Below are 57671 nucleotides of genomic sequence, written 5' to 3'. Positions count from 1 at the left end.
TGTCCGGCTTAACTACCGCATCTCCCGACTGGATGGTGCCTTGGCCGGCGAGCCGTTCAAGCGCAATGAAGTGGCCTATGTGAGCCTGGAGCAGCAGGGCAAATACCACGTGGCCACCGGTATTTACCGGGAGCCGCCCGGTGGCACCTTTATCCGTGGAAGAATCTCTCCATTTGGTGCCGATTACCGATTCCAGTACGGGATCGAGGCCTATTTTATGCCGCGCGAAAAGGCGCTGCAGGCGCAGAGTGCCGTGCGCCAGAAAGAGGCCTGGGCCGAGGTGTATCTGCTCGATAACGGACGCGCCGCCATCAACCGGTTGATATGCGAAGGGGGATGCGAGCCGTAGCCTCCGCAGAAGCCGGAGGCGTATGCTGGGGTGGTTATCCCTGACTGGCGATCTCCACCAGATTATCCAGCGCCTTGGGCGCAAACTGTCGCTTGGCCATGATGGCGTAGAAATTCTCGGTTACCGTGGGTAGTGAACGGTAATTGCGCAGTACGCCCTGTTGCAGCTCATCCTGTACCACCACCTCCGGCACCACGGCGATACCGCCTGAGTCTCGGGCGAGCAGACGCAGCATCGCCATATCCTCCACCTCGGCGTGGTAGCTGATATTTAACCCTTCCTGCTCGCACAGAAGGTCGAACTGACTTCTAAGGTCACTGCCCGGGCCCGGCACCAGCAACAGCACTTTCTCCAGATCCTGTGGATAGCGGAATCCGTCGGCACCCTCCGGCGGGCCCACCAGGCAGGCACTCTGCTGGGCGATCCGGCGGCAGCGCCAGGGAGTGCCGGCGTCGGTGGCCACCGCTTTATTGGAGAGGATCAGGTCGAGCTTATGCACCCGCAGCCGCTCCAGCAGCTCATCCAGGGTGGCGGACTCCACCACCAGCTGCACATCCGGTGAGCCCAGCACCGGCCTTAAGAAGTTGTCCTGAAAGTTTCGCGATAGAGTGGTGACCGCACCAATGCGCAGACGTTGAACCCGTTGGTGCTCGCCGCTCTCCAGCATCGCCAGCAGCTCGCTGCCCAGCCCGAATATGTTCTCCGCATACTCCAGCACCCGCTGACCGACGGTGGTCAGCTCAAGCCGCCGTCCCTCCCGGTCGAACAGGCGATGCCCCAGTTGATCTTCCAACTGACGTATCTGAGACGACAATGCCGACTGGGAAACATGCAGTTGCTGCGCAGCCCGGGTCAGATGACCCTCCTTGGCCACGGTCCAGAAATAATAGAGATGGTGAAAGTTCAGGTTGCGCATGGGATTGTTTTATCGTTCTTTAAAAGTGAACAATTTATTCGAATCAATCTATTTTACAAAAATAGCAGACGAGCACACCATTGCCAGCATCGAAGTTCGCTCCCACAACTTGGAGGTGTTCCCTTGCTTGCAGCTCTGGTCTGGCTTTTTCCCGCCCTGATGGCTATCGCCTTTCTGCTTTCGCTCAAGGCTAGTGACCCCTGGCAACCGGCCCGCTGGGCGGCGGCCGTTGGTCTGCCTCTGGTACTGGTGGTCACGATTGCCGGTTCAATGGCCCATCTGCGCGGCCTGCACGAGGCTGATGCCCTGGGTCTGACCCTCACCCTGCTGGTTGCTCTGTTGTCTTGGGTTGTCATCCGCTTTTCCGCCCGTTATCTCAGCGGTGAACCTGAACAGCGCCGCTTTGTCAGCGCCATGCTGTTTACCCTGGCGTCGGTGGTTGTGCTGGTTACCAGCCGTCACTTGGGCGTGATCGTACTGGCCTGGGGCGCCACCAGCGTGGGCCTCCACTTTCTGCTGACCTTTTACCGCGAACGCAAGACCGCCCAAATTGTGGCGCACAAGAAATTCCTCGTCAGCCGTATGGCCGATGCCTGTCTGCTGGTCGCGCTTGGTTTGATCTACAGCGTCACCGGGAGCCTGTCGCTGGATCAAATCAACGCTCAGCTGGCCGGTGCTGCGGCACTGCCTTTCTCACTGCACCTGGCAGTGGTGCTGTTTGCGCTGGCAGCGATTCTCAAGTCCGCCCAACTGCCGTTGCATGGCTGGCTGATCCAGGTAATGGAAGCGCCCACCCCGGTCTCCGCGCTGCTGCACGCCGGTGTGGTCAACATGGGTGGCTTTGTCATGATCCGCCTGGCGGAGATGCTGAGCCTCGCGCCGGTGGCCCAGTGGCTTCTGGTGATTGTGGGTAGTACTACTGCGGTCCTGGCCGGTCTGGTGATGATGACCCGGATCAGCATCAAGGTGCGCCTGGCCTGGTCCACCTGCAGCCAGATGGGCTTTATGCTGATGGAAGTGGGGCTGGGCCTGTACGAGCTGGCGCTTCTGCACCTGGTCGCGCACTCGCTTTACAAGGCTTACGCCTTCCTGAGCAGTGGCGATACGCTGGCGCAGGTTCGCATGCAGTCTCTGTCTGCTCCCTATGCCTCCAAAACCGGTATTACCGCCACACTTTGGGCGCTGGTTCTGAGTGCTGCGCTGGTGCTCAGCTCCGTCAGTGTCTGGCAGTGGGCTCTTGGGCTTGCGCTGCCGCCGGTGGTCAGCCTGATTCTGGTGCTGGGTTTTGCTTCGCTACTCTGGCAGGCGGTGCTTCAGTCTGTTCCCGCACTGGTGCGTGGTCTTGTTCAGGTCACACTTTTGACTCAGCTTTATCTGACCTGGCACCTGGTGTTTGCGGCGATTCTGCCTGCACAGCCCACCACGTCCATCGTACTGATGGCCTGGGTCGGGTTCTGTTTCGCCATGCTCTACCTGCTGCAGGCGATCCTGAGCGCGCGGCCGGACGGTGTTCTGTCCAGGCGGCTCTACCCCTGGGTCTATAACGGATTCTATCTGGATGAGACCTTCACTCGACTGACCTTCCGGTTCTGGCCTGCTCGCCTGAGTGCGCTGCAGGCCCGTACCCTGGTGAACCGGAATCCGTCCCCAACCGGAGAGATGGTGTAATGACTTCCCTGGCTGCACAAACGCAACTGAGTGAGCAATACGCCCGACTGAGCGATGCGGTGGAATCCGCCTGCGCGGCGATTGCGCCGAACTGGCCGCTGGACAGGATGATTGCGGTTAACCCTTACTGGGGCATGGTGGATAAGCCGTTCGAAACCGTGAACCGTGAATTGGGCGCGCTGGGTGGCTCCAGTCTCTTCATGCCACTGGATTACTACCGTCAGCAGTGGGAACAGGGCGAGATCACCGAGGCGGATCTGCAAGCCGCACTCGACCTGCAAGGTTCGTCGCTAACGGTCTCGTCGCTGGTAACCTCATTGGAGCGCCGCTTCCCGGCACCGACCCCGGCGCCGTTGCTGAGTGATGTGCTTGATGCGGGACGCGACCTGCATCATGAACCGGCCTGGTGCGACACCATCACCCATCAGGTCTCCCAGTTCTGCGGCGCCTGGTTCGATGAACATCAGGCGGACTGGCGCCCGGATAAAGCGGGGGGCCTTTATGCCAACTGGCATGCGGGCATGCAGTTTGGCCACAGTGTCGAGCTGCTGATGCAGGCGCCCTGGATCGGGAACCGGGTCGAAGCGCTGCCGCAGGAACCCTGGGCGCTGATTCAGAACGCACTGGACCAGCTGGGTCTGCCGGAGAGTGAGTGGCAATCCTTCCTGCACACGGTACTCCTGCGCATCAGCGGTTGGGCGTCCTGGTGTGCCTACCGTCGCTGGCAGGCAAGACTGGCCGGTGAGGAGGATCAGACCCTGATCGAACTGCTGGCGATCCGCCTGGCCTGGGAGTGCCTGCTGGATGATGGCGGCCGCGACCAACTGTCACTGTTGTGGCGCTGGCATGGTCAGTGGGATAAGCACCTTCAGAATCAGGATGACAACGCGACTGAGGTTTTCAGCCTGTGGCAGCGGGCCATGGAACATGCTTACCAGCGTGATATGGCATCACGGCTGACCCGCGCGGACTCCGCGCCAGTCACAGGGGCTGATGTGCAGGCGGTTTTCTGTATCGATGTGCGCTCCGAAGTGTTTCGCCGCCACCTGGAAACCACCGGTAATATCGAAACCCTGGGGTTTGCCGGTTTCTTCGGTTTGCCGATCAGTTACACCCCGCTGGGTACCCAAACCGCACGGCCTCAGCTGCCGGGTCTGCTGGCGCCTGCCATGAACGTCAGTGAGTCCAGTGGCGATGCGGCGGTGGATGAACAAGCGGCTCGGGCCCGTCAGAAGCGTCTGAACGCCCGGAACGCGGGCAAGCCCTTTAACACCCTGCCGGGCTCCGCCTTCAGTCTGGTGGAGACGCTGGGCCTGGGATACCTGGGCAAGCTGATTCGTCGCAGCCAGCCCCGCACTCAAAGCGCGCTGTCCGAGCAGAGCTTGCTGGATGGCAAAACCCATGCAGCTCTGCGCCCCCAGTTGATAGGTGTAACGCTGGATGAGCGGGCTGAACTGGCTGCTCGGGTACTGCGCGGAATGAATCTGACCGGTCGGCTGGCGCGCTGGGTGCTGTTGATCGGCCACGGCAGCCAGACCGACAACAACCCGCACAAGGCGGGGCTGGACTGCGGCGCTTGCTGCGGCCAGAGCGGCGAGGTCAATGCCCGGGCATTGGCGGTATTGCTGAACGACCGGGATGTGCGGATTAAATTGAACGACCTGGGTGTGTCGATTCCTGAACAGACCCGGTTTGTTGCCGGCTTTCATAACACCACCACCGAAGAGGTCAGCCTGTTTACCGAGGATCTGCCGGAGCCGGTGGGGGCTGAGCTTGAAAATGTACAACAGCAGCTGACTGGAGCGGGGCAGGGGGCACGGCGTGAACGGGCGCAGGCACTGGGGCTTGAGAAACACGCCGACCAGCCGGAGACGCTGCTGAAAAAGGTGCGTCAGCGTGCCAATGACTGGGCGCAAACCCGCCCGGAGTGGGGCCTGGGTAACAACGCGGCCTTTATCATCGCGCCGCGCTCACGCAGCCGCAGCGTGGATCTGAACGGGCGTAGCTTCCTCCATGAGTACGATCCTCAGAAGGATGCTGACGGTGCCCTGCTGGAGCAGATCATGACCGCGCCGATGATCGTCACCAACTGGATCAACATGCAGTACTACGCGTCCACCGTGGACCCGCGCCGGTTTGGCAGCGGCAACAAAACGCTTCACAACGTGGTGGGAGGGCGAATCGGCGTGTTTGAAGGCAACGGCGGCGATCTGCGAATCGGCCTTGCTAAGCAGTCGCTTCACAATGGTAAAGCGTGGCAGCATCAGCCCCTGAGGCTTACCGTTGTCATCGATGCGCCCAGAGAGCGGATTCAGGCCGTGATCGACAAGCATCCGATGGTGGCAAAGCTGTTCAGCAATGGCTGGCTGCACCTGATGCGCTTTGGCGATCAGGGAGTGGAGCGGCTGGCTGGGAGCAGATGGCAGCCGCTCTGATCGGTCACGCCTGCGCCACCGCATCGTGAGGATGCAGGCTTTCAATATGGCGAACCTTAACTTGGGGTTTGCCATATTCTCCCTGAAGGGCGCTTGCGATCCGCCGGGCCGCATCTTCCACAAACATCAGGTTGGCACCGTTTAACGCGGCAAATGCCTGTTCGTCGGCACGTTTTACTGCTGTCTGTACCGGGGTGCCGAGGGCCTGTTCAATCCGGTCAATCAGTCTGACTAATCCCAGTGACCGATCATTTGTAGGCGGGGTAATCATTACCCGCGCCTTGCTGCGCTGGCTGTGCGGTGTGGCCAGCGTGGCGTTTTGCTGTAGCCAGGCGTTGACCGCCGCGGGGCTGACAGTCTCCTGATCTTTAAAAGCCTCGGTGAAGCCTTTGGCGATCAGCTGACGTGACAGCGCTGCGGAGCAGGGACAGGTGGATGAGTAGGTAACCTCGACTTCCGTGGTCAGTGAAAACCGGCCTTCTTTCAGCGTCGCCTCCAGCATCACCGGATAGCACGTCCAGCCAGCGAGGCCGGGTGTGACGAGCGCGGGTCGGCGTATCAGCAGATCAAACCGAAGCTGAATCCGGGCGCTGGTTGAGTTGCAGTCCTCGTGGCTGGCCACCATCGCGACCAGCAACTGATGTAGCGCCCGGGATGTGAGTGCGGCAGGTGCAGTGAGCCGGTCAAGCAGCCTGTACAGGCGCGACATATGAATCCCCTTGATCTGCGGCGTGGGAAGGTCGACCTGTGCATCCACACGGGCATGCACGCGAGGCTCGCATCCGGGCTCTTCCAGTCCAACCGGGAGATCTATGCCTTCCATACCCACCCAGCGCAGTGGCGTCGCTATCGGCGCGTTATCGGTTAGTGAGATGTCGGGCATGGCTTGGTGTGTCGTCAGGATCGTCATCGTGTTTACAACGGGCTCTTTAAAAGTTTGGATATGTTATATCATAGCATTTGCGTGATGGTTTCCTAGATCCTGGGGTAATGCGCGTTCCTTACGGGAGGGTATGAACGGGGCCTGACAGTTTTAAAGAGGCATAGAGGGCGGTGCCCGTCCGGTCATTCGGGCACCTGATGCGGGTCGCTGGAAGGGAGCAGCCACCCGGCATGCGGGGGTAGCGGGTTACGCCTGGGACACCGTGTTTTGGGGCGTCCGACGTTTATGGCCATCACGCAGATGAGTGATACCCTGTCCTGACAGGGAATCGCTTTCCAGCGCGAAGGCGCGCCCGAATCCTTTAACGTAGCGGCCCCGCTGGGGCGAGAGTTTGAACAGCTTAAAATCGGATAACTGGCTTAAGCCGTCGACGCGGGGACCAAGCCGGGCGGAAAGACACTTGATGCCGTGCTTCCAGGCTTCGGTTTCCGTGTCGATCAGCTCGGCTTTGACGCTGTAGCTAACGCGACGGCGGGCGAAGAGCTCATCGGCACTGTCCTCGTCCTCGATAATCAGTACCGACGCCACTTTATTGATCTGCAGGTTGACCGCGTGGATAGCGATTTCACTGAGCAACACGTAAATCTGCCCGTCAACAAAGGTGAAAGGGGCGTAGGAGGCGTAGGGCTCACCTTCCGGTGTCAGCGTCGATAGCATCAGGCTGCGGCGGCTATCGATAAACGCCTGCACTTCACCTGCGATCTTCTCTGCCTTTTGGGTCGGATAGCTGGGTGTGTTGTTGGATGAGGTCATGAGGCGACTCCGGTCAGGGTTGTATTGGCTAAAGCGCTCTCTTTGAGCTGCTGAAAACTATTAACCTGGTCTGCGAACAGGGAACCCTCTTCGTCACGTCCCAGGAAGACTTTAAACACCGGCTCTGAATCCGCATCGCAGAAAACGAATGCGTAGCTTTCCCGGCCACCTCTCAGGCTTTCCTGGAAGCGGATCTCGTGGATCAGTTTCAGTGCCAGGTGGCCCTGAAACCCGCTCTTTCCAGCGGCCAGATTAAAATAGCCGTGCCCCAGCCGGCCTTTGGGGAAGGGCCCCTTAAACTCGAAAACCGAGCCGCCGTGCTGGATGATGGTCATTAACTCGCCCCAGTCGCTAAGCGATTCCAGTAGCGCCTGCGCCTGCTCTCCGGGTAGTACGGCGGCTTTCTCGGTCATTGTCAGCTCCGTCATTGGAAGGCTCCTTAGAAGCGATAGGTGGTAGAGAGAATAATTTCACGGCCGGCCTCGTCCAGATTCTCCCAGGCGCGGCGGTAGTGGGTGTCGGCCAGGTTATTCACGGTAACATCCAGCGACAGCCCCGGCACTGACTGTGGTGTCCAGCCCAGATACAGGTCGGTCAGGGTGTAGCCGTCATAACGGGTATCGCTGCTGTTCTCGGCATAGTCGGTCAGGTTCTGGTCGCGAGCGTGTTCCAGTCGAACGCCTGCCAGCATCTGGTCGCGCCAGAAGCGGTAGCTCAAGTCGGCGGTCAGGGTATCCGCGGGAATGTTGGTCAGGTCTTCACCGGTCTCCAGATCTTCACCCCGGGTAATGCCGTAGCCCAGCTCCACCTTGAAGGCGTTGATCCGGTAACGGGTGCTCAGTTCAATGCCGCGTATCTTGGCCTTGTCCACATTCACCCAGGTGGTGTAGCCCGGGTCCATGACCGGGCCGAACGACGGATTGGTCACGATCTGTTCGATAAAGTTATCGACCCGGTTTTCAAAGATGGATAACTGAAGGTTGAGTTGATCGTCACCGGCGAGCCCGGTCCAGTATCCGTTTGCGGTCAGCTCGGTGTTGGCGGCTTCTTCGGCATCCAGATCCGGGTTGGACTGAAAGGTGTTACAGAAACCGGGCATCATGCAGAAGTGCGTGCCGGTGGTATACAGCTCTTCAACGCCGGGTGCTCGGAACGCGCGCTCATGACGTAGTGACAGATCGCCCCAGGGTACGGGCTGCCAGGTCAGTGCCGCAGCCGGGGAGAAGGCACTGTCTGAGCGCTCTTCCATTCCGTCTGCTTCGGTTGAGAAGCGATCCAGACGGCCGCCGAACTCGGCCATCCACTGGTCATTCAGGTCCACCCGGGCCTGGACGAAGGCACCCAGGTTATCGGTCTGTCCATCGGGTGGAATCGGGCGGTTGGCACCGGAGCGGTTACCGACGAAATCCTCCCGGTAACTGTCCAGGCCGTACACGAGACGCCAGCGTCCCAGGTCGGACCGGTTGCTGAGATTAAAGCCATAGGCGTCCAGCTCGGTATTGTCGCCACGGCCATCACTGACGCGGCTCTCATCCATCTCCACTTCATTGCGCCAGAGCGTGAGCTGCGCATCCAGCAGCGGCGAGGCGGTATTCAACTGGTAGCCAAGGCGGTAGTTACGGGTCCGCGTATCCCGGTCGATCATGAAATTACTGGTAGGATTTGACGGCGCTGCGCCATTGGATGGGACCTGACCCTCGCCGTTCGCTTCAAGATAGCTCAGATCCAGCGACTGGTCGGCGTCTATCTGCCACTGCAGGCGCGCAAGACCGCCGTTATCGTCGATGGCTGAGCCCTCAAGGGTGGCACCATCGCCCTGTTCCAGGTCATTACCGGAGCGGCCGAACCCGCCCAGCAGCCAACTGACCGACGCCTCCCGGCCCGCCAGTGCGAATACCGAGGACTGCATGTCGTTGTTGCTGTTGTGGCCGGTTTTGACCAGTCCGCCGAAGCTGGCATCGTCTTTCAGAACCTCATCGGGCGTCAGTGACTGCTGGGCGACAACACCACCGATGGCACCGGAGCCCCACAAGGAGCTGACCGGCCCTTTGAGTACTTCTATGCGGCTGATCAGCTCCGGCGGTAGCAGGTAATCGGGGCGGTGGCCGGAGTGAAAGTCCTGTCTGACGCCGTCCAGTGTCTGCAACACCCGGCTGCCCGAGAGGCCGCGGATGTTAACCGTCTGGTTGGAGGGGCGGGAGCCGCCCTGGATACTGACGTTGGGGAGTGATGCAACGGCCTCGGGAACCGACTTTGGCTGCCGTTGGTCCAGCGTCTCCCGGTCCGTTATGGCGACTGATCGGTGGCTCTCGCCGACCGTTTCCTGTGTACGTGTTGTGCTGATGGTGATCTCGTCCAGATTGTACGCGTTGTCCGCTGCGTACACCTGAGCGGTTACACCGCACAGCACCGCGCTGATGGCCAGAGCAAGGCTGCATGGCTGGCTGGCGCGAGCACATCCGAGTTGTTTAGACCGCTTGAGGTTGTGTGTCTGAGTTCTCTTGACCTGTTGCATATCCCATCTCAAATCGAAGTGGCGTTGTGGAGTTTCTAATAAGTAAACACGTTATTATTGCTAATGCAAATCGTTATCATTAATATTTGATCTGTGTTGAGTCGATTTTAACTAGAGGGAGTCGCAATGCTTTTGTCTGTACGGATGGTATCGGTTGGGTTTGTGCTGCTTTTGGCGATGTTGCTGGCGCCACACTCCAGGGCCGAAGTGCCCCGTGTGGTCAGTACCGATGGTGCGACAACCGAAATACTTCTGGCGCTGGGGCTGGGGCAGTCTCTGGTCGGGATCGACGTGACCAGCGTGGTGCCTGAGCGGCTATCGGGCCTGCCCAGCGTAGGGTATCACCGCGCGCTCCCGGCGGAGGGGGTTTTGAGTCTGGCGCCGGACGTGATTGTGGGGAGTGAACATATGGGGCCGGAACCGGCCATCCGGCAGCTTGAGGCGGCAGGCGTAGAAGTGGTTCGTTTACCCTCGGCGGATAGCATCGAGACGCTGGTGCAGAATATTCAGCAGCTAGCTCGACGGCTGGCGCCGGAGCAGGGGGACGATGCACTGCTGGGTAAGCTGCGCGAACAACAGGCCCGGCTGGCGCAACGGGAACTCGGCGGTATACGGACGCTCTTTCTGCTCACGGCGGAGAACCGACTGCGCTTGTCCGGCTCGGGGACGACGGGGGATGCACTGATAAAGCTGACGGGAGCGATCAACCCGGCAGACTTTGAAAACTACCGCTCCGTCACGGCAGAGACGCTGCTGGCCTATGAACCGGAGCTGATTCTGGTAGCCGGGGAGGGGGATGGCGATGCGGCCGCTGAACTGCTGCAACAGCAGCCATTGCTGCGCCATACGCCGGCCGGGCAGAAGGGACGGATCATCGGTGTGGATGGCCGCACACTGGTCGCCGGCATCGGGCCCGGTGCCGTGCGTGAAGCGCTGAAAGTGGTCGAACAGATACAGGGGCAGTGAGATGAGAGCTTCTGCCCCGGGCGTGGCGCTGCTGCTGATGCTGGGTTTAGTGATGAGTGCGGTGCTCTCCATCGCCACCGGGCCGTTGGCGCTGTCCAGTGTCGATAGCCTGCTGGCGCTGCTGGACCATCTGTTTGATTGGCAGCTGGCGCAGTTGCAGGATTATCAGCGTGCCGTTGTTGTCGATCTGCGGGTGCCGCGCACCTTGCTGGCGATGCTCACCGGAGCGCTGTTGGCGCAGTGCGGGGCGGTGATGCAGGGCCTGTTCCGCAATCCGCTGGCGGACCCGGGCATCATCGGTGTCTCTTCTGGTGCTGCCGTGGGGGCCGTGCTTGCCATCGTTATGGCACCGCTGGCCTGGGTGGCCTGGGCGACACCGGTTGCGGCTTTCACCACCGGGTTGCTGACCACACTGGCCGTCTATGCCCTGGCCCGCACTGCCAACGGCACATCGGTCACCATCCTGCTACTGGCAGGCGTTGCTCTGGCCGCATTTGCCGGGTCGGCGATCGGGTTGATGAGCTATTTCGCCAGCGATCAGGATCTGCGCTCGCTCAGTCTCTGGCAGATGGGGTCGCTGACCTCCGCCTCCTCAACGGGGATTGTGCTGTCAGCCCTAGCCCTGCTGATGACCGCCTTTCAGTTTCAGCGCCGGGCTGCGGCGCTGAATGCACTGTTGCTGGGTGAAGCGGAAGCTCGCCATCTGGGGATACGGGTGGAGCGGCTCAAGTTGGAACTGATACTGCTGACGGCGCTGGCCGTGGGTATCGCGGTGGCCAATACCGGTGTGATCGGCTTTGTTGGCCTGGTGGTGCCTCACATCGTGCGGATGCTGGTGGGGCCGGATCATAAGCGCCTGCTGCCGCTGGCCGCAGTCAGTGGCGCATTGATGCTGCTATTGGCGGATACTCTGGCGCGGGTGCTGGTGCCGCCGGCCGAGATTCCGGTGGGGATTATTACCGCGTTGATCGGCGCCCCGTTTTTTCTGGCCCTTCTTTTAAAACAGCGCAAGCTGGGGAAGCTTTGATATGTTGAGAATCGAAAACCTGACCTGTGAGGCGGACGGCAAGGCGTTGCTGTCCCTGGATACGCTTGCGGTTGATGCGGGCGAAACCCTGGCGATTCTCGGCCCGAACGGGGCCGGTAAATCCACGCTACTCAAAGCGATCTGTGGTGATTGCAGGCATCGGGGGCAGGTGGAGTTGCACGGCTGTGATCGGCTGGATTGGTGCGCTGACCGGTTGGCTCGCCACCTGGGTGTACTGCCCCAGGCCAGCCAGCTGACCTTCCCGTTTCTGGCGGAAGAGGTGGTGGCGCTGGGCTCGATACCGCTGAAACTCTCGCAACGGGCCGTGCGCGAGGAGATAACGCGAGTTATGGCGCTGTGCGACTGTCTGCATCTCAGGGAGCGCTCTTTCCCCACCCTGTCAGGTGGTGAGAAGCAGCGTGTTCAGCTCGCCCGCGTATTACTGCAACTCAGTCAGGCAGAACAGCCGCCGTTACTGTTGCTGGATGAGCCCACATCGGCGCAGGACCTGGGCCATCAGCACCACCTGCTGACACTGATCAACACACTGGCCGAGGAGGGATATGCGGTGATCAGCATCCTCCACGACCTTAACCATACCCTGCACTACTGCAAGCGCTGCCTGATTCTGGAGGCGGGCCGCCCGCGTTTTGAAGGCAAGCCCGACGAAGTGCTGGCACCGGACAGCATCGGTCAGGTGTGGAACTACCGGCCAACCTTTGGCTGGTTGCAGGATGACCGGCTGGTGATGGCGTAGTGGGCCCGGCTGATGGGACTTAATCCGCCAGATAGCGCTGACGAATATGGTTGATAAAGTATTCCGGGTTGGTGGCCTCGCCGGTGGCGCGGGTCATCAGCTCCTGAGCGCTCAGGAAAGAGCCCTGGCTCCATACCTTATCAGCCAGCCACTGACGCAACGCCGAAACATCGCCTGCCCGCAGCTGCTCATCCAGGCCGGTGATATCCCGGCGCATGGCGGCAAAGAACTGAGCCGCATTCAGCGCGCCCAGGGTGTAGGAGGGGAAATACCCGAAGGCACCGGAGGGCCAGTGGATATCCTGCAGGCAGCCATCCGCGTAGTTGTCTGTTGTATCCAGCCCTAAATAGGCCTGCACCTTCTCTGCCCAGGCAGCGGGGATATCCTCGGCCTCCATCTCGCCATTGATCAACTGTGATTCGATCTCATAACGCAGGACGATATGCATCGGGTAGGTCACTTCGTCCGCTTCCACTCGGATTAAGCTGCGACGCACATGAGCCATGGATTGCCAGATTTGATCCGCCGTCACCTCACTCAATACCGGGAAGTGCTGTTTGATCAGCGGCGTCAGGTACTGAACAAAAGGCTTGGAGAGCAGAAGCTGCTTCTCAAACAGCAGGCTCTGGCTCTCATGAATGCTCATGCTGCGCGCCTCACCCACAGGCTGCCCATCCCAGTCTGCCGGCAGGCCCGCCTCATAACTGGCGTGTCCGGTCTCATGGACGATACCCATCAACGAGTCGATAAAACCACTCTCCTGGTAACGGGTGGTGATCCGGTGATCGCCGCGCACGCCGGTACTGAACGGATGGCTGCTGATATCCAGCCGCCCCTTACCGAAATCGAACCCCAGTACCGCCATCACCGTGCGGCCCAGCTGCTCCTGATCACCAATCGGGTACTGGCCTGTTAAGTCCACCGCCGGGCGCTGCTGCTGGCGCTCGATCACCTGATCGATCAAACCGGGCAACTGCGCCTTAAGCCCCTCAAACACCTGGCCGATCGACGCGCTGGTGTCGCCGCTGGAGTAGAGATCAAGCAGGGCATCGTAGGGTGTGGTAAAAGCACCGTCGGCTGCGGCCTGCCGCGCCTGCGCCTCCTGCCGGGAGAGATTCACCAGCTCCCTGAAGTTACCCAGGAAGCCGTTCCAGTCATTGTGCTTGCGCTGCTCACGCCAGGCGTGGGCACAGCGGGAGGAGGCCAGCGACTGCGCCTGCACCAGATCGGACGGCAGGCAGCTGGACTGCAACCACTGACGGCGCATCTCCCGCAGATTGGCCTGCTGATCGGGCGAGAGGCTCTCCTGAGCCGCCTCCTCAAACCAGTCACCCATCCGCTCTGCGGTGATCATCTCGTGCTGCAACTGATGCAGTTCCGCCATCGCCTGAGCCCGGTTCTCCGCACCACCGGGCGGCATCATCACCTCCTGATCCCAGCCCAGAAAGGTACTGGCATGGGCCAGCTTGTTCAGGCGGGCGAATTGATTAACCAGTGATTGATAGGCGCTCATACGGCTCTCCGGTATTGAAACTTGCCAAACGACTAATCACCCGACAGACTGTGAAGCATCCGCGCTTTCAAGGCTGTAGGCGTTAATCGACAGGGATAAAAAAGGAAATAGGTCGATGGAATGGATCATACCCTTCGTGGTGGTGCTGGTCATTTTTGTAATGATCACCAAAAAGCGTGTCCGCGCCGCCTCACAGCCCGCCGACGGCCAACACCGCTACCGCCAGCGCAAAGCCCTGTTCACCGCCGCCGAACGCTCCTTCCTCGGCGTGCTCGACTCCATCATCGACCCGACCCAGCACCGCATCTTCGGTAAAGTCCGCGTCGCTGATCTGATAGAACCCGAGCCCAACCGAAACCGCAGCCAGTGGCAAAAAGCCTTCAACCGCATCAGCGCCAAACACTTCGACTTCGTTATCTGCAATGCCGATGACCTCACACCCCTATGCGCTATTGAACTGGACGACGCCAGCCATAAACAGAACAGCCGTGCCCAGCGCGATGAACTGCTAAAGGCCGTGTGTGAACAGGCAGGACTGACGCTTATCCGAGTACCCGCCAAGCGGGGGTACCAGAAAGCAGATATCGAAGCGCGGTTGGCCGAGGCGCTGGCAGGTGTGGATAAGCCGCAGAAAGAGAAGCCTGAGAGTGTCGGGAGAACGAGTTTTGATAGTGAGGCGGAGGGTGGTGCGTGAATCGGGGGCTTTTGGGGTACTCTACGGCCAGGCCCCTTTGAGTTGGGGGTGGCCAGGGTATGCTTCCCCTTAATATAGTAGGCTTCGAACTGACTAATAAAATAGTGCTTTATATTCAGCCATTTAAAAATAATAAGTTTTTATTGTTGGCTAATAAAAGGGGCTGCCCCTCTAATAATTATTATGGGGCCATGTGTGGCCCCATAATACGGAATGTTAGATTTAAATAGAGAATAAGATGAAATTTCGAAGCTTACACAAATGGGATGACTCTCAAGGTTCAAAAGAGTTAATACTTTTCGCGCAACTTGTAGATGAACTTTTATTCGAATTTACTCTAGACACCTACAAGCCATCAGCCATGAATACGGTCTTATTGGTAAGAGAGGCGATCCAAACTTATATGGGAATCGAGTCTGGCACAATTAAGAGCCCTAACTTTAGGCATGTTATCGATGAGCTTTGCGAGAACCTAGATAAAGACATAGTGGCTCAATCGTCAATTTTGGTTGATTTAGGAGGGGTTAAATCAACATTAAAAGATCCTAAAAAACCTGATAAAAGCAAGTTAACGTGCTTAAAACTTATTTTAAATCAGATGCCATTAAGTCTATATAAGCTTAAAAATGAGGAGCTTTTAGTTGAGGCAATCTGTGAGACAAAAGATCTCTCTAGCATTCGAAGCTTAACACGAAGCTATATAACAACACTGCTTAATAATGGATATTCTGAAAAGTATATTCAGAGAATAGCTAGAGACTTTTTTCACTATTCAGGAAATCGGATTTCAGGCAACTCTGATATTTCCCTATTCTTAGAAAACTTCAAAAATGAGCCTGATGAATTTCAGGTAGTTTATAAAGGTCCGTTATTTTTAAAGGGATTTAAAAATTCTGCAGAAAAGTTGGGTATATGCATCTCTGAAAATAATGGCGAGTTGTCTAAAGTCATCGATGATTGTAATTTCAATCTAGGAAATAATCAGGTCTACCTGATTACAAAGTGCAAGGCAAAAGAGTATCAAAAGGCAAAAAAATACTCGGACTCAAAAATAGATCAGCTTCAGACTCTGATAGGACTATATCATCACAAGGAGTCGCCTAAGAAAATAACAGAGGGTTTGGTTATCTCTCCAGACCTGAAAAACGGAAAACTAGTTTCTAGCCATTTCAATCCGATGCATAAATGCAAAGATCTAAAGATAGGAGCTGCATCAAAAAAACTGAACAAGTTTATGGATGGTTTTTCGATGGAAAAAGAGTCATTTCTCCGATTCAATCGAAGTGCTGACCTTCATGCTTTAGCCTTGGCTAGTGACTCCATAGAAAATCAACTTATAAACCTGTGGACTGCTCTAGAATCTCTCCTTCCATCGAAAGATGACGATAAACTCTCTCAAATAGAGCATATTTCCAGTTCTATAATGCCATTCTTAAACATTGGATATATACAAAAGATTGTAATAAGGCTGTCGAAAGACCTGCTCTTGTGGAATTCGGGTATTAGCAAGAGGGTTTTCAAGGAAGTGGAATGCACTGGAATCCCGGAAAAAACTTTAAATTTATTAGCTCTAGATAAATATGAGGGGTTAAGGAATGACCTGAAAGGGCGATTTAACGACTTCCACCTCCTAAGTGAAAGATTTTCCTATTTAGAGTATTTGATGTCTAGTCCATCGCATGTTATTTCATCACTTGATTCACATAAGCTGAGAGTAGATTGGCAAATACGCCGAATTTATCGGGCACGAAATATGATAGTGCATGATGGCACGACACCATCCTATACCGAAATTCTTATCGAAAATACACATGATTATCTCGATACAATATTTTCTTATCTGATGTCGTTAGGGTCCAAAGATCATGTTCTCAATTCAATCGATCAGGTATTTAAAATGGTTGAGTTAGACTATTCTTCGTATTATAAACGACTAAGTGAAAAAGGGCTTAAATTTAATGAGGGAAATATCGATTTGTTTTTCGAGAACGACAGAATCTAAAAATTCAAAGCACGCGGACGTTGTAGTTCTCCCGGTGTTTGAAGCGTTATGTGACACAGAGATATAGGCGTGTTTGAGAAGCTGTTCGACGTGTTTTCAAGGCGTGAGAAGGATCTCGCGAATGGTGGGTAGGACCAAGGTCGTAATTAAGCGCAGAAATGATGATGAAAGTGTTATTTCGCCGCTATGGCGCTGATTTGGGAGGTGTTTTCTATGCGTTTCGCTTCGTTGCGGCCCATGTGTTGACGTTAAGTTTTGAGGATAGGAAATGTTTGGCTGCTGGTGATTGAGTGGTTGCCGAGAAGACAGGGTAGATCTTTATCATATTTTTCCTAAACGTAACTTTTAATCATAACAATATTTTATTATTATTTATTAGGTGTTTTGTTTGTCTTTCTTAAAGGGATTTTCATATGCTCGAAACGGTAGAAGTCTGTCTTTGTAATCTGGAGCGAAAGGCTAATCACAATAAGTTGGAAGCCAAGAGAAAAGGGGAAAAATATATATGGTATAGCACTCATAAAAATAAAGATATCAAGGATGAGTTATCAAGAGAGCTTGAAAGTCTTTCTTCAGATATAAAGCTTTTAAAAGCCAGGTCGAGCGGAAAAGGTGGTTCTGGTGGAGAGTGGCTTTATGACTTCACTCTAAGAGAATTTGATTTGGATGGTAATTTCGTTGGAGTACCATTAGTAGCTGAGATAGAGCTGTCCGACTCAAAGTCAAGTGGATTGCTGTATGACTTCAATAAACTGTTGCAATCTGACTCATCTAATAAGGTGTTTATCTTTCAGCAGAAAGAAGAATCTGGGTTTTATGATATTCTTGATCGAATCGAGCCTGCTATTAAAGCGTATGATCATAAGGTGTCTAGTAATTTTTTGATTTCATGCTGGATTACATCTAGATATACTTTTAAGTCAAAACGTATAGTTATCGAATTTTAATTAAAATTCCATCGATAAGATTCATGGTCCTCTAGCCTTCGGTATGCGAAGCTCGTCGATAACAGAGTTGGTTTATGATATTTTCGATATTCCGTGTTGGAGCGTTTACGATATTAAGGGGCAGTCATTGGGAATCGATATGACAAGAACTGTTATAGTCGGAGTTGGTGGCGCAGGTTGCACCATAGCAGAACAGCTTGGACCCTCACTCGGTCACGATGTTTTACTGGTTAACGGGGCTGAGAACGGTCTTGAAAGGCTTGAAGAGAAGGCAGGGCAGCACCGTCTTTATTTAGAAACGAGTGCGGAGAATGGTCGTCTCACTACGGTTGCAGGTGCGGAATCTGCCGCTGTCGAGTTAGCTGATCAGTTGAGAAAGATATTAGCCGGAAATCGGAACGTTATCCTTGTCGTCGGCCTTGGCGGCATCACCGGAAGCGGTGCAGCACCGGAGTTAGCTGGAGTTGCAAAGGCCGCTGGCATGCATGTTACCGCCGTTGCAACACTTCCGTTTTCCTTTGAGGATAAACGTCGAACGGTTGCAGAAGGAGCTCTATTCAAGCTTAAGAAACACTCCGACGAGGTAGTCCTGGTCGATCATTCGACCAACAGTCGTGCCAAGAACGTCGCGCAGGAATCACTTAACGAATACTTCGACCGTGTAACGAGAGAGATAAAGGAGAAGTTGTTGAAGGCAAACACTGGAGGTGCTTCATGATTAAAGATAACTTAATCCCGAGTTTCAATAAGAGGGTGAGTCCGTTGTCAGTATCACTTTAGATACAGGTGCTGAGTTGGCTATTCTCACACCAACGCCCCCCAGACCGAAACAACCAACATCACCGCCAACACCTGATTCAGTACACGGCGCTGCCGCTCGGTTTTGAGTAGAGCGCCGCTGCCTTCTCCCAGCCAGCCCCAGGCAGCCATACAGGGGATGGTGACGATAAAGAAGATCACTGCCAGCATCGCATTGTGGACGAAGCTCGCGCCGGTCGCCGGAATAAACAGGGCGCAGGCGGTGATCGCCATCATCCAGACTTTCGGGTTAACCGCCTGCATCAGCGCGCCGTGGTGCCAGGGCAGTGGCGTTGAGAAACCGGTTGTGGAGCCCTGGATGGCCGGTGCGCGGAACAGTTTCCAGGAGAGCCAGGTTAGCCATGATGCGCCACACCAGGCTAGGAGCGTACTGAGGAACGGGTAGCTGTTAAACAGCCCGGCCAGGCCGCTGGCGGTTAACAGCAACACCGAGGATGCGCCCAGCGAGCATCCGGTTACGAAGGGCAGGGTGGCGCGGCCGCCGAATTGGCTGCCGTTGCTAAACGCCAGTACGTTGCTCGGGCCGGGGGTGGCGGATGCCACAAAGGCAAACAGGGAAAAGCTGACAATCAGAGTAACCATGAAGACACCTCAATAACGGGATCTTCACAATTTTCCTCAGAGGCGATCGGCTAGTCTGGAACGCTGGTGCAGTATCCGCGATACGCGGCGGGGGTCAGGTTATAGGCGCGGCGGAACCAACGCCCCATATGGCTCTGGTCGGAGAAGCAGAGTGCGCTGGCGACATCCGCCGGTTGATGGCCGTTGGCCAGCATCTGGCGGGCCTGCACCAGCCGCAGTTGGATCAGGTAGGTGTGGGGTGCCACGCCAAAAGCCGCCTTGAACGCCCGGTTAACCCGGAAACGATCGCTCCCCAGGGCCGTCGCCATCTCTTCCAACCCGATATCCTGATACAGATGGGCGTGCAGATAGTCGCGCCCCTCCCGGGCGAGGCGTGGCAGCAGCAGTTCATGATCGGCTTTTTTACGCCAGCTCAGGTGAGCAGTCATCTGCTCGATCATCTGATCCAGACAGGCGTTGCGCACAATGCGCGGCTCACCATTCGTCAGTGCCATATAGGCGGAGGCGATACTGCCCATCAGCCGCCGATCTTCCGATATGGTCGATTCCACATGCAGCTCATAGTGGTCGGGCACCTCTTCGAAGATCGCTTGCAACTGCTGGTGCAGCCAGGGAGCAGGCAGGTAGAGCGATGTGTAGGTAAAGCCCGCATGATGGGGGGATTCGCCATCGTGAATCTCCCCGGGCTCAATCAGAAAACTTTTGCCGGGCGTCGCCTGCTGTACCTGATGGCGGCAGTTGAACTGCTGCAGCCCCTGCTCGTTGTAGCCGATCAGGTAGTCGTCATGCCAGTGCGGATCATAGGCTTGCGTCAGCCCGGAAACGCGGGAGCGGAACAGCTCGATACCGGTCTCTGCATCGCGGGAGAAGCTGACCCAGCGATCCTGTGAAGATGATGTTGCCATAGCCTGTCAGTGCTAATCGTTGATGCTTACAGAGTAACAGCTAACCCTATTGAGTCGCAGCTGTCTGGAAGATTTGTGCACAACGGCTATCGGGATCATTTAAACCACACTTTGCCGCCAATGAATTTATAGGCGGGCGTGCCGCGAATCAGCGTCTCCCGGGCAAACTCTTTTTCACAGGCCGGGCAGTGGCAGGGCGTGTGAGTAAAGTCCTCAACGATGCGCTCTTTAAAGCACTTAACCAACGCGCCTTTGCCACCCTTGCGGTATTTGAACAGCGGCGCATTACAGGCTTTGCAGTAAATATCGATGGTTTTGGTTGGAGCTTTCTTATTGGGTTTCGCCATGGTTTAACACCGGCTTGTGTAGCCATGATATAAAGCGCACATCCTGGCCAGTCGGCAATAGGCTGTCAACGGGGTGGAAGCCGGGTGGTGTTTTATAAAGTCCATTGATATCAAGGGAGAAACCATGGCTGAGTTCGAAACGCTGAGGGTTGAAGATCTCGTTGAAGGCACGGGCACTGAAGTCAAAAAGGGTGGGGCGTTAATAACTGCTCACTACCGGGGCTATCTGGAGGATGGCAGTCAGTTCGATTCCTCCTACGACAGCGGTCAGCCATTTCAGACGGTACTCAGCCGCAAGAAAGTGATCGCGGCCTGGGTGGAAGGGCTTGTCGGCATGAAGGTGGGCGGAAAGCGAAAGCTCTGGGTGCCAGCGGATAAGGGATACGGTGAGCGCGGCTTTGGTGAGATGATCCCGCCCCATTCCAATCTGGTCTTTGAGATTGAGCTGCTTGAGGCGCTAAACCGGGAATAAGTTTTGCCCTGATTAAACCGATAAATATGCTCACGCAGCACTGGCCGCATAACCACAAATAATGTACCTTTCCGCTCGCTTCTTCGGCACGAAAGGGAACTGCCCGAAGGCCCTCTATTCTGTGCAGTCAGATACCGCACTCGACGGTAGCGGATTGTGCCTCATGTCCCTGTTTCCCTCTAAAAAGATTGGCTCTTCCAGCCGCCAGTAAAACCAGGATCTGTTTGTGATTGTTACGCTAACGCCGTTGTTCTCCCTGTTGCTTAGCTGCTTCATCATGATGATGGGCTTTGGCCTGATCGGATTGTTGTTGCCGGTGCGGATGGGGCTGGAAAGCATGAGCACCGATACCATCGGTATGGTGCTGTCGATGTACGCTGTGGGCATGTTGTTCGGTGGGCTCTACGCCCGGGTGTTGATCATCCGCGCCGGACATATCCGTCTGTTCGCGGCGGTTGCGGCGCTGGCATCGATCAGTATTCTGGCGTGCAGTCTGTATACCAACGCCTGGCTCTGGGCCGGGATGCGTATGCTGATGGGGTTCTGTGTCGCCTGTACGTTGTCGGCCATCGATAGCTGGCTTAGCGAGACCGCAACCAAGGAGACCCGGGGCCGCATTCTGGCAGCCAACCAGGTTGTGATCATGGGGGCGTTTTTTGTTGGACAGTTTCTGATCAACCTGTCGAGCCCGGCTGACAAAACGCTGTTTATTGTCGCCGGTATGCTGCTCTCGCTGGCGCTGATCCCCATTGTTATGAGCCGCAAACAGGGCCCGTCGGTTGCCGAAGTGCGGCCCATGTCGATGATCTCCATCTTCCGTATTTCCCCGCTTGGGGTGGTCAGCTGTTTTTTCTGCGGCATTCTTTACGCCGGTATCCTCAACATGCTGCCGATCTTTGCCAGCGGTTACGGGATCGAGGGTTTTGAGCTGTCACTGTTTATGGGGGCTGCGGTGCTGGGGGCTCTGGTTTTGCAGTTCCCGGTTGGCTATCTCTCCGACCGCTTTGACCGCCGAACCGTGCTGTTCGGACTGCTGGTGCTGACCATCCTGGCCAATATTGCAACGCCGTTCCTGGCCGGGTTGGATGTGCGCTGGCCGATCATGATCATGGTGGCGGTGATCACCGGCGTGTTTGCGTGCCTGTATCCCATGAGTATCTCGGAGACCTTCGATAAGGTGCTGCAGAGCGATATGGTCGCAGCCATGGGTGGGCTGATTGCGATCTATGCGTTGGGCAGCATTATTGGCCCGTATGCCGCTTCCGTGGCGATGAAACTGCTGGGCCATGATGCACTGTTCACCTTTCTGGCGGTGCTCGAAACCTTCCTGCTGGGGTTCGTGATTTACCGCATGCGTGTACGTGAAGCGCTGCCGGTGGAGGATCAGGAGAAGTTTGTTATTCATGGTGCCGGTGGTGCCAGCTCGCTGGAGATCGATCCGCGCTTCGAGTACGAGGCGCCTGAAGAAGCATTGAGTCCGGAAGCCGAAGCGGTGGTGAAAGTGGCCCGGGAGAATCCGGGTACTGCGGTGAAGATGGCGATCGCCATGGCCGAGAACTCGCCCAAACGTGCGGCGATGCTGGCCGCTGCGCTGACCAAGGTGGAGCAGGTCGATATCGCACGCTTGTATGCGGCGATCACCGAAGCGGCTCCGGAGCTCAGCGTGGATATTGCGGAGACTTTGGCCGCAGCCTCGCCGGAGCATACCGATGAACTCGTCAGCTGGCTGGCCCGTGAGCGCCCGGATCAGCTGTCGGAGATCATTGTCGCGATTGCTGAAGCGGTACCGGATCACAGCCTGGATATCATCGGTAGTGCCGCCGAGTCTGTTGCGGGCGAATCGCCGGATGTGCTGCTCGAAATGGCGGGCTCTTATGCCAGTCACCTGCACGATAACCTGGATGAAATGCGACCCGTTGACCGGGCAGCCGCTCAAGCCGAGCACCAGGCCGCCGGGCTTTATAACCGCCTTGCAGAGATAGCACCCGAACGGGCGGCAGATCTGGCGTATACCCTGGCGGAGGCGATGCCGGAGGCGGCGACCGAAGTGACCGAAGCCTATGTTCATACCCTGATGGATGAGCCGGAGACACCGGAGCAGGAGCTAACCGGTTCGGATGTGGACGGTGAGATGATCGGTTCGGAGCCTGTGGCTGCGCCGGCGAAAACGCCGTTGGCCAAGGATGATGAGGCGGACATTGCCGGTGCGCTGACCGATTTTATCAACCATGTGACGGATACCATGCCCGAGCAGGCGGTGGAGATCGCGGCGGTGCTTGTGGAATCCTGTCCGGAGCTGGCCTCCGATCTGATTGAGCGCTTACAGGCTGTGAACCAGCTCGACAGCACGCTGGCTTCCAGCGTGGATGAGAAGCCGGCGCCGGATATCTTTGCTGACTACCCCTATGAGGATGGCAGTAAATCCGGTGAAACCGTCAAAGCGGCCAAATGAGTGTATGGGCAATAATCAGCCATAAGGTATGCCTTATACATTTTATAGATAATATTGATTTTTGTTTATTTCAGTGTCGATGCAAACTACTCCTACTCGGCTGACACGCCGGTACTTACTAAAGGAGGTTTTGCCATGTTGAACTTCAAAGACGCAGAATACGACGATCAAGTGTCTGGTGATTGGCCGCAGAAACCTATCCCACTGCCGCCGTTGCCGCACTAAAAAATTAACCGCACGTGATGAACAGGCGCTCGATCAGAGCGCCTGTTTGCGTTTGGGGTTGTGCTAGTCTCTAGGTTTACGCTAACGCAATAGGGACGTGACGATGTCTACAACCAACAAAGGCGGGTGTTTGTGTGGGGCCGTGCGGTTCGAGCTGGAGGCGGACTTTAAATCGTTTTTTCTCTGTTACTGTAGCCGGTGCCAGAAAGGGACCGGTGCCGACCATGCGGCGAACCTCTTTACCAAAAGTACCGCGTTTACCTGGCTCTCGGGAGAGCAGGCGGTGAAAACCTATCTCTATCCCGGTACCCGGCACAGGAGAAGCTTTTGTCAGCACTGTGGTTCGGCCCTGCCGGTGGTCGAGGAGGGGTTGGGCTTCATAATGGTACCGGCCGGGTGTCTGGAGACGCCGGTGCCGATTAAGCCAACCGCGCGGATCTTTGTCGCCGAGCAGGCGGATTGGTCCAGGGATCTGTCTGAGGTTCCCTCGTTTGACGCCTTTCCAACCTGACCGGCCGCGTGCAGGCGCTTTCCAGGCTGTAGGTGCCAACGGATTATATCCACGGGTGTGTAGCCTATGAGATCAGATAACCGATATCACTCAGATTCCACGACGGACGAAGACTCGGTCGAGTCGCTTTTCCTGCAGCTGATTGACGCCTTACCAAAGGTCTCGGTGCAGGGTTATGACAAGCACCGCCGTGTTATCTATTGGAACCAGTCCAGTGAAGAGGTCTACGGCTATACCAGAGAAGAAGCGCTTGGCCGTAAGCTGGAGGAGCTGATTATTCCCGATCATATGATTGATGGGGTAATCCAGCTCCATCGGGATTGGGTCGAGAAAGGGGTTCCGATCCCGTCTTCCGAATTGCTCCTCACCGGCAAGGGTGGTGGGCCTGTGCCCGTTTTTTCCTCTCATGTGATGCTTAAGCAGCATACCGACTCGCCCGAAATGTTTTGTATCGATGTGGATTTCAGGGAGCAGTACGAGGCGCGCGAAACGCTGCGACGGATGGCGACCACGGACCCGCTTACCGACTTGCCCAATCGCCGTTATCTGGAGAGCGAGCTGGAAAAAGTCATCAGTCAAGTAGGCGCGGGACCGGGCGAATTCGCCATTCTCTTTATCGATCTGGATATGTTCAAGGATGTGAACGACACACTGGGACATACCTGGGGTGATCGGCTGCTGCATTCGGTTGCTGCACGTATGCAGTCGAACCTGGCAGATGGGGAGGTTCTTGCGCGTTTTGGTGGTGATGAGTTTGTCCTGGTTATACCGAGGATCAGCTCAGCCAACGATGCTCAGACGGTCGCCATGCGGGTGCTTGATCTGTTCCGCAGCAGTTTTTCACTGGGCAGTGAAAACGTTTATATCACTTCGAGTATCGGTATCAGTCGTTATCCGGTGGATGGACAGCAGCCGGAAGAACTGCTGAAAAACGCGGATGCGGCCATGTATCAGGCGAAAGAGAGTGGCCGGAACCGGTGTCAGTTCTTCACCAGCGCATTGAGCGACAAACTCAGGGTGCAGCGCGATATTTCCAACCGTTTGCACCGCTCTCTGGAAAATGGCGAGTTTGAACTGGTCTATCAACCTCAGTTTGAAATGAATGATCAAACGGTGAGTTCCTGTGAGGCGTTGCTACGCTGGCGCCCTCGGGATGGTGGCCCGGCGGTGCCTCCCGATCTGTTTATACCCGTCGCTGAGCGATCCGACCTGATTATTCACATGGGCGACTGGGTGCTTGAGCAGGCATGTGCCCAAGTCAGCCAATGGAAAAAGGATGGGTTTAACATTCGCGTGGATATCAACGTTTCAGGCAAGCAGCTGGAGCAGGCCGACTTTTTCGAGTCGCTGGATGCAACTATCGCCCGTTTTGGCCTGTCGCCCGAAGATTTGGGGCTTGAGCTGACCGAACATGTGTTGATTCGGTCCAACGACCGCATGCTGGACGGCCTCAGAGCGTTGCGCGACAGGGGTATGACGATCTCGATTGATGACTTTGGAACCGGGTACTCTTCACTTAACTACCTGAAAGTCTTCCCGATCACCCACCTTAAGATTGATCGCTCATTTGTGGTTGAAGCACCGGAAAATGACCTGGATGGGGCGTTGCTGGAGGCTATTGTTAGTGTTGGGCACGGACTCAGGCTGGAGATCGTTGTCGAGGGTGTCGAGACGGAGGAGCAGGCCGTTTTCTGTAAAGCGCTTAATATCGATTATGCGCAGGGGTTTTGGTACAGCAGGCCCGTTTCTGCTGAGGATGTGGTTTCGTTCTTTAAGCCGTAGATAGCGCCAGGCCCTCCCATTGGAGAAGGCTCTGGCGTTTTTCAGCACGGTTTATAGGGTGCGCCCCGGTAGGTTATGCCACGTTTTCATCGGCGGCAGTCCAGCGACCTTCTGAGGCGATCTGCTGAGCAAATAAGGTAAAGTCTCTGGGCTCACGCCCCAGTGCCCGCTGCACACCATCGGCCAGGTGCGCATTGCGACCATCCAGTACCGTCTCGAACAGATAGTTCATCAGCCAGATAAGGTCGTCCGGTGCACCGGAATCGGCAATTGCCTGGTTAAAGTCCTGTTTCGGGATCTGCATAAACCTGACCTCACGACCGGCGGCGGCCGAGATCTCCCGCGCGGCTTCGGTAAACGTGAGCAGGCGAGGCCCGGTCACTTCATAAACCTCATGGGTGTGACCCGCTTCCGTCAGGGCGGCAACCGCCACATCGGCGATATCATCCACATCGATAAAAGGCTCCGGGATATCGGCCGCGGGCAGGGTAATAACGCCCGCTTGAATCATGCCCTGGAACTCACCTTCGGAGAAGTTCTGCATAAACCAGCTGGCGCGCACGATAGTCCATTCCAGGTCGGAGCTTTGAACGATCTGCTCGCAGGCCTGGGCTTCCTGTTCACCCCTGCCCGAGAGCAGCACCAGTCGTTTAACACCGCGTGCAACCGCCCGGTCCACAAAGCGACGAATGGTGTCGGTGACGCCCGGAATCGCCAGGTCGGGTGCATAGCTGATGTAGACGGCACTAACGTTCTCAAGTGCCGCCTCCCAGGTGTCAGGCAGGCCCCAGTCAAATGCCGGTGTAGCTGAGCGCGAACCGATGCGGGTTGAGACGCCGCGCGCTTGCAAGCGCTGTGCGACACGGCTGCCGGTCTTACCGGTACCGCCCAGAACTAGGGTGATTTCCTGAGTATTGTTCGAAGACTGAGTATGCATTTTTCTCTCCTGGCCTGTGGCCTGTTCGTTGCGCCCGAGGGGCGTTGAGTACAGGTGTAAGCGTATAAAGAGGCCCGGATTTGGAACATGTGTGGAACAATCAAATTCATACGCGTGCGTATATAATCAGCGGATGGATACTTTGGGTGGACTCTTGGATGCGCCGCGTGCGCGGGGTGCCTTTGCATTGCGGACGGTGATGCAGGCACCTTGGTCATTGCGAGTACTGGCGGACTCGCCGCTGACACTGATAGCCGGCGTTACCGGTGAGGCTTGGGTTATGCCTGATGACGGCGAGCCGTTCAGGATCGGCCCGGGTGATATCGTGGTCACGCGGGCGCCGGCTCACTATACCTTGGCGGATCATCCGAATACCGAGCCCAGCGTATTTATCCACCCTGGCCAGCAGTGCCGCGATGCAGAGGGCAACTCCCTGCGAGAGGTGATGACCCATGGCGTGCGAAGCTGGGGCAATGATGCCGCAGGCTCAACCGTGTTTCTGGTGGGTGCCTATGAGCATTTGAGCGATATCAGTGACCGTCTGCTGCGGGCTTTGCCACCGATGCTGTCGGTCAAAGCCTCAGACTGGGAATCACCGCTGGTGCCCTTGCTGTGTGACGAGGTTGTCAAGGATGAGCCGGGGCAGGCGGCGGTGCTGGATCGACTGCTGGATCTGCTGGTGACGGCGGTGCTGAAAGCCTGGTTTGCGCAGCAGGAAGCAAACCGGCCCGAGTGGTGGCGTTATCAGGGCGATCGAATAGTCGAGCGCGCATTGCGCGTCATGCACGACAAACCCGCACACCCCTGGACATTGGCCGCGTTGGCGTCGGAGGCGGGCGCATCACGGGCATCCCTTGCGCGCCGCTTCCACGAACTGGTGGGCGAAGCCCCCATGACCTTTCTCAAAAACTGGCGCATGGCACTGGCTGCCGATCTGCTCTGTCAGCCCAATGAAACCGTCAGCACCGTGGCCGAGAAGGTGGGCTACTCAACCCCATTCGCGTTTAGCGCAGCCTTCAAGCGAGTACGGGGCGTCAGCCCACAGGAGCACCGGTCGGGTGTGAGGGAGGCTTAATATCCCCCCTAATACGACCGGTTCAGGTTTTGAGACAGTCAAATTGCTTGTGTCAGGAAGGTGGTAGCCTTGGAAGCGGTTTCGTTCTCGCCCTTAAAGTAAAATGTCAGATCGGCGCGGGGCTGCTGCAGATCCTTCGCGCAGACACGGTAAGGCAGCCAGGTTGAGCTGTTTTCTCTGAGGTCGATTTTGCTGGGCCCGAAAAGCTCGAAGTGGCCAGAGCCAGAGAGCGAGACTTCGACCAAAGCCTGATTTTCTGTAAACGCTTCGATCTTTATCCGATAGTTATTGCAAAGGGTGCGTTCATTTAACCGGGTATACAGCGCGTTTCGATCCTTGCGTATTTCGATGAGCAGGCTCGTGGTCCGGGTAAAGCCATAAAGCACGGCGCTGCCGGCAATGAGCATGATGGTCGCGTAACCCACCAGGCGAGCTCTGAGGATCGGAGAGGTCTGACCAGACAACTGTGCTTCGGAGGCGAAACGAATCAGTCCGCTGGGGCGATTCAATTTGGTCATTACGTTGTCGCAGGCGTCGATACAGGCTGCGCAATCGATGCAGGCCGCTTGAAGGCCATCACGGATATCGATGCCGGTGGGGCACACCTGAACACAGAGGCCACAATCCACGCAGTCGCCGCTGTTGGCATCGGCGTTGCGCCTGTTGGCACGTGGTTCGCCGCGACCGGCATCGTAGCTGACGGTGCGAGTGTCTTTATCGAACATGACCCCCTGGAAGCGGGAGTATGGGCAGGCATGCAGACAGATTTTCTCCCGCACAAGACCCGCGTTGGCATAGGTCAGTCCAGTCATGATCGCCAGCCAGCCCGCCACGGAGGGGGGGCATTTGAAGTTGAAGGGCATCCGTAATCAGGTCGCGGATGGGGATAAAATAGCCCGTGAAGGTGAGCGCGGTCAGGGCTGCGACCCCTATCCAGAGAACGTGTTTGCGGACGCGTCGCAGCAAACGCCCGGAGCTCATCGGTCTGTTATCCAGTCGTGCTCTGACGCTGGCGCGTCCCTCGGTCATATCCTCGATACGGATGAACAGCCAGGTCCAGATGCTCTGCGGGCAGGCAAATCCACACCAGACCCTGCCCCAGGCCACCGCCATGAAGAACAGCAGGCAGGCTCCGGCAATCATCAAGCCCGCCATCAGCGGGAGGTCGTGCCAGGAGAGGGCGTTACCGAACAGGATCAGTTTGCGCTGGGCGAAAGAAAACATCAGCCAGGGTTGACCATCAACCTGTATCCACACCAGGCCGAAGAACAGCGCCAGCAACGGCCAGCTGGTCAGCCGACGCAGGTTCTGAAATCGCCCCTCCGTCAAACGCACATGAAACTTGCCGTCTCGGGCAAAGGGCGGTGTGTACTCTTCAGTAACGGGTATTTTTTCCATTGCGACTCATCCCCTGATTTTTGATTGGGGCAGATTACGCTTGTGACTTGGATAGGGTCAGGTATAAATAAAATAAAATTAATGGGTACAGATTGAGGCTGTGATGAGCTCTGACTACCGCTACAAACAGCTGGAAAACTGGTTGTTACAGGGGATTACCGAGCAACGTTGGCGGTTGGGTGAGCGCCTGCCCTCCATCCGTGCCTTATGTCAGGAGCGAGGGCTGTCAAAGGCGACGGTCCAGCACGCGCTGCAGCGGCTGGAAGCCCGAGGCTTTCTCGAAGCACGGCCCAAAGCCGGTTATTTTGTTGCATTGAAGCCGGGTGAGATGAGTAAGTCCTTTAGCCGGGCCCGAATTGATGCGCCACGTGCGGTGAACATCAGCGAACTCCTGCTCGATATCATGCGACGTAGCGCGGCGTTTGATCTGCTGCCTGATCTTAATAGTGGTGATCTGCCGCCGGGGATCGTGGCACTGAACCGGTCAATCGGCCGCTCGCTGCGACGGCAGAAGGGTGAGGGGTATCAGTATTACGATGAGCCGGCGGGGGATTGGCGGCTGCGTGAGCAGTTAGCACTGCACAGCGCGCGCAGGGGGTGGGCGGTTTCACCGGATGAGTTATGCATTACGTCGGGGTGTCAGCACGCGCTGTTCCTTGCGCTGATGGCGTCCTGTGAGCGGGGGGATGTTGTCGCTGTTGAATCACCCGGATTCTATGGTGTGCTGCAGTTGTTGGAGCAACTGGGCCTGCGGGTTATTGAAGTCCCGACCTCAGTCGAATCCGGCATGGATATGGATGCGCTGGAAACGGTGTTAAAACGCTGGCATGTGAGCGCCTGTGTTGTCTCGCCAACGTTTGCGACTCCGGCAGGCTCATTGATGCCGACCGAGTCTAAACTTCGTCTTCTTGGTTTGGCCGAACGCTATAATCTGGCAATCATCGAGGATGATATCTACGCCGATACAGCGCTTGGCACCGCCCCTGATCCACTGAAAGCGATGGATTGCGACAACCGTGTCATACTGTGTAGCTCGTTTTCCAAGTCCCTGTCGCGCGACCTGCGTCTGGGGTGGATCTCCGGTGCAAGATGGCATGACCGGATCCAGCATTTAAAGTTGGTCACGCAGCTGGCAACCAGCCGTTATCTTCAGCAGGGGGTGGCTGATTTCATGGCGGATGGTGGGTTTGCAGCGCATTTGCGCAGGCAGCGGAATGAGCTGCGCGTCAATCGGGATTGCCTTATCGCCGAACTCCGAGACTGGTCAGGGGACGTGCGGGTGAGCGCACCTCAGGGCGGGCTGACAGTCTGGGTGGAGTTGGCGCAGCCTGTCGATACGCTTAAGGCCTATCCGCGTGGTCTGGAGCAGGGTGTGATCATAACGCCGGGCCCGCTTTTCTCGGTATCGGGACAGTTTACGAACTGCCTGAGAGTCAGTTTTGCCCACCCTTGGACGGCGTCCCGAATGCAGGCTCTGGGGCGGTTACCCATGCTACTGGCTGGAAGCGTTTAACTGTGCCCATCGATAATGGACTGGTTGTGCCTGATCGGCCCCACTCTGGATCGGTATATTTGCCCCTTTGGGCAGCCGAAGACGGCTGTGTTTTCAATGAAGGAAATGTGTAGTGCCCAAGCCCGGTGATATTCGAAGCTGCTCACGCGCCAACCTGACCGGTATTCTCTGGATGACGCTGGCGATGGCCTTTTTTGCGCTGGAAGATGCATTGTTCAAAAGCGCTGCTCAAACCATGGGCAACGGCCAGGTGATCCTGTTGTTTGGGGTCGGTGGCGCGGTCGTTTTCTGGTTGGGATTGTTATGGCGAAAGGAGCCTGTATTCCTTGCCATACAGTCACCCGTTATGTGGGTGAGGATGCTGTTCGAAGTTGTTGGTCGCATGTTTTACTTCCTGGCACTGGCGCTAACCCCCCTGTCCGCCACGACAGCGATCCTGCAAGCGACGCCCGTTGTTGTGGTGCTTGGCGCAACGCTGTTTTTTGGTGAAAGGGTTTCGCTGATGAAGTGGTTTGCCATCGTCGTGGGCTTGATTGGCGTGCTGATCATTTTGCGGCCGGATGGTGATGATTTCTCGGTACTGTCACTGCTGGCGGTGGTGGGGCTTATCGGATTTGCCGGGCGAGATCTCGCGAGCAGAGCAGCCCCGGTCGCATTCAGCACGTTCGCGCTGGGTTTCTATGGTTTTATTGCGATTATCATCGCCGGTGTTGTCGTTTCGATATGGAGTGGAAAACCATTTACCCCACCAAGTGGATCGGCAAGCCTCGCTTTGGTGGGAACGATCTTTTTCGGCGTTATCGCTTATATGGCGTTGATGAAAGCGATGCGCACGGGAGAAGTGTCGACGGTCACGCCCTTCAGGTACTCTCGACTTCTGTTTGGTGTGGCGCTTGGCTACTTCGTATTCGGCGAACCGCTGAACCCCTCCTTTTGGCTCGGAAGCGCCGTTATCGTCAGCTCGGGCCTTTTTATTATGTGGCGAAGACGTCCTGCAAAGAGTTACAAAACTCCTGCTTAGATTAACCCTCGGTGGCGATATCAATTCAACGGAGGTTTTGAACGGTAGCGGCAAACGGGGTGAGCAGATTCACGGTCGCCAGTCTCTACTGGCGAATTTGGATCAAACCGAGATGGCACTGAAGGCCGATACTTTGATCGAAAGTGGAAGCTAGGTCTATCATGGAAGGTGCAGCGTATCCGTGCCAGAATAGATTTAACTGAGTGGTGAAAAATATCCTTTGCCACCTATCCTTTGCCACTAAGGCCTCTGCAGTCGCCAAAGAATATGGACAAAGTCACGCAAAAGGTTGTTACCGAATTTATAAAACTTGTGTCGATGAGATACGAGACGACTGGTTTTATCCTTTTTGGGAGCAGGGCTTGCGATTCCCATCAACCGGATAGCGATGTGGACCTGGCTATTCTGATGCGAGGAGAGCGGGGCGATTTTGTTGATACGAAGCTTGCGATGGCTGATATTGCCTATGACTTGTTACTGGAATTTGGCATTCGCATCCAGCCCTTGCCAATCTGGGAAGGGGAGTGGCAACACCCGGACTCATACCCAAACCCTCGGTTGCTTCACAATATCGAACGCGATGGAATTCGTTTGTGAAAAATCTGATGGTTAAGGCTTTGCGAGCTTCCGAGTCAGCCAGGTTATTGCTCGACGCCGGCGATCTTGATGGGGCCTGTAACCGTGCTTATTACGCCATGTTCGATGCAGCTAGAGCCGCACTTCTCTCAATGTGTCCTGATACCCGACCGGAAGCGGTCAGGTCTCATAACGGTTTGATTTCAGCGTTCAGCCTTCAGTTAGTAAAAACCGGCTATGTCCCAGTAGAGCAGGGTCGGGCGCTGAACCGAGCGGAAGAGATTCGGCTTATCGCGGACTACAGAGGTGACTTCGTCAGTGAAGAGCAAGCCGCTTGGGCTGTTGGCCAAGCGGAGCTCTTTGTGGATAGGATCCAGGTATTGCTGGATAACCAATAGTCGCCGTAGCGGCCGAGCCCACCCATGATTGCCTTGCCTGCAGCGGGGGTATATCCACGCAGTCAGCTGGTATTGACGGAGGTGTAAACGCCGTCTTCTTTACCGGTGTAGATCTTGCTGGCGTGCATCTTGCAGCAGGTTTTATTAGCTTTTTGAACTCCAACAAAATCCGACACAGGGCAGAGTATGAGCGGAATCGGGGCGGCGACCGACGAGGAATACTGGGTGATCTGGAACGGCGAGATGGGCGCTGTGGATACGGTGACCATCGGCTGCGTGGAAACCACGGATAGTGGCCGTAACGCCTGGCTGGATGAACCTTACGATATGGTGGGGCCTATCAGCCTGGATGAGCTTGAACACTCCGGACGCATCCATTTCGCCGCCTGTATGGTGATGTCCCGCCAACGCTGGCAGGCGGACCAGGTAGTGCTGCGACAGGAGTCGATCAAACTGCGCCGCGAGGCACAGCGGCGAGCCGCAGAAGCCTTTGCGCGGTTTAACGAACGTCGTATGGCTCAGCCCTCACCCTTTGAACAGTACTCCGAGCGCAAACACCGCGAGCTGTTAAAGCTCCCGGTGGAAGGGCACTTAAAAGCCAAAGAGATCAAAACCGCCTATCGCAGGCTCGCTCAGAAAGCCCACCCGGATACCGGTGGCACTCAGGAGCAGTTTGTGCGTATTACCGAGGCGCGGGACGCGCTGCTGGCAGCTGCCTCCTGATTGTTGGAATCAGGACAGATCTTTAAACAGACCGTATCGCCAGCCGCGCATGGCGATAATCACGGTGGTGCCGTGGCGTTGCTCGAACGGCTGAGCAACATCCTCCCGGTTAAACTCCTCGAACTCCCGAGCCAGGCGCTGCATCCGGCGCTGAAACGCTTGGTTGGATGATTTGGATAACATTCCGTTGAGCACGATTAGCTGTTCATCGTCGCTCTGAAAACAGCTGTTGAAGTATTCGGCGGCGATCCGCTGTTGGAAAAACTGCTGAATCGGCCCATTTTCGATCCAGTTGAAGTTGGCAGCCACTTTCAGCTTGATGCGGTTTTTGGGCAGCAGATCGATAATCTGCAGCTTATCCAGTCGCGCCAGTTTCTGAATACAGGTGTGTTCATCAAGGCCATGGACATGAAGGATCTCTTCCAGTGTCCAGCGGTTGAGCACGCACACGGTAATCAACAGTAAAGTCAGATCGTTGGCGATCTCCCGTTCCTGTTCAACGTTGAGCCGCTCAATCCGGCCCGCATGTTCCTCCATCTGTTTGACCAGATCCGAGATCTCCATGCCGATCAACTGACAGATCGCATCGAGCCGGTCCAGTGACATCTGTTGAGTTGAAAACAGGCGCTTGACGCTGGCTTCCGAGAGCTCGAGTACCGCGGCCACATCGGCATACGTTTTACCTGCGGCCTTAAGAGATTGCTTGAGAGTGCTGATCAATGCTTGAGTCTGGCGAGCCATGAGCGCGTACTCCGCAACTGTGTGAAAGGCGAGTTGGCATAAGAGGTGTCGTATATTAATACTCTTTGGCTGATATGGCGCGACATTTTTCATTTTGGTTGTGCCTGATGTTCCGTTGCGCAAAGGTTGAGCAACTTCAATAACGCTCAACAACGGAACCGGCCATGAACCAGCTTTTTAGAATCAGGGGATTTCTTCCCTACATCCTGGTGGTTTTTATCAACGCCTTTGTCGATCTCGGTCACAAGATCGTTATCCAGAATACGATCTTTAAAACCTGGGATGGCGAACTGCAGGTGATGTTGACTGCACTGATTAACGGCCTGATCCTGCTGCCGTTCATTCTGCTTTTCTCTCCCTCCGGCTTTTTGGCCGACCGTTTCTCCAAGACCCGGGTGCTGCGCTACGGGGCATTAGGCGCGGTATTCGGGACGGCAATGATTACGCTGAGCTATCTGGCGGGTTGGTTCTGGGTAGCCTTCGCACTGACTCTGCTGCTGTCGATTCAGAGCGCCATCTACTCACCGGCCAAGTATGGTTACTTGCGTGAGGCGCTGTCCGATGAACGTCTGGCTGCCGGGAATGGACTGGTGCAGGCGGTGACCATTGTCTCGATCCTGAGCGGCACTTTCGTATTCTCGGCACTCTTTGAGCATTTCTACCTGACCCGGTTTGAGACCACCGCCGAGATCATGCAGGCAATAGCTCCACTGGGCTTTATTCTGGTGGGTCTTTCTGTTGTCGAGTGGTTGATCTGTGCGCGTCTGCCGGAGCACAGCCCCGGTGATGGCGATAAGCGTTTTGAAATGCGGGCGTACCTGTCCGGTCGTTACCTGCGTTCAAACGTTGCGCAGATTCGTGAACGTCGCTCCATCTGGCTCTCCATCGTGGGGCTGGCGACATTCTGGGCGGTGTCTCAGGTGATTCTGGCGGCCTTCCCGGCCTTCGCCAAGGAGGTGCTTCAAGAGACCAATACGGTTGTGATCCAAGGTCTGCTGGCCGTTAGCGGCATCGGTATTGTGATCGGGTCATTGTTGGCTGGGCGTCTGTCGCCGCGCCATATCGAACTGGGTCTGGTGCCGGTGGGTGCGCTGGGTATCGCTGCCAGTCTGTTGCTGCTGCCGCAGTTGAACACTGCCTATGCTATCGCTGCACTCTTTCTGGTACTGGGTATCAGTGGCGGCTTTTTCATCGTACCGCTGAATGCGCTGATTCAATACTCTGCCGGCCCTGAGCGTCTGGGTACCGTGCTGGCCGGTAATAACTGGATTCAGAACCTCGCTATGCTCGGCTTCCTGGTCCTGACGGTACTTTTCGCACGTCTGGGGCTGAATAGCCAGGGCTTGATCTACCTGTTGGCAGTGACGGCGATTGTCGGTGCTTTGTATACCATCTCCCAGTTGCCCCAGTCGCTGGCGCGCATTGTGGTTGGGCTGATTCTGAAGCGTCGTTACCGGGTGTCTGTGGCCGGGTTGGATAATCTGCCTAAAGAGGGTGGTGTTTTGATGCTGGGTAACCACATCAGTTGGATCGACTGGGCCATGGTTCAGATTGCCTGCCCGCGTCCGGTTCGCTTCGTGATGCTGCGCAGTATTTACGAGACCTGGTATCTCAAGCCGCTGCTGAAGTTCTTTGGCGCGATTCCGATCAGTGCCGGGAACAGCCGTGAGGCGCTGGTCCGTGTTCAGGAGTGCCTGAAAAACGGCGAGGTGGTTTGCCTTTTCCCGGAAGGGGCGATCAGCCGTACCGGTCATCTCGGTGAGTTCCGCGCCGGTTATGAACGTGCGGTGGAGGGCCTCGGTAATGAAGAAGCCGTTATTCTACCGTTCTACCTGCGTGGCCTTTGGGGCAGCCGTTTGTCTCGCTCCCACAGTGATAAATTGCGTGAGAATAGCGTTACCGGATCCAAGCGCGGGGTGATTGTTGCCTTTGGAGAGCCGCTACCGATCACCACACCGGTACAGCTGTTAAAGCAGAAGGTGTTCGAACTCTCGATCAGTGCCTGGGAAGGCTATACCGAACAGCTTGATCCTTTGCCGCTGGCCTGGCTGAAACAGGCCAAGCAAAACCTGCGCGCAGAGAGTCTGATTGATTCCGTAGGTGGCACATACAGCAATGCTCGGGTGATTGCGGGTACTACCGTCATCGCCAACGCGATGCGACGTATCAGCCCCCATAAACAGGAGCCGAATCTGGGCCTGTTGCTGCCTTCTAGCGCCGGCGGTGTTATGGCGAATCTGGCGGTGATGCTGAACGGCCAAACAGCCGTGAACCTGAACTTTACCGCCGGTATCGAGGCGGTTCAGGGTGCGATCCACTCAGCGCAGATCAAGACTGTGTACACATCCAAACGGTTTGCGAACAAATTGCAGGGGCGGGGGATTGAACTGGATCAGCTGCTGGCCGGTACTCGTATCGTTTATCTGGAAGAGGTGAAAGCCGGTGTCGGCGAGCTGGCGCTGCTCCGCCACCTGCTTGGTGCCATGCTGCTGCCGGCTTCCGTGCTCTATCGGTTGAATGGTAAGCGCGTGAGCAGCGATAGCCCGGCCCAGATCCTGTTCTCCAGTGGCAGTGAGGGCGTGCCCAAGGGCGTCGTGCTGACCCACCGTAACCTGATGGGCAATATCAAGCAGATCAGCGACGTGCTCAATACCCGGGGAGACGACGTGATGATGGCGACGCTGCCTCTTTTCCACTCCTTCGGCCTGACAGTTAACAGCCTGCTGCCCATGGTGGAGGGGATTCCCGCAGTCTGTCATCCCGACCCCACGGATGCGTTGAATGTGGCGAAGGCGATCACATGCCACAGAGGGACAATCCTGTGCGGAACGGCCACCTTTCTGCGTCTTTACACCCGTAACCGCAAGGTACAGCCCATGATGCTCGAGTCCCTGCGGGTGGTGGTCGCAGGCGCTGAAAAACTGACTGATGATGTTCGTAACAGCTTTGAGCTGAAGTTCAAGAAAACCATTTACGAAGGCTATGGCGCGACCGAAACCGCGCCGGTGGCCAGTGTTAACGTGCCGGACCGGATCGACCGGTCCAACTGGAAGGTTCAGCCGGGCCAGAAACGTGGCACTGTGGGCATGCCGTTGCCCGGTAGCTGCTTCCGGGTGGTGGATCCCGATACACTGGAAAGCCTGCCAGTGGATGAGGATGGCCTGATTCTGATCGCCGGTGGGCAGGTGATGCTCGGCTATCTCAATAATGCCGAAAAGACCACCGATGCCATCGTCGAGCTCGATGGCCGTCGCTGGTACAAAACCGGCGACAAGGGGCATCTGGACAAAGAGGGTTTTCTGACTATCGTTGATCGCTATTCCCGTTTTGCCAAAATCGGCGGTGAGATGGTCAGCCTGGGCGCGGTGGAGCAGGCTGTACGCGATGCGATCGGCGATGCTGAAATGGAGTTTGCGGCGACCAACGTCAAGGATGATAAAAAGGGTGAGCGGATTGTTCTGTTGGTGGCGGGTAGGGTTGACCCACAGGCCCTGCGCCAGCAGTTGATCACCCAGGGCGTGAACCCGTTGATGATCCCCGCTGAGATTATTCCGGTGGATGCGCTGCCCAAACTGGACAGTGGCAAAATCGACTTTGCCGGGTTGAAAAAGCTCGCGGCTTAATGGTGAGGCGGTCGGAGGGGAGCGGTGTCTTGATACGCTCCCTGTTCGATACACAAGAGAGAACAATCGAGAAAGGATGCATAGACCCAATGAACGCACTCTTCGATCAAAAGACTCGGGCTTCTGAACCGGTTCTTAATGCTATCGCGCATATGCCTACCCGTAGCCTTTCGGTGTTAATGGATGAAGGGTTTATACGGACGCTGACCGATACCCACTTTATGCGTATCGCAGCGCTGCTGGCACAGAAAAGTTACGACGAGGGCGGATGCCCCATTGGCGCGGTGATTGTCGATAACGCGAGCGGGCGTATTCTGGGCAAGGGGCATAACACGCTGGTTCAGGAGAGCCATCCCTATAATCATGGTGAAACCTCGGCGATACAGGATGCCGGGCGCATCGATTTCAGTCAGACCACCCTGTACACCTCGCTCAGTCCCTGTGATGTCTGCGCAACGCTGATTCGGATGCGTGGCTTCAAACGGGTGGTTGTGGGCGACATCACCAATGCGTCCGGTAACGAGGCGATGCTGCGCGAGGCCGGTGTGCAGGTGGATATCCTGGAGGATAGCGGTGCAATAGCTCTCTATGCACGTTATCGCCGGGAGTCGCCGGCGCTGGATCTGGAAGACTGGCAGGGGGTGAGTGGCGTTCACCAATAACTCAGCCGCTGGGTTTTGGCTGCCCGGTTAGGTTTACCTCTTGAATCTGTCGGTTTATATTAGGGTATACCCCTATTGGTATGGGTGGCCGGTTTGTTGGGCTGCCTTTTGTTTTTACGGGGGGATTTCCCGGCTCCGATAATAAAGATAACAACAGGGAGAGAATCGTGAGCAAGCCGGCGTACCAGTCTTTTTACGATCAGTTCGATGTCGAATCACTGACGCGCACAGTATTGCAGAGTGATCCGGCACAGGGAATCAACGTCTGTGCCGAGATCTGTGATAAGTGGGCCAGTGACCCCGAGCGCATCGCTTTGGTTTACCAGGGTATTGAGCGAGCGCCGCAACGCTGGAGTTATGCCCAGCTGCAATCTGAGTCCGCTCGCTTTGCCAACCTGTTGAAGCAGCAGGGCGTGGGTAAGGGAGATCGGGTCGCAGCGCTGCTGCCCAGAACGCCGGAGCTGCTGGTGGTTATTCTCGGCACCCTGCGTATCGGTGCCGTTTACCAGCCGCTTTTTACCGAGTTTAGTTCCCGCGTACTCGAATACCGTCTGGAAAAAGCATCCGCACGGCTCGTCGTCAGCGATGATGCCAACCGCCACAAGCTTGATAAGCTCTGCGATAAGGTGCCGATTGTTCGCGTGACTGGCGAAGGTGCTGATAGCCATCGCGACATCGACTACTTTGCCAGCATGGCGTCTCAGTCCGATCAGTTTGAGCCGGTCTTGATTGGTGCCAACGAGCCGATGCTGCAGATGTTTACCTCCGGCACCGTCAGTAAATCGAAAGGGGTTGAGGTACCGGCGCGCGCTTTACTCTCTTTCTATGTCTATATGACCTGTGCCATTGACCTCCGCCCGGATGACCACTTCTGGAATGCGGCGGATCCGGGCTGGGCCTATGGGCTCTATTACGCGGTGATCGGGCCTTTGCTGCTGGGCGCCTGTACCCATTTTAACGAGCATAGTTTTACGCCAGACACGACCTACCGGATGATTCGCGAGTATGGCATCACCAATTTTGCCGCCGCACCCACCGCCTACCGAATGCTGATGGCTCATGACCGCTTGCTGCCTGACGAGCCGGCGCTGGGGCTGCGGGTGGCCAGCAGTGCCGGCGAGTCGCTGAGCCCGGAAGTGATCAGCTGGGTGGGGCGCCGGATGGGCTGTCCGCTGATGGATCATTATGGCCAGACCGAGACCGGGATGACCTGTTGTAATCATCACGCGCTGTCCCATCCGGTACAGCCGGGAGCTATCGGCTATTCGATGCCGGGGCATCGGGTGGTGGCGCTGGACGGAAATTACGAGGAGGTTGCTGCCGGTGAGTGTGGGCAACTGGCTGTGGATGTCGTTAACTCACCGCTGTTCTTTTTTCAGGGTTATACATGGCGGGAAGCGAATCCTCTGTACGGCCGCTATTACCTGACCGGGGATGTGGTGGTCAGCCGGGGTGATGGCAGTTATGCCTTTGTCGGACGTGACAACGACATTGTGACAACCGCCGCCTATCGGGTGGGGCCTGCCGACATCGAGAGTGTCCTGCTGGAACATCCTGCCGTTGCCGAGTCGGGTGTCGCCGGTAAACCGGACAGTGCCTGCGGATCGGTGATCAAGGCCTATGTCGTGCTAAAGAGCGGCTATACCCCCGACGAGGTTCTGGCGGGGCAGCTTAAGGATCGGGTGATCGAGCGCCTGTCCGCCCCGGCGTGCCCCCCCGAAATCGAGTTTGTGCAGGCGCTGCCCAAAACCCTCAGTGGCAAAATTCAACGGTCTATTTTACGCAACAGGGCGCGTGAAGAGGCTGATCGATAGAGAAAAACAGGAATACAGTATGCAAGTGATGAGTTTTGAGGAGATGCAGCGCTTTCTGAGCGAGCATTTCCCCCAGGGTGATCAATATGGTCAGCTGGAAGCACTGGGTGACGGTTGGGCCGAGATGCGCCTGGCCGTGGGCGATGATCATCTGCGTCCCGGCGGCACGGTATCAGGCCCTACCATGATGGCGCTTGCGGACGTTGCACTTTACGTGGCGCTGCTCAGCCGTATCGGGCCGGTCCCGATGGCGGTCACCATCAACCTCAATATCAACTTTCTTAACCGGCCTCGACCGGATACGGATCTGCTGGCCCGCGCCGAGATGCTCAAGGTGGGCAAGCGGCTGGGTGTTGGGGAGGTCTATGTCAGCTCCGCCGGGGAAGAAGATCCGGTGGCCCATGCAACACTGACCTATTCGATCCCGGAGCGCTCATGAGCAGTCTCCAGTGGCATGAGGAACAGGTGACGCTGGATGGCGGCGTACGCCTTCAGCTGCGCTGGGGTCGACAGCCCTCCGGACAGGGCCGCCCGGTGCTGGTATTGCTGCATGAGGCGTTGGGCTGTATCGAGATGTGGAAGCGCTTTCCCCAACAGCTGGCGGAGCACACCGGGCTGGATGTGCTGGTGTTCGAGCGTCGGGGCTATGGCGGTTCGACGCCCATAACGCTGCCCCGGCCGGACGACTATCTGCTCGAGGAGGGGCAGGTCTGGTTACCCCGGTTACTGGACCGGCTGGCGCTGGAAGAGGTGGTTCTGTTTGGCCATAGCGATGGTGCCTCCATTGCACTGATGGGCGCAGCCCACTGCCAGGAGCAGGTCAAGGCGGTGATTTCCGTGGCCGCCCATATCTATGTGGATCACCTGACACTCTCCGGTATCGAGGCAGCGGTAAAGAGTTATCACTCCACCGATCTGCCGGAGCGTCTGGCGCGCTACCATGGGGACCGCACCGATCTGCTTTTCCGGGCCTGGCACGAGACCTGGCAGCGGCCGTCATGCCAAAGCTCGTTGGACCTGCGGCCGCAGTTGGCTGGTATCCGAGCGCCCACACTGGTGATGCAGGGGGATCGGGATGAATATGGTGTGCCGGAACAGGTGGCGGATATCTGTGCAGGGATTGGCCCGGAGGCCCGTGCCGTATTTATCGAGGATTGCGGGCATGTACCGCACCTGGAGCAGACCGAGCAGGTGATCGCGCATACAGGGGCGTTTCTGCGCGACCACGGTATCTGTTGACCGAGAGTGTGTCCTTAAGCGTTAAGCCGGTTGTTCATCTGCACCAGAGCAGCCAGGCTTTCCGCCCGCATTTTGCTCATGACGCGGGAGCGATGCACCTCCACGGTTTTGGGGCTGATCCCCAGTGTTTCGGCAATCTCCCGGTTTGAGTTGCCACTGACCACAAGCTGCATGACCTCCCGCTCGCGTCGGCTCAGTACCTCGTAGAGGGTGCGCAGTTCACGCTCTTGCTGCTGCTCGCTGAACAGCTTTTCGGCCTCCGTCATCGCTCGGTCGACCAGCTGGAGCAGGATTTCATCGTCAAACGGCTTCTCAATGAAATCCAGCGCGCCGTTTTTCATCGCATTGACCGCCATGGGGACATCACCGTGGCCGGTGATGATGACCACCGGCAGACGGATATCCTGCTCGCGCATCAGTTGCTGCAGTGCCAGCCCGTTGATCTCGGGCATACGCACATCCAGCAGCATACAGCCGGCGCGGCCGTCATACGCATCCAGAAACGCCTGCGCCGATGCAAAGGTTTCTACCGGGTAAGGGGTCGATTCCAGCAGCCACTGCATGGAGTCACGAAAATCTGCGTCATCGTCAACGATAAAAACGGCCGGCTTTGCCTTGGTCATGTCTGCCCCTTAACAGGAAGTTGGAAGTGAAACTGGGTGCCACTGCGGCCGTCGCTCTCGACCCAGAGGCGTCCGCAGTGACTCTCGATAATCGTATGCGAGATGGACAGGCCCATGCCCAGGCCCGTTTCCTTCGAGCTTGCGAACGGCTCGAACAGGTTTTCCAGCTGCTCCGGTGAAATGCCCGATCCCTGGTCGATGACACTGACGCGCACACATTTGCCTTCCAGGCTGCGCGTTTCAATGGTAACCGGCCGTGCACTGAGACTTGAACCGGCGTAGGACTCAATAGCGTTGCGAACCAGGTTCAGCAGGACCTGTTCGATCTGCAGTCGGTCCGCCTCGATTATCGGATCCTCCGCTGCCAGTTCAAAATGGAAGCAGATATTGTTGTCGATCGCTTCCTGGTTGAGGAACTCGGTTACTTCAACACAGGTTTCATTGACCGCGAAGCTGGTGCGCTGAAACTCGGTTCGGCGCACAAATCCACGCATCCGTTTTATGATCTCCGATGCGCGCAGCGCCTGTTTGGAGATCAGGCGCATGGAGCGCGTGAGTTGCTCAAGCGGGGTGGCCTGGCCCTCGTCCAGCCGACGCAGCGTACCGTTGCAGTAGTTGATGATGGTCGCCAGCGGCTGGTTGATCTCATGGGCCAGTTCGGTGGCCATCTCACCCACCGACAGCAGACGGGACATATGCGCCATCTCCAGTTGCTGACGCTTGACCTTTTCCTCGGCCTGGCGCTTGAGCGTGATATCCCGGGCGATGATCGAGTAGTACTCCACCTGCATGCTTTCGGCGCGGTTGCGATGGGCGATGACCTCCCGCACTTCCGCGATACGGCCGGGATTGTCAGCCGGATAAAACGGAATGCTGCCATACCAGATACTGTATAGAGAGGCATGCTGCAGTGCGGGCTTAACCAGGGTTGCCAGCGTCTCTTCCGAAAACAGCTCGTTCAGGTTGATGGCTGTGAGGTTTTCCCGCTCGGCACCCAGCGTCTGGTAGGCCGATTCGTTCAAATAGGTCAGCTGCAACGTACGGTGGTTGCAGAACATGATCATGTCCGAGGAGGCTTCCACCACCCGAGCCAGGCGCCGGGTCGATTGCTGGGCCATTTCCCGCGCGGTCACATCCCTCGACACGCAGATGATCTCAACGGGTTTACCCGCATCATCGCGGATAGTTCGGCTGGTGGTTTCGAGCCAGATGTAGTGCCCATCGCGGTGCTGGCAGCGGCTCAGGTTGGTATACATGCCGCGGTGGTAGCGTACCGATTCCGCACGCTTGATAAAGTTTTCCGCATCGTCCGGGTGGAACAGATCATAACCCGGCGTACCGATGATCTCCTCCACGCTGTAGCCGAGTACGCGTTCAACCGCCGGGTTGACGTCGATGAACGTCCACTCCGGCGTCGGCGTATGGCGGGAAATCATATCCGTGGACTGTTCTGCCAGCAGGCGATAACGCTCGGCTTCCTGCTGGCATCTCTGCAGTTCCTGCTCCAGTGATAGCATCGTTTTCCTTGTTGTTGGCGCCTCTGGGCGCCCCCAATCTTATGACTTTAGGGGTTATTGTGTAATAAGGGAAAACACGTATGATGAGATTGTTGGATGGAGTCCGATAAACCGCGACTGGCTCACCGAACTTGCTGGTGAAGAGGAAAAATAATGACAACACACAGCCATAGTCCGTATACCCTGGGCTTGGATCAGAATCCGGCCAATTACACACCACTCAGCCCGCTCAGCTTTATCGCCCGCACTGCGGCAGTTTTTCCCGAACGCACCGCGGTGGTTCATCAACAGGTGCGTCGCACCTGGGCGGAAACCTATAACCGCTGCCGTCGTCTTGCCAGTGCCCTGACACAGAGGGGCATCGGTAAAGGGGATACCGTTGCCGTTATGGCACCCAATCTACCGGAGGTATTCGAAGCGCATTTTGGGGTGCCGATGTGCGGTGCCGTGCTTAATGCATTGAATGTTCGTCTGGATGCCGAAGCGATTGCATTCATTCTGCAGCATGGCGAAGCCAAGGCGATTATCGTTGATCGCGAGTTCTCCGAGGTGATCACCCGGGCGATAAAGATTGCCCGTATTTCACCGCTGCTGATCGATATCGATGATCCGTCTTTCGAAGGCGGATCGCTGATCGGCGAATGTGATTACGAGCGTTTTCTTGCCGAGGGAGATCCCGGGTTTGACTGGCAGCTGCCGGCGGATGAGTGGGATGCGATCACGCTTAACTATACATCCGGTACCACGGGGGACCCGAAGGGGGTGGTTTACCACCACCGCGGCGCTTATCTCAACGCGATCAGTAATATCGTCTCCTGGAATATGGGAGATCGGCCGGTCTATCTCTGGACCCTGCCGATGTTTCACTGCAACGGCTGGTGCTTTCCCTGGTCGATTGCGGCTAGCGCCGGCGTCAGCGTCTGCCTGCGCCATGTCCGTGCCGACGATATTTACAGCCTGATCAAGACCGAGAAGGTCGACCACTTCTGCGGTGCGCCCATTGTGCTCAATATGCTCAACAATGCACCGGCGGAGCTCAAGGCCGGTATCGAACATCAGGTCAAGGTCATGACCGCGGGTGCCGCGCCGCCCGCCTCGGTGATCGAAGGCATGGAGGATATGGGCTTTAGCGTGACCCACGTGTATGGGCTGACCGAAACCTATGGCCCCAGTGTGGTTTGTGCCTGGCACGAGGAGTGGGATGAAAAAAGTCCCAATGAGCGTGCTCGACTCAAGTCACGTCAGGGGGTTAAGGCACCGATGCTGGAGGGCCTGATGGTGGCTGACCCGGAAACGATGGAGCCGGTGCCACAGGATGGAGAGACCATTGGTGAAATCTTCATGCGCGGCAACCTGGTGATGAAGGGGTATTTGAAAAATCCGACGACCAGCGACAAGTCGTTTGCCGGTGGCTGGTTCCATTCCGGGGATTTGGCGGTCTGGCATGAGGACGGTTATGTGGAGATCAAGGACCGTTCCAAGGACATCATCATCTCTGGAGGCGAGAATATCTCCAGTATTGAGGTCGAAGATGTGCTCTATCGCCACCCGGCCGTGATGGAAGCCGCAGTAGTCGCGCAGAAAGATGAGAAATGGGGCGAGATCCCCTGCGCTTTTATTACCCTCAAAGAGGGCGCCGGGACCCTCTCCGAAGAGGAGATGATCCAGTTCTGCCGCGATAATATGGCTCACTACAAGGCGCCGAAGCGCGTGTTGTTCTGCGAGCTTCCCAAAACCTCCACCGGTAAGATTCAGAAGTTTGTTCTGCGCTCGCAGGCCAACGGGGATAACTGACCTGACGTTAAAGGTTACAGGGAGAAGCGGGTGAGCAGCTTTTGCTGCTCATTCGCATACTCCAATAACTTGTGGCCGCTTGCCGAAGCGCGGGAGGCATCCTGAGTGGTCGCTTGCGCGGTATCATTGAGGCCGTTCAGTGTCCGGCTGACCTCCTCGACCGCTTGCGTCTGCTGACTTGCCGCCTCGGTGATCTGGGTACTCAGCGTACCGATATGAGCAATCGCCCCATTCAGCGAATCCAGCGAAGCCTCGGACGCGTGCGCCTGTTCGACACAGGCCTGAGTCTGGCCGTAGCTTGATTGCATCACCTTCACCACCTGGGCAATTCTGGCCTGCATATTCTCGATCATATTTTGAATCTGCCCGGTTGATTTCTGGGTCCGGCTGGCCAGCTCGCGCACTTCATCGGCAACCACCGCAAAGCCGCGCCCGTGTTCCCCGGCCCGTGCCGCTTCTATGGCCGCATTCAGTGCCAGTAAATTGGTTTGCTCGGCGATATCCCGAATGGTCGACAGGATACTGTCGATCTCACTGCTGTAGCTGGCCAGTTGATCGCTAACCTCCACCGCCTGCTGAATACCGGTAGCCTGGGTCTGAATGCTGGCCAGTGTTTTGTGCACGTTCTCGGTCAGGCTGACGCTGAGCTCTTCGCACTGATGCACGGCGCTGAGAGTGGTTTCGCTGTGCTCGGCAACGGCACCTACACTGCTGGATATCTCGGTAGCGGCTGAAGCGGTCTGTTGCAGTTGATCGCTCTGGCGGGTCATTGCTGTCGTGGTGCGTTCGCTGATCGCGGAGCTTTCACTGGCTAGGGTGGCGAGCTGGCTGGAGCCACGGGTAATCGTATCGACAATGTTCCTCAGGCCCGCGACCACGTCATTCAGGGTTTGACCCAACTCGCCGAATTCATCCCGGCGCTCCTGGTCGAAGCTCACCCGCAGATCACCATCTCTGAGCTGAGTAAGCTGGCTGCGGATGGTCTTCAGTGGGCGACGCAGTGCCTGAATAGTCAGTACCGCGATACCCAGTGCCATAACAATGGCTGTCAACGTGACGGCGAGAATGATCGTATTGCTGACCGATACCGCCTGTTGTCCCTGCTCGCGCGCCTGGCGGGCGTTGGCGCGGGCGCTCTCGACCAGTTGGGCTGAAAGGGCGGTGAACTGTTCAACCTGAGCGGAGAGTTCGGTGAGGTTGCTGTTCATTTCATGCCGGGTGGCGTCGAGCCGATTGTACAGTTCGACGATTCCGTCCTCCCCAAACAGGCCGGTTTCAAGCTGGTTTATCAGTGGGGCGATTGGTTTCGCTTTAGGCTCGACCTGGCTGAACTGCCCAAATGCTTCTGTCAGTGTACCGCGGTTGGTCGCGGCATCCGCGTTGAGCGCGTCGAGATTATGGCTGCGCTGGTAATTGAACAGCATGAAACGATAGGTGTTGGCGTTACGTGTCACCGCACGCACGCCCTGGATGCCGTCCGAGTCGCTGGCCGATGCCAGGTAGTTCCGGGCCCAGCTGGCAAGCGCGTCATTCTGGGTAAAAAACAGAATCGCTTTCTGGGATGCCTGCGCTTCCAGCTCGTTGGACTGATGATAAAGGCCGAAAAGAGACTGAGAGAGTTGTTCCAGCCCCCCGGCGCGGGCGTTCATGGTGTTGATCGCCGATTGCTGGGCGTCATTCAGGTTCGACTGCTGGGACAGCTCGTTCAGTTGCAGGGCAAGATCTTGATAGCTGGCGCTGAAACGGTCGCGATAACGCTCGAATGAGTCCGGGTCGCGTTGTGCCAGCGCTGCATAGAGCTGGACCGTGGCGGCACTGACGGCGAGGGTCTGCTCGTAACTGCGCTCGATCAGCGGTATGACCGATTGTGTCAGCCGGGCAACGTCACTGCCAACGGTCCGGCTTGCATAGAGGCCGCTGGCGCCGACCAGAATGATGAAAAGGACCAGGACCGACAAGCCCAGCGCTATTCGCTGTGTAATGTAGAGCTTCATTTTCTACCCTGCAGTTATTGTTATTAGGGTGGGCTAAGCAATAAAAGTAAGGGTATTTACTTATTAATCGGCTGTAAAGTGTTTCCGTTTAGCCGCGCTCCTGCAGGGCACTTTATCCCGGTTTCTTCCGCTTACCTGCGTGCTTGACCCGCAGCAATCTTTAATTGAAGATCAGGGTAATTGCTTATCTTTTGCGCGTATTTGAACCGATGTGTTGGTTATCGATGGAGCCGCGCGCATCAACCCGGTTACATAAGAACCAACAAGAAGAGGAAAGCGCATGAATCAACCTATGCTGAAACGTGATGATCAAGCCGGTGTGGCCTGGCTGACGCTGGCCCGGCCCGATGCCTACAACAGTCTGTCGCTGGAACTGATGCAAGGCCTGCATGAGGAGCTTGATCGCATTGCTGAGGATCTGGAGGTCCGTTGTGTTGTTATACGCGGGGCTGGCAAGGGGTTCTGTGCGGGTCATGATCTCAAGCAGATGCTCGGCGAAGGCGAGGAGTCTTACTACCGGTGCACATTTGAAACCTGCTCACGCCTGATGCAGCGCATCGTCAACCTTCCGGTACCGGTCATTGCTCAGGTGCACGGAGTGGCAACGGCGGCGGGCTGCCAGCTGGTGGCCAGTGCTGATCTGGCGGTAGCGGCGGATAATGCACGCTTTGCCACACCCGGTGTGAATATCGGCCTGTTCTGTTCGACGCCCATGGTTGCCTTGAGCCGCGCGGTGCAACCCAAGCATGCGATGGAGATGCTGTTGACCGGTGATCTCATCAACGCGGGCCGAGCCTGCGAGGTCGGTCTGATCAACCAGGCGGTGCCGGAAGCCGAGCTGCAAACGACGGTTGAAGGTCTGGCCGGTAAGATTGCGGCCAAATCCCGTCGTACGCTTCAGATAGGCAAGCTGGCGTATTACAAACAGCGTGAACTGCCACTGGCGGATGCCTACGCGTACTGCAGTGATGTCATGGTCGGTAATATGCTGACTGATGATGCTCAGGAGGGGATTGACGCCTTTATCAACAAACGTCAGCCCCAGTGGACGCACCGGTAGTCATTTCGCGACAACTTCAATGACGCGGACGGCGTCGCTTTCCAGGTTTAGTACCAGGTTGCGCGCCATTTCCGCAAAGCGGCTTCCCAATACCCGTGCCGGTGACAGCGCCACACGCTCAGGCTGACCCGACTCCTCCTTCTTGAGCTGACGCTGACGCCATGTCAGCGCATCGGCGCTCCAATCCTCAATGGCCAGGTCACTGAATCCTGCTTCCAGCAGTTGCTGCCGGAGTGCTTCGGCTGTCAGTAGGTGTGACTGCGTTTTCTCCTGTGCCCAGGGTACCGGGTAGCGCATGTTGTCGGGGTTTTCGCCACGCACGACCTCATGCATGATCAGCTTGCCGCCGGGGCGCAGTATGCGTCGGCACTCGGACAGCACCCGGTCATGTCGAGGCATGTTTAAAAAGCTGTGCTGAAACAGAATGCTGTCGATGCTATGGGCCGCAAAGGGCAGGTCATGGGCGTCGGCTGTAAGTATCGAAGTAGAGACCGGTTCATCCAGGCACTGGTTCAGGCCCCGGTTGAGCCGGTTAAGGGCGTGGGTGATATCCAACCCGATCATGGATATGCCCAAGCCCGCCGCCTGACGCATCAGCCCGCCGGCGCCGGAGCCGATATCCAGAACTCGCTGTTTGGGTGTGAGGTGACGCAGCAGGCGCTGTGATGCTTTGATGCCGCCGATATGCAGTTGGTCGACAGGTGCCAGCTGAAACAGGCTGGCGCCATCCGGATAGGCACTCTGTACGTCCTGGAGCAGGGCTGCCGGATCCAGCGACTGGTCGTAATGTTTATCGATACTCATGATGACAGACGCCGGCCTCGGGAGGCCGGCGTCGAAGCTCCTTGTCGGATCGCTTGTTTGACCGATGAACTAGACGTCGAGCCCCAGCTCCTCGATCGACATTTCGCGCATTTTAAACTTCTGTATTTTGCCGGTCACCGTCATCGGGAAGGCATCGACAAACTTGAAGTAGCGCGGGATCTTGAAGTGGGTGATCTTGCCTTTGCAGAACTCGCGCAGATCCTCGGCGGTTACATCGTCGGCGTCGGGATGCAGTTTGACCCAGGCGATCAGTTCTTCACCGTACTTCTTGTCCGGTACCCCGGTCACCTGGACTTCGGAAACGCCCGGGTGGGTGTAGAGAAACTCTTCGATCTCCTTGGGGTAAACGTTCTCGCCGCCCCGGATTACCATATCCTTGATACGACCGACGATCTGAATGTAACCCTCCTCGTCCATTGTCGCCAGATCGCCCGTGTGCATCCATCCCGCTTCATCAATGGCTTCATGGGTGGCCTTGTCGTTGTTCCAGTACTTGAGCATCACGCTGTAGCCGCGTGTGCAAAGCTCGCCGATCTCACCCCGGGGCAGGATCTGACCGCTGCCGGGATCGACGATTTTGCTCTCCAGGTGAGGCTGGGTGCGACCGACGGTGGAGACCCGCTTTTCGATGCTGTCGTCGGCACCGGTCTGGGTGGAAACCGGGCTGGTTTCGGTCATGCCGTAGGCGATCTGCACCTCTTTCATGTGCATCTTGCTGATCACCTGCTTCATCACCTCGGTGGGGCAGATGGAGCCCGCCATGATACCGGTGCGCAGCGTGGACAGGTCAAAGCTCTCGAACTCAGGATGATCCAGTTCGGCAATGAACATGGTTGGCACCCCGTACAGGGCCGTTGCCCTCTGTGAGTGGACCGCTTTCAACACGGACGTTGGCTCGAAACCCTCATCCGGGTAGATCATTGTTGCGCCGTGGGTGATGCAGCCCAGGTTGCCCATCACCATACCGAAACAGTGGTACAGCGGAACCGGGATCACCAGGCGGTCTTCACTGGTAAAGCCCATGCTTTCCGCAACGAAGAACCCATTGTTGAGAATGTTGTGGTGCGACAGGGTGGCACCCTTGGGAAAGCCGGTGGTGCCGGAGGTGTACTGGATGTTGATCGGATCGTCGAACTGCAGTGTGGCCTGAAGGTCGGCCAGCTCCTGCTCACTGATCTGGTCCGCCATCTCCAGCATATCGCCCCAGCGCCACATGCCTGGGTGCTTCTCGTCCGACAGGTTAATGACGCACTCCAGCTCGGGCAGCTTCTGCGATTTCAGCTTGCCATCGGCGCAGGCTTTAAGCTCCGGGGCCAGCTCATAGAGCATGCCGCGATAGTCGGAGGTCTTGAAGCTGTCGGCGGTGATCAGAAAACGGGTGCCTGACTGGTTCAGCGCATACTCCAGCTCATGGGTCCGGTAGGCGGGATTGATATTGACCAGAATGGCGCCGATTTTTGCCGTGGCTATCTGAGCCAGGGTCCATTCGCTTCGGTTCGGCGACCAGACCCCGACCCGGTCGCCCCGGTTTACGCCCAGTGCGAGCAGGGCACGAGCGCAGCGATTGGCCTGTTGCTGCAGCTCACGGTAGGTCCAGTGCACATTCTGCTGCAGGACGATCAGCGCGTCGTTGTCAGGGTAACGCGCTGCGATCTCGTCAAACTTATCGCCGATGGTCATGCCGATCAGTGGTTTGTCGGCGGTGCTGCTGGTGTAGCTTGGCAGTGTGTTGCTCATCGTTTGGCTCCGATTTTTTTTGTTATCCGGACTGATGAAATTTGGAAGACCGCTTAGCGGAAGCGTCCGTGGTATTCAGGATTGGGTTGCATATCGACGGCACCCGCGACCCGGTTGGTCATGTTGTAAAAACCGGCCACGTTGGCGATATCCCAGATGCCGCGCTCACTGAAACCCACATCGCGCAGTGCCTGCCGGTCGGTTTCACCGACCTCGGCCGGGGTGACGGTCAGCTTGTGGGAGAAATCGAGCATGGCGCGCTGGCGCGGATCGAGTTGGGCGGCGCGGTAGTTCATGACCAGAAGTTCACCCAGGGCGGGATCGCCCGAGTAATCGCGCACGGCCGCGCCGTGGGCTGTCAGGCAGTAGAAGCAGTTGTTGGCGGACGAGACGACAACGGCGATCATCTCGCGTTCCAGTGGCGTCAGCTCACTTTCGCCAAACATCAGCTCGTTATAAAAGCGGGAGAACACGTCGAGCTGCGCCAGGTTCTGGCTGTAGGCCTTGAGTACGTTGGGCACCATGCCCAGTTTCTCATCGCACTTGCCGAAGTATTTACGTACATCCTCCGGCAGCTGATCGCGCTCAGGGATTGGCAGTTCCAGGGCCGTGATGTGGTCGGGCTGTGACATCCTTAGAGTCCTCTTGTTATCGGTTGCTTTGCGCTATGAATCGCACGAACGGTTGTCGCCCATGGCGAGGGCGACTTTGGAGCCGTTGTGCCGTCCCAGCTGCTGGGTAATCCAGTGCCCGGTTGCAACAACTGACTCGAGGTCGACACCGGTTTCGATGCCGAGCCCCTGAAGCAGGTAGAGCACGTCCTCAGTGGCCACGTTGCCTGATGCGCCGCGCGCATAGGGGCAGCCGCCCAGTCCGGCGGTGGAGCTGTCGATCACCTTTATGCCCTCCTCAAGGACGGCATAAAGGTTCGCCAGTGCCTGGCCGTAGGTGTCGTGGAAATGGGCAGCCAGTTGGCCCATGGGGACCTCGGCGGCGACCGCTTCCAGCATACGTTTTGCCTTCAACGGGGTGCCCACACCGATGGTGTCGCCCAGCGAGATCTCGTAGCAGCCCATTTCGATCAGCGCACGGCTCACGCGAGCCACCTCAGCCGGGGCGATCTCGCCCTGATAGGGACAGCCCAGTACGGTGGAGACGTATCCCCGCACCCGAATACCCTCTTTTCGGGCACGCTCAATCAGGGGGGCGAAGCGCTCAAGGCTTTCACCGATCGAGCAGTTGATGTTCTTCTGGGTAAACGCTTCGGAGGCGGCACTGAATACCGCGACCTCATCCGCACCTGCGATGATGGCGCCTTCGAGCCCCTGCAAGTTGGGAGTCAGCGCGGAATAGACCACGCCCGGTTTGCGAGTGAGGCCGGCCATCACATCGGTGGCATCCCCCATCTGGGGCACCCATTTGGGCGAGACGAAACTGGCCGCCTCAATGTGCCTCAGGCCCGTGGCCGCGAGACGGTCGATCAGTTCCACTTTGGTGGCCGTCGGTACGATGGGGCCCGGTTCATTTTGCAGGCCGTCACGGGGCGCCATTTCGACGATGCGGACCTGTTCTGGAAAGGCCATCAGGCTGCCTCCTCGGAATCGAGTTCGAGGGAGATCAGCTCGGCGCCCTCCGAAACCAGATCGCCTTCGCCGAAGAACACTTCACTGACGCTGCCGTTGCCGGATGCCTTGATGGCATGCTCCATCTTCATCGCCTCCATGATCACCAGCGTCTGGCCTGCCTCGACGCGATCGCCGGGGCTGACAAGCACAGCAACCACCGAGCCGTTCATCGGTGCCTGCAGGCCGCCCTCGCCAGATTGCTCCTCCAGGCCGAACTGTTCCCGGTGCAGGGCGCAATGGAAGGTTTCGCCGCGATGGAAAAGTACCAGCTGATCCTCGTGCAGATCGCCGCAAACGGTAAAGCGATGCCCGTTGACGGTGGCTTGAAGCCGGTCACCATCGAGCGCCGCACGCACCTCGTAACTGCACTCGCCGATATCGATCTGAAAGTGGTTGTCCTGCTCCAGAATACGCAGGGAGTGCTCGACATCATCGGCCAGCAGCTGCATGGGGCGGGCATAGTGCGAGTTGAGACGCCAACTGTTCTGGCGTGCAAACGGCGAGAACGGGTCTGCGGTCAGTGTCTGCTCCGCCTTGCTGCGCAGCAGGAAGAAGCAGGCACTGAGTACCAGTCCCAGGTTTTCATCCAGTTGTGCAGGTGGAAACAGCAGGTCCTCATGTTTACCAATAAAGCCGGTATCCAGTGCTTCGTTGCGAAACGGGGCGGAGTCGGCCAGTGCATGGAGGAAACGGATATTGGTTTTCACACCGTTGATCCGATACTCCTCGAGCGCCTGTACCATGCGGTTTATGGCGCGCTCGCGGGTGTCGTCCCACACGATCAGTTTGGCGATCATCGGGTCGTAATGGATGCTGACCTCATCGCCTTCGGTGACACCGGTGTCCACACGGACGTGGCTGTTTTCATCCGGCGTACGCAGATAGCGCAGGGTGCCGGTAGCCGGTAAAAAGTCATGGTCGGGGTCCTCGGCGTAGATGCGGGCCTCCAGGGCATGGCCACGGAGCTGGATCTGGTCTTGTTGCAGAGGCAGCGGCTCGCCATTGGCTACCCGTAGCTGCCACTCCACGAGATCTTGTCCGGTGATCATTTCGGTGACCGGGTGTTCGACCTGTAACCGGGTGTTCATCTCCATGAAATAGAAGGAGCCATCCACGTCGTACAGGAACTCAACGGTGCCCGCGCCGACATAGTCGATCGCCTGAGCTGCGCGTACCGCCGCTTCGCCCATCGCCCGGCGCGTTTCCTGGCTCAGGCCGGGTGCCGGGGCTTCTTCCAGCACTTTTTGATGGCGGCGCTGAACCGAGCAGTCGCGCTCGGCCAGATAAACACCGTTGCCATGGGCGTCGCAGAACACCTGGATCTCCACGTGACGCGGCTGAGTCAGGTATTTTTCGATCAGCATATCGGGGTTGCCGAAGGCGTTTTTCGCTTCCCGCTGCGCGGCGGCCAGGGCCTCATCGAATTCGCGCATCGACTCGACCACACGCATCCCTTTACCCCCGCCACCGGCAACGGCCTTGAGCAGCAGAGGGAAGCCGCATTTCTCGGCTTCGGCGCGAAGCAGGTCCGGGGATTGATCCTCGCCGTGGTAGCCGGGTACCAGAGGCACGCCGGCGTCCTGCATGATCGCCTTGGCAGCGGATTTGGAGCCCATGGAGGCAATAGCGGAGGCGGGCGGGCCGATAAACACGATGTCATTAGTCTCGCAGGCGCGGGCGAACTCGGTGTTCTCCGACAGGAAGCCGTAGCCCGGGTGGATGGCCTGGGCGCCGCTGGATTTGGCAACCTCAATGACCCGGTCGGCGCGCAGATAACTCTCGCTGCTCGGTGCCGGGCCGAGCAGGAAGGCTTCATCAGCCATCGCCACATGGCGGGCGTGGCGGTCGGCTTCTGAATAGACGGCGACGCAGCGGATACCGAGGCGGTGGGCGGTCTGAATCACCCGACAGGCAATCTCACCCCGGTTCGCGATCAAAATTTTGTTAAACATGACGAATTAATCCTCGATCCAGTTCGGTGGGCGCTTGCCGAGGAAGGCGCCAAGTCCCTCCTGCCCCTCAGCGCTGATGCGGATATCGGCGATACGGCGGGCGGTATCGGCGATGACGTCGCTATCGATGGGCTTGTCACTGACGGCAAAGATCAGTTGCTTGGCGGCGCTCATAGCCTGGGGGCTGTTACGGCGCAGCTGGCGGATGATGCGATGACAGGCATCGTCCAGCAGCGCGGCATCCGCAACGATTTCATGGACCAGGCCCGTTTCGGCGGCCACCTGGGCACTAAATGACTCGGCGCTTAAAAAGTAACGCCGAGCCAGCCGTTCGCCGATGGCCCGCACCACATAGGGGCTGATGACAGCCGGTATCAGGCCGATCTTCACTTCGCTGAGGCAGAACTGGCTCTGCTCGGTGGCGATAACGATGTCGCAGCAGGCGGCCAGTCCCACGGCCCCCCCATAGGCGGCGCCCTGCACCAGAGCGATGGTGGGTTTGCTGTGGTTGTTCAGCGCTTCCATCAGGCGAGCCAGGCGTCCTGCATCGTCCAGATTTTCCTGATGGCTGTTGTTCGCCATCCGCTTCATCCAGGCCAGGTCGGCACCGGCAGAAAAGTTGCGACCGTTTGAGCGCAGTACCAGAACACGGACAGCCGGATCGCGGTCGGTGGCCTCCAGCGCTTCGATCAATGCGGCGATGATGCTGTCATCGAAGGCGTTATGCACCTCGGGCCGGTTCAGTGTCAGCTGGGCGACGCCCCGGTCGGAGATCTCCAGCAGCACCGCGTTGTTGTTATTGTCCATAGTGCGTCTCTCCCGATTTCGCCTTACATGCGGAACACGCCGAAGCGGGTCTCGCCGATCGGCTTATTCAGTGCTGCTGAAAGACCCATACCGATCACATCGCGGGTCTGGGCCGGATCAATGACGCCGTCATCCCAGAGTCGGGCGCTGGCGTAATAGGGGTGGCCCTGTTGCTCGTAGGTTTCGATGATCGGCTTCTTGAACGCCAGCTCCTCTTCTGCCGACCACTCCTCCCCGGCACGCTCAAGGCCGTCTCGTTTGACGGTGGCCAGGACGCCGGCGGCCTGCTCTCCACCCATGACCGAAATACGGGCGTTGGGCCACATCCACAGGAAGTTGGGGCTGTAGGCGCGCCCACACATGCCGTAGTTGCCAGCGCCGAAGCTACCGCCGATCAGTACGGTCAGTTTAGGGACGTTGGCACAGGCAACGGCGGTGACCATCTTGGCACCATGTTTAGCGATGCCCTCGGCTTCGTACTTGCGCCCGACCATGAATCCGGTGATGTTTTGCAGGAACAGCAGCGGTATCCGGCGCTGGCAGCAAAGCTCGATGAAGTGAGCGCCTTTCTGCGCCGACTCGCCGAACAGAATGCCGTTGTTGGCCACAATGCCCACCGGGTAGCCGTGAACATGGGCAAAGCCGGTTACCAGTGAGGTGCCGTAATATTTCTTGAATTCGTCAAATTCGGAGCCGTCCACAATACGTGCAATGACTTCGCGTACGTCGTAGGGTTTGCGCAGGTCGGTGCCGACGATGCCATACAGCTCCTCGGGGCTATAAAGAGGGGCAGCGGGTTTGCGCAAGTTCAGAGTGATCGGCTTGCTGTGGTTCAGGTTCCGCACACAGTCCCGGGCGATCTGTAGCGCGTGCTGATCATTTTCGGCGTAGTGGTCGGCTACACCGGAGGTCTTGCAGTGCACGTCGGCACCGCCCAGATCTTCGGCACTGACCACTTCGCCGGTTGCTGCCTTAACCAGGGGCGGGCCGGCCAGAAAGATGGTGCCCTGATTACGCACGATGATCGACTCGTCGGCCATGGCCGGTACGTAGGCACCCCCGGCGGTACACAATCCAAGGACAACGGCGATCTGGGCGATGCCGGCCGCGGACATGCGCGCCTGGTTGAAGAAGATTCGACCGAAGTGATCACGATCCGGAAACACTTCGTCCTGGCGAGGCAGGTTGGCACCGCCGGAGTCGACCAGATAGATGCAGGGCAGGCGGTTCTGCTCGGCGATCTCCTGGGCGCGCAGATGCTTCTTGGCGGTCAGTGGGTAGTAGGTGCCGCCTTTCACAGTGGCATCGTTTGCCACAATCATACACTCGACGCCGCTGACGCGGCCGATACCCGTGATGATACCGGCGGCCGGTACCGACTCGTCATAGACGTCGTGGGCGGCAAGCTGGGACAGTTCCAGGAAGGGGGAACCCTCGTCGATCAGGGCGTTGATTCGGTCCCGTGGAAGGAGTTTTCCGCGCGCCAGGTGACGCTCCTGGTACTTGGGGCCGCCCCCTTGCTCCACTTGGGCGACCTTGTCGCGCAGGTCGGCCACGGCGGTGGCCATGGCATCGTGATTGGCGCGGAACTCGTCGGCGCGCGGGTTGATCTTGCTGTGCAGTGTTGTCATCGCACACTCCCGTTCTGCCGGGCAGGGGGCTGCCCGGGCATCTTTGGTTATTCTTGTTCGTGGTGATGCTTATTTATTCAGGAACAGCTCGCGCCCGATCAGCATGCGGCGGATCTCTGAGGTGCCGGCACCGATCTCGTAGAGCTTGGCGTCGCGCAGCAGGCGGCCGGTGGGGAACTCGTTGATGTAGCCGTTGCCGCCGAGCAGCTGAATCGCATCCAGCGCGACTTTGGTGGCCATTTCGGCGGAGTAGAGGATGGCGCCCGCGGCATCCTTGCGTGTGGTTTCGCCGCGGTCAGCGGCCATGGCCACCATATAGACGTAAGAGCGTGCAGCATTCATCTGCGTGTACATGTCCGCGACCTTGCCCTGAACCAGTTCAAATTCGCCAATTGCCTGACCGAACTGCTTGCGGTCGCGGATATAGGGCACAACCAGGTCCATGGCCGCCTGCATGATCCCCAGTGGACCACCGGAAAGTACCAGACGCTCGTAGTCCAGCCCGCTCATCAGTACTTTTACGCCGCCGTTGAGTTCGCCGAGGATGTTTTCCTTGGGCACTTTGGCGTCCTGGAATACCAGCTCACAGGTGTTGGAGCCGCGCATACCCAGCTTGTCGAGTTTCTGAGCCTGGCTGAAGCCTTCGGTATCACGCTCGACAATAAATGCCGTAATACCTTTGGGGCCGGCACTGGGGTCGGTTTTGGCGTAGATCACGTAAACATTGGCGTCCGGACCGTTGGTGATCCACATCTTGTTGCCGTTGAGGACGTAGTGGTCGCCGGCATCGCGAGCGGTCAGTTTCA

The 57671-nt window shown here is 57.3% G+C and carries 51 protein-coding genes (2 of these 51 running past the window's edge); 27 read left to right on the top strand and 24 right to left on the bottom strand.

Going from position 1 to position 57671, the window contains the following annotated elements; translation table 11 throughout:
- Positions 1–349, top strand: partial view of a GDYXXLXY domain-containing protein gene (locus G403_RS22380; protein ID WP_051298609.1) — the 3' portion only. The gene continues 194 nt to the left of window position 1, outside the view; 349 of the gene's 543 nt are visible here — the last part of the coding sequence; the start codon falls outside the window, past its left edge; it ends in the stop codon at positions 347–349.
- A 34-nt stretch (positions 350–383) separates the two neighbouring features.
- Here G403_RS22380 and G403_RS0106065 read toward each other — a convergent pair whose 3' ends face one another.
- Positions 384–1265, bottom strand: a complete 882-nt coding sequence (locus G403_RS0106065; protein ID WP_027853201.1) for a LysR family transcriptional regulator — start codon at positions 1263–1265, stop codon at positions 384–386.
- A gap of 123 nt (positions 1266–1388) precedes the next feature.
- Here G403_RS0106065 and G403_RS22375 point away from each other — a divergent pair, with 123 nt between their 5' ends.
- Together G403_RS22375 and G403_RS0106055 are read left to right on the top strand one after the other, a co-directional pair.
- Positions 1389–2933, top strand: coding sequence for an NADH-quinone oxidoreductase subunit L (locus tag G403_RS22375; protein WP_036232761.1), 1545 nt, complete (start codon positions 1389–1391; stop codon positions 2931–2933).
- Positions 2933–5368 carry a YbcC family protein gene (locus G403_RS0106055; protein WP_027853200.1) on the top strand — a complete coding sequence of 812 codons (2436 nt, stop codon included), beginning with the start codon at positions 2933–2935 and terminating at the stop codon, positions 5366–5368. The genes G403_RS22375 and G403_RS0106055 overlap by 1 nt, the downstream gene beginning before the upstream one ends.
- Positions 5369–5372: 4 nt before the next feature.
- Here G403_RS0106055 and folE2 read toward each other — a convergent pair whose 3' ends face one another.
- The 4 genes from folE2 to G403_RS0106035 all read right to left on the bottom strand — a co-directional run bounded on the left by folE2 (position 5373) and on the right by G403_RS0106035 (position 9579).
- Positions 5373–6251 carry a GTP cyclohydrolase FolE2 gene (gene folE2 / locus G403_RS0106050; protein WP_211232652.1) on the bottom strand — a complete coding sequence of 293 codons (879 nt, stop codon included), beginning with the start codon at positions 6249–6251 and terminating at the stop codon, positions 5373–5375.
- A gap of 246 nt (positions 6252–6497) precedes the next feature.
- Positions 6498–7064 carry a HugZ family pyridoxamine 5'-phosphate oxidase gene (locus G403_RS0106045; RefSeq protein ID WP_051298607.1) on the bottom strand — a complete coding sequence of 189 codons (567 nt, stop codon included), beginning with the start codon at positions 7062–7064 and terminating at the stop codon, positions 6498–6500.
- On the bottom strand, positions 7061–7492 hold the full coding sequence (gene hutX / locus G403_RS0106040; RefSeq protein WP_027853197.1) for a heme utilization cystosolic carrier protein HutX: 432 nt from the start codon (positions 7490–7492) through the stop codon (positions 7061–7063). The genes G403_RS0106045 and hutX overlap by 4 nt, the downstream gene beginning before the upstream one ends.
- An 11-nt stretch (positions 7493–7503) precedes the next feature.
- Positions 7504–9579 (bottom strand): TonB-dependent hemoglobin/transferrin/lactoferrin family receptor, encoded by a 2076-nt coding sequence (locus G403_RS0106035; RefSeq protein ID WP_051298604.1) that lies wholly within the window; start codon positions 9577–9579, stop codon positions 7504–7506.
- 126 nt (positions 9580–9705) lie between these two features.
- Here G403_RS0106035 and G403_RS0106030 point away from each other — a divergent pair, with 126 nt between their 5' ends.
- Genes G403_RS0106030 through G403_RS0106020 form a run of 3 tightly spaced genes read left to right on the top strand, consistent with a single transcriptional unit; the run spans position 9706 to position 12329 of the window.
- Positions 9706–10545, top strand: coding sequence for a heme/hemin ABC transporter substrate-binding protein (locus tag G403_RS0106030; RefSeq protein ID WP_027853195.1), 840 nt, complete (start codon positions 9706–9708; stop codon positions 10543–10545).
- Position 10546: 1 nt separating this feature from the next.
- Positions 10547–11572 carry a FecCD family ABC transporter permease gene (locus G403_RS0106025; protein ID WP_027853194.1) on the top strand — a complete coding sequence of 342 codons (1026 nt, stop codon included), beginning with the start codon at positions 10547–10549 and terminating at the stop codon, positions 11570–11572.
- A gap of 1 nt (position 11573) precedes the next feature.
- Positions 11574–12329: a heme ABC transporter ATP-binding protein gene (locus G403_RS0106020; RefSeq protein ID WP_036232756.1), complete on the top strand. Its 756-nt coding sequence runs from the start codon at positions 11574–11576 to the stop codon at positions 12327–12329.
- Between the two features lie 19 nt (positions 12330–12348).
- Here G403_RS0106020 and G403_RS0106015 read toward each other — a convergent pair whose 3' ends face one another.
- Positions 12349–13842 carry a carboxypeptidase M32 gene (locus G403_RS0106015; protein WP_027853192.1) on the bottom strand — a complete coding sequence of 498 codons (1494 nt, stop codon included), beginning with the start codon at positions 13840–13842 and terminating at the stop codon, positions 12349–12351.
- Between the two features lie 115 nt (positions 13843–13957).
- On the opposite strand from G403_RS0106015, the gene G403_RS22370 reads away from it, so the two are divergent.
- The 4 genes from G403_RS22370 (at position 13958) to G403_RS0105995 (ending at position 18203) form a co-directional block, all read left to right on the top strand.
- Positions 13958–14536: a DUF2726 domain-containing protein gene (locus G403_RS22370; protein ID WP_051298602.1), complete on the top strand. Its 579-nt coding sequence runs from the start codon at positions 13958–13960 to the stop codon at positions 14534–14536.
- Positions 14537–14774: 238 nt separating this feature from the next.
- The gene (locus G403_RS0106005) at positions 14775–16538 is read left to right on the top strand and encodes a HEPN domain-containing protein (protein WP_027853191.1); all 1764 of its coding nucleotides are present in this window, start codon (positions 14775–14777) and stop codon (positions 16536–16538) included.
- A 413-nt stretch (positions 16539–16951) separates the two neighbouring features.
- Positions 16952–17485, top strand: coding sequence for a hypothetical protein (locus G403_RS0106000; protein WP_027853190.1), 534 nt, complete (start codon positions 16952–16954; stop codon positions 17483–17485).
- Positions 17486–17624: 139 nt separating this feature from the next.
- A complete protein-coding gene (locus tag G403_RS0105995) occupies positions 17625–18203 on the top strand; it encodes an FtsZ/tubulin family protein (protein WP_169719887.1) in 579 nt (192 codons plus the stop codon).
- Between the two features lie 86 nt (positions 18204–18289).
- Here the strand turns inward: G403_RS0105995 and G403_RS0105990 are convergent, their stop codons facing one another.
- The 3 genes from G403_RS0105990 to G403_RS0105980 form a co-directional block, all read right to left on the bottom strand.
- A complete protein-coding gene (locus tag G403_RS0105990; protein WP_051298600.1) occupies positions 18290–18886 on the bottom strand; it encodes a LysE family translocator in 597 nt (198 codons plus the stop codon).
- 50 nt (positions 18887–18936) lie between these two features.
- Entirely contained in the window at positions 18937–19791 is an 855-nt protein-coding gene (locus tag G403_RS0105985) for an AraC family transcriptional regulator (RefSeq protein WP_027853187.1), read from the bottom strand.
- A gap of 95 nt (positions 19792–19886) precedes the next feature.
- Positions 19887–20138 carry a hypothetical protein gene (locus G403_RS0105980; RefSeq protein ID WP_027853186.1) on the bottom strand — a complete coding sequence of 84 codons (252 nt, stop codon included), beginning with the start codon at positions 20136–20138 and terminating at the stop codon, positions 19887–19889.
- A gap of 124 nt (positions 20139–20262) precedes the next feature.
- On the opposite strand from G403_RS0105980, the gene G403_RS0105975 reads away from it, so the two are divergent.
- The 4 genes from G403_RS0105975 (at position 20263) to G403_RS0105955 (ending at position 25580) form a co-directional block, all read left to right on the top strand.
- On the top strand, positions 20263–20610 hold the full coding sequence (locus tag G403_RS0105975; protein ID WP_027853185.1) for an FKBP-type peptidyl-prolyl cis-trans isomerase: 348 nt from the start codon (positions 20263–20265) through the stop codon (positions 20608–20610).
- Between the two features lie 226 nt (positions 20611–20836).
- The gene (locus G403_RS22365; RefSeq protein ID WP_051298598.1) at positions 20837–23062 is read left to right on the top strand and encodes an MFS transporter; all 2226 of its coding nucleotides are present in this window, start codon (positions 20837–20839) and stop codon (positions 23060–23062) included.
- 328 nt (positions 23063–23390) lie between these two features.
- Entirely contained in the window at positions 23391–23798 is a 408-nt protein-coding gene (locus tag G403_RS0105960) for a GFA family protein (protein WP_027853184.1), read from the top strand.
- Positions 23799–23864: 66 nt separating this feature from the next.
- Positions 23865–25580 carry a sensor domain-containing protein gene (locus tag G403_RS0105955; RefSeq protein ID WP_027853183.1) on the top strand — a complete coding sequence of 572 codons (1716 nt, stop codon included), beginning with the start codon at positions 23865–23867 and terminating at the stop codon, positions 25578–25580.
- 73 nt (positions 25581–25653) lie between these two features.
- On the opposite strand, the gene G403_RS0105950 is transcribed toward G403_RS0105955, so the two are convergent.
- Positions 25654–26517: an NmrA family NAD(P)-binding protein gene (locus tag G403_RS0105950; protein WP_027853182.1), complete on the bottom strand. Its 864-nt coding sequence runs from the start codon at positions 26515–26517 to the stop codon at positions 25654–25656.
- A 133-nt stretch (positions 26518–26650) separates the two neighbouring features.
- Between G403_RS0105950 and G403_RS0105945 the strand changes: the two genes are divergently transcribed.
- Entirely contained in the window at positions 26651–27592 is a 942-nt protein-coding gene (locus G403_RS0105945; protein ID WP_027853181.1) for an AraC family transcriptional regulator, read from the top strand.
- A 38-nt stretch (positions 27593–27630) separates the two neighbouring features.
- On the opposite strand, the gene G403_RS25635 is transcribed toward G403_RS0105945, so the two are convergent.
- Together G403_RS25635 and G403_RS25630 are read right to left on the bottom strand one after the other, a co-directional pair.
- Complete coding sequence (locus tag G403_RS25635) at positions 27631–28404, bottom strand: 4Fe-4S dicluster domain-containing protein (protein ID WP_245578210.1); 774 nt, start codon at positions 28402–28404, stop codon at positions 27631–27633.
- Positions 28307–28990, bottom strand: a complete 684-nt coding sequence (locus tag G403_RS25630; RefSeq protein WP_245578209.1) for a CcoG/RdxA/FixG family protein — start codon at positions 28988–28990, stop codon at positions 28307–28309. The genes G403_RS25635 and G403_RS25630 overlap by 98 nt, the downstream gene beginning before the upstream one ends.
- A gap of 103 nt (positions 28991–29093) precedes the next feature.
- Between G403_RS25630 and G403_RS0105935 the strand changes: the two genes are divergently transcribed.
- The 5 genes from G403_RS0105935 to G403_RS0105910 all read left to right on the top strand — a co-directional run bounded on the left by G403_RS0105935 (position 29094) and on the right by G403_RS0105910 (position 33221).
- Positions 29094–30503: an aminotransferase-like domain-containing protein gene (locus tag G403_RS0105935; RefSeq protein WP_027853180.1), complete on the top strand. Its 1410-nt coding sequence runs from the start codon at positions 29094–29096 to the stop codon at positions 30501–30503.
- Between the two features lie 112 nt (positions 30504–30615).
- A complete protein-coding gene (locus G403_RS0105930) occupies positions 30616–31524 on the top strand; it encodes a DMT family transporter (protein ID WP_245578208.1) in 909 nt (302 codons plus the stop codon).
- A gap of 267 nt (positions 31525–31791) precedes the next feature.
- A complete protein-coding gene (locus G403_RS0105920; protein ID WP_027853178.1) occupies positions 31792–32121 on the top strand; it encodes a nucleotidyltransferase domain-containing protein in 330 nt (109 codons plus the stop codon).
- Positions 32118–32498, top strand: a complete 381-nt coding sequence (locus G403_RS0105915; protein ID WP_211232651.1) for a HEPN domain-containing protein — start codon at positions 32118–32120, stop codon at positions 32496–32498. The genes G403_RS0105920 and G403_RS0105915 overlap by 4 nt, the downstream gene beginning before the upstream one ends.
- 186 nt (positions 32499–32684) lie before the next feature.
- Entirely contained in the window at positions 32685–33221 is a 537-nt protein-coding gene (locus G403_RS0105910; protein WP_027853176.1) for a J domain-containing protein, read from the top strand.
- A 9-nt stretch (positions 33222–33230) separates the two neighbouring features.
- On the opposite strand, the gene G403_RS0105905 is transcribed toward G403_RS0105910, so the two are convergent.
- The gene (locus G403_RS0105905; protein WP_027853175.1) at positions 33231–33962 is read right to left on the bottom strand and encodes a helix-turn-helix domain-containing protein; all 732 of its coding nucleotides are present in this window, start codon (positions 33960–33962) and stop codon (positions 33231–33233) included.
- 164 nt (positions 33963–34126) lie between these two features.
- Here G403_RS0105905 and G403_RS0105900 point away from each other — a divergent pair, with 164 nt between their 5' ends.
- From G403_RS0105900 to G403_RS0105880, 5 genes are all read left to right on the top strand, one after another.
- Complete coding sequence (locus tag G403_RS0105900; protein WP_027853174.1) at positions 34127–37585, top strand: acyl-[ACP]--phospholipid O-acyltransferase; 3459 nt, start codon at positions 34127–34129, stop codon at positions 37583–37585.
- A gap of 89 nt (positions 37586–37674) precedes the next feature.
- A complete protein-coding gene (locus G403_RS0105895; RefSeq protein WP_027853173.1) occupies positions 37675–38247 on the top strand; it encodes a nucleoside deaminase in 573 nt (190 codons plus the stop codon).
- A 167-nt stretch (positions 38248–38414) separates the two neighbouring features.
- Positions 38415–40061, top strand: coding sequence for an AMP-binding protein (locus G403_RS0105890; protein ID WP_027853172.1), 1647 nt, complete (start codon positions 38415–38417; stop codon positions 40059–40061).
- Positions 40062–40080: 19 nt separating this feature from the next.
- Positions 40081–40500 carry a PaaI family thioesterase gene (locus G403_RS0105885; RefSeq protein WP_027853171.1) on the top strand — a complete coding sequence of 140 codons (420 nt, stop codon included), beginning with the start codon at positions 40081–40083 and terminating at the stop codon, positions 40498–40500.
- Positions 40497–41300, top strand: a complete 804-nt coding sequence (locus G403_RS0105880) for an alpha/beta fold hydrolase (protein ID WP_027853170.1) — start codon at positions 40497–40499, stop codon at positions 41298–41300. Before G403_RS0105885 ends, G403_RS0105880 begins: the two co-directional genes overlap by 4 nt.
- A gap of 14 nt (positions 41301–41314) precedes the next feature.
- On the opposite strand, the gene G403_RS0105875 is transcribed toward G403_RS0105880, so the two are convergent.
- Positions 41315–41923, bottom strand: coding sequence for a response regulator transcription factor (locus G403_RS0105875; protein ID WP_027853169.1), 609 nt, complete (start codon positions 41921–41923; stop codon positions 41315–41317).
- On the bottom strand, positions 41920–43440 hold the full coding sequence (locus G403_RS0105870) for a PAS domain-containing sensor histidine kinase (protein ID WP_027853168.1): 1521 nt from the start codon (positions 43438–43440) through the stop codon (positions 41920–41922). The genes G403_RS0105875 and G403_RS0105870 overlap by 4 nt, the downstream gene beginning before the upstream one ends.
- Positions 43441–43593: 153 nt before the next feature.
- On the opposite strand from G403_RS0105870, the gene G403_RS0105865 reads away from it, so the two are divergent.
- Positions 43594–45234, top strand: coding sequence for an acyl-CoA synthetase (locus tag G403_RS0105865; RefSeq protein ID WP_027853167.1), 1641 nt, complete (start codon positions 43594–43596; stop codon positions 45232–45234).
- A gap of 14 nt (positions 45235–45248) precedes the next feature.
- Here the strand turns inward: G403_RS0105865 and G403_RS24385 are convergent, their stop codons facing one another.
- Positions 45249–47228, bottom strand: a complete 1980-nt coding sequence (locus tag G403_RS24385) for a methyl-accepting chemotaxis protein (protein WP_051298596.1) — start codon at positions 47226–47228, stop codon at positions 45249–45251.
- A gap of 280 nt (positions 47229–47508) precedes the next feature.
- Here G403_RS24385 and G403_RS0105855 point away from each other — a divergent pair, with 280 nt between their 5' ends.
- Positions 47509–48288, top strand: a complete 780-nt coding sequence (locus G403_RS0105855) for an enoyl-CoA hydratase (RefSeq protein ID WP_027853166.1) — start codon at positions 47509–47511, stop codon at positions 48286–48288.
- On the opposite strand, the gene G403_RS0105850 is transcribed toward G403_RS0105855, so the two are convergent.
- From G403_RS0105850 to G403_RS0105815, 8 genes are all read right to left on the bottom strand, one after another.
- A complete protein-coding gene (locus tag G403_RS0105850) occupies positions 48289–49092 on the bottom strand; it encodes a class I SAM-dependent methyltransferase (protein WP_036232750.1) in 804 nt (267 codons plus the stop codon). It abuts the gene before it with no gap.
- A gap of 69 nt (positions 49093–49161) precedes the next feature.
- Positions 49162–50850: an AMP-binding protein gene (locus tag G403_RS0105845; RefSeq protein ID WP_027853164.1), complete on the bottom strand. Its 1689-nt coding sequence runs from the start codon at positions 50848–50850 to the stop codon at positions 49162–49164.
- A 53-nt stretch (positions 50851–50903) separates the two neighbouring features.
- Positions 50904–51482 carry a peroxidase-related enzyme gene (locus tag G403_RS0105840; protein ID WP_027853163.1) on the bottom strand — a complete coding sequence of 193 codons (579 nt, stop codon included), beginning with the start codon at positions 51480–51482 and terminating at the stop codon, positions 50904–50906.
- 33 nt (positions 51483–51515) lie between these two features.
- A complete protein-coding gene (locus tag G403_RS0105835) occupies positions 51516–52433 on the bottom strand; it encodes a hydroxymethylglutaryl-CoA lyase (RefSeq protein ID WP_027853162.1) in 918 nt (305 codons plus the stop codon).
- On the bottom strand, positions 52433–54427 hold the full coding sequence (locus G403_RS0105830; RefSeq protein ID WP_027853161.1) for an acetyl/propionyl/methylcrotonyl-CoA carboxylase subunit alpha: 1995 nt from the start codon (positions 54425–54427) through the stop codon (positions 52433–52435). The genes G403_RS0105835 and G403_RS0105830 overlap by 1 nt, the downstream gene beginning before the upstream one ends.
- Before the next feature lie 6 nt (positions 54428–54433).
- Positions 54434–55234 carry an enoyl-CoA hydratase/isomerase family protein gene (locus G403_RS0105825; RefSeq protein ID WP_027853160.1) on the bottom strand — a complete coding sequence of 267 codons (801 nt, stop codon included), beginning with the start codon at positions 55232–55234 and terminating at the stop codon, positions 54434–54436.
- 23 nt (positions 55235–55257) lie between these two features.
- On the bottom strand, positions 55258–56865 hold the full coding sequence (locus G403_RS0105820) for a carboxyl transferase domain-containing protein (protein ID WP_027853159.1): 1608 nt from the start codon (positions 56863–56865) through the stop codon (positions 55258–55260).
- Between the two features lie 69 nt (positions 56866–56934).
- A protein-coding gene (locus G403_RS0105815; RefSeq protein WP_027853158.1) for an isovaleryl-CoA dehydrogenase crosses the window boundary here: on the bottom strand, positions 56935–57671 show its 3' portion. 430 nt of this gene lie beyond the right edge of the window; the window shows 737 of its 1167 coding nt (coding positions 431–1167); its start codon lies off the right edge, out of view; its stop codon occupies positions 56935–56937.

This window comes from Marinobacterium litorale DSM 23545 (genome assembly GCF_000428985.1).
Lineage (GTDB): Bacteria > Pseudomonadota > Gammaproteobacteria > Pseudomonadales > Balneatricaceae > Marinobacterium_D > Marinobacterium_D litorale.
The sequence above is the reverse complement of the archived record's forward strand: the minus strand, read 5'-3'. Positions and strand labels throughout refer to the sequence as shown.

Coding starts and splice junctions, on each gene's coding strand:
- G403_RS0106065 (WP_027853201.1), bottom strand. CDS start 1,265: ATGCGCAACCTGAACTTTCACCATCTCTATTATTTCTGGACCGTGGCC.
- G403_RS0106055 (WP_027853200.1), top strand. CDS start 2,933: ATGACTTCCCTGGCTGCACAAACGCAACTGAGTGAGCAATACGCCCGA.
- folE2 (WP_211232652.1), bottom strand. CDS start 6,251: ATGCCCGACATCTCACTAACCGATAACGCGCCGATAGCGACGCCACTG.
- G403_RS0106045 (WP_051298607.1), bottom strand. CDS start 7,064: ATGACCTCATCCAACAACACACCCAGCTATCCGACCCAAAAGGCAGAG.
- hutX (WP_027853197.1), bottom strand. CDS start 7,492: ATGACGGAGCTGACAATGACCGAGAAAGCCGCCGTACTACCCGGAGAG.
- G403_RS0106035 (WP_051298604.1), bottom strand. CDS start 9,579: ATGCAACAGGTCAAGAGAACTCAGACACACAACCTCAAGCGGTCTAAA.
- G403_RS0106030 (WP_027853195.1), top strand. CDS start 9,706: ATGCTTTTGTCTGTACGGATGGTATCGGTTGGGTTTGTGCTGCTTTTG.
- G403_RS0106025 (WP_027853194.1), top strand. CDS start 10,547: ATGAGAGCTTCTGCCCCGGGCGTGGCGCTGCTGCTGATGCTGGGTTTA.
- G403_RS0106020 (WP_036232756.1), top strand. CDS start 11,574: ATGTTGAGAATCGAAAACCTGACCTGTGAGGCGGACGGCAAGGCGTTG.
- G403_RS0106015 (WP_027853192.1), bottom strand. CDS start 13,842: ATGAGCGCCTATCAATCACTGGTTAATCAATTCGCCCGCCTGAACAAG.
- G403_RS22370 (WP_051298602.1), top strand. CDS start 13,958: ATGGAATGGATCATACCCTTCGTGGTGGTGCTGGTCATTTTTGTAATG.
- G403_RS0106005 (WP_027853191.1), top strand. CDS start 14,775: ATGAAATTTCGAAGCTTACACAAATGGGATGACTCTCAAGGTTCAAAA.
- G403_RS0106000 (WP_027853190.1), top strand. CDS start 16,952: ATGCTCGAAACGGTAGAAGTCTGTCTTTGTAATCTGGAGCGAAAGGCT.
- G403_RS0105995 (WP_169719887.1), top strand. CDS start 17,625: ATGACAAGAACTGTTATAGTCGGAGTTGGTGGCGCAGGTTGCACCATA.
- G403_RS0105990 (WP_051298600.1), bottom strand. CDS start 18,886: ATGGTTACTCTGATTGTCAGCTTTTCCCTGTTTGCCTTTGTGGCATCC.
- G403_RS0105985 (WP_027853187.1), bottom strand. CDS start 19,791: ATGGCAACATCATCTTCACAGGATCGCTGGGTCAGCTTCTCCCGCGAT.
- G403_RS0105980 (WP_027853186.1), bottom strand. CDS start 20,138: ATGGCGAAACCCAATAAGAAAGCTCCAACCAAAACCATCGATATTTAC.
- G403_RS0105975 (WP_027853185.1), top strand. CDS start 20,263: ATGGCTGAGTTCGAAACGCTGAGGGTTGAAGATCTCGTTGAAGGCACG.
- G403_RS0105960 (WP_027853184.1), top strand. CDS start 23,391: ATGTCTACAACCAACAAAGGCGGGTGTTTGTGTGGGGCCGTGCGGTTC.
- G403_RS0105955 (WP_027853183.1), top strand. CDS start 23,865: ATGAGATCAGATAACCGATATCACTCAGATTCCACGACGGACGAAGAC.
- G403_RS0105950 (WP_027853182.1), bottom strand. CDS start 26,517: ATGCATACTCAGTCTTCGAACAATACTCAGGAAATCACCCTAGTTCTG.
- G403_RS0105945 (WP_027853181.1), top strand. CDS start 26,651: ATGGATACTTTGGGTGGACTCTTGGATGCGCCGCGTGCGCGGGGTGCC.
- G403_RS25635 (WP_245578210.1), bottom strand. CDS start 28,404: ATGACTGGACTGACCTATGCCAACGCGGGTCTTGTGCGGGAGAAAATC.
- G403_RS25630 (WP_245578209.1), bottom strand. CDS start 28,990: ATGGAAAAAATACCCGTTACTGAAGAGTACACACCGCCCTTTGCCCGA.
- G403_RS0105935 (WP_027853180.1), top strand. CDS start 29,094: ATGAGCTCTGACTACCGCTACAAACAGCTGGAAAACTGGTTGTTACAG.
- G403_RS0105920 (WP_027853178.1), top strand. CDS start 31,792: ATGGACAAAGTCACGCAAAAGGTTGTTACCGAATTTATAAAACTTGTG.
- G403_RS0105910 (WP_027853176.1), top strand. CDS start 32,685: ATGAGCGGAATCGGGGCGGCGACCGACGAGGAATACTGGGTGATCTGG.
- G403_RS0105905 (WP_027853175.1), bottom strand. CDS start 33,962: ATGGCTCGCCAGACTCAAGCATTGATCAGCACTCTCAAGCAATCTCTT.
- G403_RS0105900 (WP_027853174.1), top strand. CDS start 34,127: ATGAACCAGCTTTTTAGAATCAGGGGATTTCTTCCCTACATCCTGGTG.
- G403_RS0105895 (WP_027853173.1), top strand. CDS start 37,675: ATGAACGCACTCTTCGATCAAAAGACTCGGGCTTCTGAACCGGTTCTT.
- G403_RS0105885 (WP_027853171.1), top strand. CDS start 40,081: ATGCAAGTGATGAGTTTTGAGGAGATGCAGCGCTTTCTGAGCGAGCAT.
- G403_RS0105880 (WP_027853170.1), top strand. CDS start 40,497: ATGAGCAGTCTCCAGTGGCATGAGGAACAGGTGACGCTGGATGGCGGC.
- G403_RS0105875 (WP_027853169.1), bottom strand. CDS start 41,923: ATGACCAAGGCAAAGCCGGCCGTTTTTATCGTTGACGATGACGCAGAT.
- G403_RS0105870 (WP_027853168.1), bottom strand. CDS start 43,440: ATGCTATCACTGGAGCAGGAACTGCAGAGATGCCAGCAGGAAGCCGAG.
- G403_RS0105865 (WP_027853167.1), top strand. CDS start 43,594: ATGACAACACACAGCCATAGTCCGTATACCCTGGGCTTGGATCAGAAT.
- G403_RS24385 (WP_051298596.1), bottom strand. CDS start 47,228: ATGAAGCTCTACATTACACAGCGAATAGCGCTGGGCTTGTCGGTCCTG.
- G403_RS0105855 (WP_027853166.1), top strand. CDS start 47,509: ATGAATCAACCTATGCTGAAACGTGATGATCAAGCCGGTGTGGCCTGG.
- G403_RS0105850 (WP_036232750.1), bottom strand. CDS start 49,092: ATGAGTATCGATAAACATTACGACCAGTCGCTGGATCCGGCAGCCCTG.
- G403_RS0105845 (WP_027853164.1), bottom strand. CDS start 50,850: ATGAGCAACACACTGCCAAGCTACACCAGCAGCACCGCCGACAAACCA.
- G403_RS0105840 (WP_027853163.1), bottom strand. CDS start 51,482: ATGTCACAGCCCGACCACATCACGGCCCTGGAACTGCCAATCCCTGAG.
- G403_RS0105835 (WP_027853162.1), bottom strand. CDS start 52,433: ATGGCCTTTCCAGAACAGGTCCGCATCGTCGAAATGGCGCCCCGTGAC.
- G403_RS0105830 (WP_027853161.1), bottom strand. CDS start 54,427: ATGTTTAACAAAATTTTGATCGCGAACCGGGGTGAGATTGCCTGTCGG.
- G403_RS0105825 (WP_027853160.1), bottom strand. CDS start 55,234: ATGGACAATAACAACAACGCGGTGCTGCTGGAGATCTCCGACCGGGGC.
- G403_RS0105820 (WP_027853159.1), bottom strand. CDS start 56,865: ATGACAACACTGCACAGCAAGATCAACCCGCGCGCCGACGAGTTCCGC.